53 protein-coding genes (1 of these 53 cut by a window edge) are annotated in these 55,280 nt (G+C 71.4%); 23 read left to right on the top strand and 30 right to left on the bottom strand.

The window, feature by feature from the left end:
• Window positions 1–504: 504 nt before the first annotated feature.
• The 9 genes from QK442_RS27295 to QK442_RS27255 form a co-directional block, all read right to left on the bottom strand.
• Window positions 505–1,239, bottom strand: a complete 735-nt coding sequence (locus QK442_RS27295) for a methyltransferase domain-containing protein (RefSeq protein WP_282696730.1) — start codon at window positions 1,237–1,239, stop codon at window positions 505–507.
• Between the two features lie 36 nt (window positions 1,240–1,275).
• Window positions 1,276–1,959 carry a class I SAM-dependent methyltransferase gene (locus QK442_RS27290; protein WP_282696729.1) on the bottom strand — a complete coding sequence of 228 codons (684 nt, stop codon included), beginning with the start codon at window positions 1,957–1,959 and terminating at the stop codon, window positions 1,276–1,278.
• 70 nt (window positions 1,960–2,029) lie between these two features.
• Complete coding sequence (locus tag QK442_RS27285) at window positions 2,030–3,397, bottom strand: hypothetical protein (protein WP_282696728.1); 1,368 nt, start codon at window positions 3,395–3,397, stop codon at window positions 2,030–2,032.
• Window positions 3,397–4,167: a hypothetical protein gene (locus QK442_RS27280; protein ID WP_282696727.1), complete on the bottom strand. Its 771-nt coding sequence runs from the start codon at window positions 4,165–4,167 to the stop codon at window positions 3,397–3,399. Before QK442_RS27280 ends, QK442_RS27285 begins: the two co-directional genes overlap by 1 nt.
• Before the next feature lie 39 nt (window positions 4,168–4,206).
• The gene (locus QK442_RS27275) at window positions 4,207–4,791 is read right to left on the bottom strand and encodes a CYTH domain-containing protein (RefSeq protein ID WP_282696726.1); all 585 of its coding nucleotides are present in this window, start codon (window positions 4,789–4,791) and stop codon (window positions 4,207–4,209) included.
• 149 nt (window positions 4,792–4,940) lie between these two features.
• Entirely contained in the window at window positions 4,941–5,240 is a 300-nt protein-coding gene (locus tag QK442_RS27270) for a hypothetical protein (protein ID WP_282696725.1), read from the bottom strand.
• Window positions 5,241–5,312: 72 nt separating this feature from the next.
• Window positions 5,313–5,822 (bottom strand): nucleoside-diphosphate kinase, encoded by a 510-nt coding sequence (locus QK442_RS27265; RefSeq protein WP_030205911.1) that lies wholly within the window; start codon window positions 5,820–5,822, stop codon window positions 5,313–5,315.
• Between the two features lie 196 nt (window positions 5,823–6,018).
• A complete protein-coding gene (locus QK442_RS27260) occupies window positions 6,019–6,585 on the bottom strand; it encodes an adenylyl cyclase (RefSeq protein WP_282696724.1) in 567 nt (188 codons plus the stop codon).
• A 144-nt stretch (window positions 6,586–6,729) separates the two neighbouring features.
• Window positions 6,730–7,422: a haloacid dehalogenase-like hydrolase gene (locus QK442_RS27255; RefSeq protein ID WP_282696723.1), complete on the bottom strand. Its 693-nt coding sequence runs from the start codon at window positions 7,420–7,422 to the stop codon at window positions 6,730–6,732.
• A gap of 94 nt (window positions 7,423–7,516) precedes the next feature.
• Between QK442_RS27255 and QK442_RS27250 the strand changes: the two genes are divergently transcribed.
• Together QK442_RS27250 and QK442_RS27245 are read left to right on the top strand one after the other, a co-directional pair.
• On the top strand, window positions 7,517–8,290 hold the full coding sequence (locus QK442_RS27250; RefSeq protein ID WP_282696722.1) for an XRE family transcriptional regulator: 774 nt from the start codon (window positions 7,517–7,519) through the stop codon (window positions 8,288–8,290).
• On the top strand, window positions 8,277–8,744 hold the full coding sequence (locus QK442_RS27245) for an NUDIX domain-containing protein (RefSeq protein WP_033208153.1): 468 nt from the start codon (window positions 8,277–8,279) through the stop codon (window positions 8,742–8,744). Before QK442_RS27250 ends, QK442_RS27245 begins: the two co-directional genes overlap by 14 nt.
• Here the strand turns inward: QK442_RS27245 and QK442_RS27240 are convergent.
• Window positions 8,732–9,295: an HD domain-containing protein gene (locus tag QK442_RS27240; RefSeq protein ID WP_282696721.1), complete on the bottom strand. Its 564-nt coding sequence runs from the start codon at window positions 9,293–9,295 to the stop codon at window positions 8,732–8,734. The genes QK442_RS27245 and QK442_RS27240 overlap by 13 nt on opposite strands.
• 261 nt (window positions 9,296–9,556) lie before the next feature.
• Here QK442_RS27240 and QK442_RS27235 point away from each other — a divergent pair, with 261 nt between their 5' ends.
• Both QK442_RS27235 and QK442_RS27230 read left to right on the top strand, forming a co-directional pair.
• Window positions 9,557–12,259, top strand: coding sequence for a DEAD/DEAH box helicase family protein (locus QK442_RS27235; RefSeq protein ID WP_282696720.1), 2,703 nt, complete (start codon window positions 9,557–9,559; stop codon window positions 12,257–12,259).
• Window positions 12,260–12,275: 16 nt separating this feature from the next.
• The gene (locus QK442_RS27230; protein WP_282696719.1) at window positions 12,276–14,426 is read left to right on the top strand and encodes a DNA methyltransferase; all 2,151 of its coding nucleotides are present in this window, start codon (window positions 12,276–12,278) and stop codon (window positions 14,424–14,426) included.
• 365 nt (window positions 14,427–14,791) lie between these two features.
• Here QK442_RS27230 and QK442_RS27225 read toward each other — a convergent pair whose 3' ends face one another.
• Both QK442_RS27225 and QK442_RS27220 read right to left on the bottom strand, forming a co-directional pair.
• Window positions 14,792–15,028 (bottom strand): hypothetical protein, encoded by a 237-nt coding sequence (locus QK442_RS27225; protein WP_282696718.1) that lies wholly within the window; start codon window positions 15,026–15,028, stop codon window positions 14,792–14,794.
• A 7-nt stretch (window positions 15,029–15,035) separates the two neighbouring features.
• Window positions 15,036–15,392: a hypothetical protein gene (locus QK442_RS27220; protein WP_282696717.1), complete on the bottom strand. Its 357-nt coding sequence runs from the start codon at window positions 15,390–15,392 to the stop codon at window positions 15,036–15,038.
• 384 nt (window positions 15,393–15,776) lie between these two features.
• Here QK442_RS27220 and QK442_RS27215 point away from each other — a divergent pair, with 384 nt between their 5' ends.
• Complete coding sequence (locus tag QK442_RS27215; protein ID WP_282696736.1) at window positions 15,777–16,451, top strand: pyridoxamine 5'-phosphate oxidase family protein; 675 nt, start codon at window positions 15,777–15,779, stop codon at window positions 16,449–16,451.
• A 6-nt stretch (window positions 16,452–16,457) separates the two neighbouring features.
• On the opposite strand, the gene QK442_RS27210 is transcribed toward QK442_RS27215, so the two are convergent.
• Window positions 16,458–17,231 carry an RNA polymerase subunit sigma-70 gene (locus tag QK442_RS27210; protein ID WP_282696716.1) on the bottom strand — a complete coding sequence of 258 codons (774 nt, stop codon included), beginning with the start codon at window positions 17,229–17,231 and terminating at the stop codon, window positions 16,458–16,460.
• A 1-nt stretch (window position 17,232) separates the two neighbouring features.
• Entirely contained in the window at window positions 17,233–17,625 is a 393-nt protein-coding gene (locus tag QK442_RS27205) for a DUF6479 family protein (protein WP_282696715.1), read from the bottom strand.
• 170 nt (window positions 17,626–17,795) lie between these two features.
• On the opposite strand from QK442_RS27205, the gene QK442_RS27200 reads away from it, so the two are divergent.
• A complete protein-coding gene (locus tag QK442_RS27200) occupies window positions 17,796–18,305 on the top strand; it encodes a SigE family RNA polymerase sigma factor (protein WP_282696714.1) in 510 nt (169 codons plus the stop codon).
• A 124-nt stretch (window positions 18,306–18,429) separates the two neighbouring features.
• Window positions 18,430–19,752 carry a hypothetical protein gene (locus QK442_RS27195; protein WP_282696713.1) on the top strand — a complete coding sequence of 441 codons (1,323 nt, stop codon included), beginning with the start codon at window positions 18,430–18,432 and terminating at the stop codon, window positions 19,750–19,752.
• Window positions 19,753–19,771: 19 nt separating this feature from the next.
• On the opposite strand, the gene QK442_RS27190 is transcribed toward QK442_RS27195, so the two are convergent.
• Window positions 19,772–21,469, bottom strand: a complete 1,698-nt coding sequence (locus QK442_RS27190; RefSeq protein WP_282696712.1) for a bifunctional 3'-5' exonuclease/DNA polymerase — start codon at window positions 21,467–21,469, stop codon at window positions 19,772–19,774.
• A gap of 194 nt (window positions 21,470–21,663) precedes the next feature.
• Here QK442_RS27190 and QK442_RS27185 point away from each other — a divergent pair, with 194 nt between their 5' ends.
• The 5 genes from QK442_RS27185 to QK442_RS27165 all read left to right on the top strand — a co-directional run bounded on the left by QK442_RS27185 (window position 21,664) and on the right by QK442_RS27165 (window position 26,792).
• Window positions 21,664–22,593, top strand: a complete 930-nt coding sequence (locus QK442_RS27185; protein WP_282696735.1) for an NADP-dependent oxidoreductase — start codon at window positions 21,664–21,666, stop codon at window positions 22,591–22,593.
• A 214-nt stretch (window positions 22,594–22,807) separates the two neighbouring features.
• A complete protein-coding gene (locus tag QK442_RS27180) occupies window positions 22,808–23,953 on the top strand; it encodes a DUF2786 domain-containing protein (RefSeq protein WP_282696711.1) in 1,146 nt (381 codons plus the stop codon).
• A 102-nt stretch (window positions 23,954–24,055) separates the two neighbouring features.
• Window positions 24,056–25,420, top strand: a complete 1,365-nt coding sequence (locus QK442_RS27175) for a SigE family RNA polymerase sigma factor (RefSeq protein ID WP_282696710.1) — start codon at window positions 24,056–24,058, stop codon at window positions 25,418–25,420.
• Window positions 25,417–26,277: a hypothetical protein gene (locus QK442_RS27170; RefSeq protein WP_282696709.1), complete on the top strand. Its 861-nt coding sequence runs from the start codon at window positions 25,417–25,419 to the stop codon at window positions 26,275–26,277. The genes QK442_RS27175 and QK442_RS27170 overlap by 4 nt, the downstream gene beginning before the upstream one ends.
• 302 nt (window positions 26,278–26,579) lie before the next feature.
• Entirely contained in the window at window positions 26,580–26,792 is a 213-nt protein-coding gene (locus QK442_RS27165) for a DUF397 domain-containing protein (protein WP_030219358.1), read from the top strand.
• 75 nt (window positions 26,793–26,867) lie between these two features.
• Here the strand turns inward: QK442_RS27165 and QK442_RS27160 are convergent, their stop codons facing one another.
• Window positions 26,868–27,368 carry an ATP-binding protein gene (locus tag QK442_RS27160; RefSeq protein ID WP_282696708.1) on the bottom strand — a complete coding sequence of 167 codons (501 nt, stop codon included), beginning with the start codon at window positions 27,366–27,368 and terminating at the stop codon, window positions 26,868–26,870.
• Window positions 27,369–27,738: 370 nt separating this feature from the next.
• Between QK442_RS27160 and QK442_RS27155 the strand changes: the two genes are divergently transcribed.
• The 4 genes from QK442_RS27155 to QK442_RS27140 all read left to right on the top strand — a co-directional run bounded on the left by QK442_RS27155 (window position 27,739) and on the right by QK442_RS27140 (window position 32,103).
• A complete protein-coding gene (locus QK442_RS27155; RefSeq protein WP_282696707.1) occupies window positions 27,739–28,611 on the top strand; it encodes a helix-turn-helix transcriptional regulator in 873 nt (290 codons plus the stop codon).
• Window positions 28,612–28,695: 84 nt separating this feature from the next.
• Entirely contained in the window at window positions 28,696–30,153 is a 1,458-nt protein-coding gene (locus QK442_RS27150; protein WP_282696706.1) for an aldehyde dehydrogenase family protein, read from the top strand.
• 71 nt (window positions 30,154–30,224) lie between these two features.
• Window positions 30,225–30,782, top strand: a complete 558-nt coding sequence (locus QK442_RS27145; protein ID WP_282696705.1) for a DinB family protein — start codon at window positions 30,225–30,227, stop codon at window positions 30,780–30,782.
• A gap of 94 nt (window positions 30,783–30,876) precedes the next feature.
• Window positions 30,877–32,103, top strand: a complete 1,227-nt coding sequence (locus tag QK442_RS27140; RefSeq protein WP_282696704.1) for a sialidase family protein — start codon at window positions 30,877–30,879, stop codon at window positions 32,101–32,103.
• A gap of 7 nt (window positions 32,104–32,110) precedes the next feature.
• Here the strand turns inward: QK442_RS27140 and QK442_RS27135 are convergent, their stop codons facing one another.
• The 6 genes from QK442_RS27135 to QK442_RS27110 all read right to left on the bottom strand — a co-directional run bounded on the left by QK442_RS27135 (window position 32,111) and on the right by QK442_RS27110 (window position 38,783).
• Window positions 32,111–33,532: a glutamate decarboxylase gene (locus QK442_RS27135; RefSeq protein ID WP_282696703.1), complete on the bottom strand. Its 1,422-nt coding sequence runs from the start codon at window positions 33,530–33,532 to the stop codon at window positions 32,111–32,113.
• Window positions 33,533–33,606: 74 nt separating this feature from the next.
• Window positions 33,607–34,884 (bottom strand): ion channel protein, encoded by a 1,278-nt coding sequence (locus tag QK442_RS27130; RefSeq protein WP_282696702.1) that lies wholly within the window; start codon window positions 34,882–34,884, stop codon window positions 33,607–33,609.
• 80 nt (window positions 34,885–34,964) lie between these two features.
• A complete protein-coding gene (locus QK442_RS27125) occupies window positions 34,965–35,333 on the bottom strand; it encodes a YbjQ family protein (protein ID WP_282696701.1) in 369 nt (122 codons plus the stop codon).
• A gap of 112 nt (window positions 35,334–35,445) precedes the next feature.
• Complete coding sequence (locus QK442_RS27120) at window positions 35,446–36,408, bottom strand: DUF368 domain-containing protein (protein ID WP_282696700.1); 963 nt, start codon at window positions 36,406–36,408, stop codon at window positions 35,446–35,448.
• 93 nt (window positions 36,409–36,501) lie between these two features.
• Window positions 36,502–38,157: a threonine/serine exporter family protein gene (locus QK442_RS27115; protein ID WP_282696699.1), complete on the bottom strand. Its 1,656-nt coding sequence runs from the start codon at window positions 38,155–38,157 to the stop codon at window positions 36,502–36,504.
• Between the two features lie 134 nt (window positions 38,158–38,291).
• The gene (locus tag QK442_RS27110; RefSeq protein WP_030495855.1) at window positions 38,292–38,783 is read right to left on the bottom strand and encodes an inorganic diphosphatase; all 492 of its coding nucleotides are present in this window, start codon (window positions 38,781–38,783) and stop codon (window positions 38,292–38,294) included.
• Window positions 38,784–38,885: 102 nt separating this feature from the next.
• On the opposite strand from QK442_RS27110, the gene dacB reads away from it, so the two are divergent.
• The 5 genes from dacB to ftsH all read left to right on the top strand — a co-directional run bounded on the left by dacB (window position 38,886) and on the right by ftsH (window position 45,590).
• On the top strand, window positions 38,886–40,295 hold the full coding sequence (dacB, locus tag QK442_RS27105; protein ID WP_282696698.1) for a D-alanyl-D-alanine carboxypeptidase/D-alanyl-D-alanine-endopeptidase: 1,410 nt from the start codon (window positions 38,886–38,888) through the stop codon (window positions 40,293–40,295).
• A 58-nt stretch (window positions 40,296–40,353) separates the two neighbouring features.
• On the top strand, window positions 40,354–41,493 hold the full coding sequence (locus tag QK442_RS27100; protein ID WP_282696697.1) for a zinc-dependent metalloprotease: 1,140 nt from the start codon (window positions 40,354–40,356) through the stop codon (window positions 41,491–41,493).
• A gap of 234 nt (window positions 41,494–41,727) precedes the next feature.
• Complete coding sequence (gene tilS / locus QK442_RS27095; protein ID WP_282696696.1) at window positions 41,728–42,795, top strand: tRNA lysidine(34) synthetase TilS; 1,068 nt, start codon at window positions 41,728–41,730, stop codon at window positions 42,793–42,795.
• A gap of 41 nt (window positions 42,796–42,836) precedes the next feature.
• Complete coding sequence (gene hpt / locus QK442_RS27090; protein WP_030219931.1) at window positions 42,837–43,376, top strand: hypoxanthine phosphoribosyltransferase; 540 nt, start codon at window positions 42,837–42,839, stop codon at window positions 43,374–43,376.
• 195 nt (window positions 43,377–43,571) lie between these two features.
• Window positions 43,572–45,590 (top strand): ATP-dependent zinc metalloprotease FtsH, encoded by a 2,019-nt coding sequence (ftsH, locus tag QK442_RS27085; RefSeq protein ID WP_282696695.1) that lies wholly within the window; start codon window positions 43,572–43,574, stop codon window positions 45,588–45,590.
• Between the two features lie 63 nt (window positions 45,591–45,653).
• Here ftsH and QK442_RS27080 read toward each other — a convergent pair whose 3' ends face one another.
• Window positions 45,654–47,621: a zinc ribbon domain-containing protein gene (locus QK442_RS27080; RefSeq protein ID WP_282696694.1), complete on the bottom strand. Its 1,968-nt coding sequence runs from the start codon at window positions 47,619–47,621 to the stop codon at window positions 45,654–45,656.
• Between the two features lie 227 nt (window positions 47,622–47,848).
• On the opposite strand from QK442_RS27080, the gene folE reads away from it, so the two are divergent.
• Entirely contained in the window at window positions 47,849–48,454 is a 606-nt protein-coding gene (folE, locus tag QK442_RS27075; RefSeq protein ID WP_282696693.1) for a GTP cyclohydrolase I FolE, read from the top strand.
• 42 nt (window positions 48,455–48,496) lie between these two features.
• On the opposite strand, the gene QK442_RS27070 is transcribed toward folE, so the two are convergent.
• From QK442_RS27070 to QK442_RS27045, 6 genes are all read right to left on the bottom strand, one after another.
• Window positions 48,497–48,976, bottom strand: coding sequence for a DUF3180 domain-containing protein (locus QK442_RS27070; protein WP_282696692.1), 480 nt, complete (start codon window positions 48,974–48,976; stop codon window positions 48,497–48,499).
• A 48-nt stretch (window positions 48,977–49,024) separates the two neighbouring features.
• Window positions 49,025–49,624: a 2-amino-4-hydroxy-6-hydroxymethyldihydropteridine diphosphokinase gene (gene folK / locus QK442_RS27065; RefSeq protein ID WP_282696691.1), complete on the bottom strand. Its 600-nt coding sequence runs from the start codon at window positions 49,622–49,624 to the stop codon at window positions 49,025–49,027.
• Window positions 49,621–49,980, bottom strand: coding sequence for a dihydroneopterin aldolase (folB, locus tag QK442_RS27060; RefSeq protein ID WP_030495863.1), 360 nt, complete (start codon window positions 49,978–49,980; stop codon window positions 49,621–49,623). The genes folK and folB overlap by 4 nt, the downstream gene beginning before the upstream one ends.
• A 111-nt stretch (window positions 49,981–50,091) precedes the next feature.
• Window positions 50,092–50,598, bottom strand: coding sequence for a nuclear transport factor 2 family protein (locus tag QK442_RS27055; RefSeq protein WP_282696690.1), 507 nt, complete (start codon window positions 50,596–50,598; stop codon window positions 50,092–50,094).
• 36 nt (window positions 50,599–50,634) lie between these two features.
• On the bottom strand, window positions 50,635–51,498 hold the full coding sequence (folP, locus tag QK442_RS27050; protein ID WP_282696689.1) for a dihydropteroate synthase: 864 nt from the start codon (window positions 51,496–51,498) through the stop codon (window positions 50,635–50,637).
• A gap of 67 nt (window positions 51,499–51,565) precedes the next feature.
• A complete protein-coding gene (locus QK442_RS27045; RefSeq protein WP_282696688.1) occupies window positions 51,566–53,431 on the bottom strand; it encodes a phosphatidylglycerol lysyltransferase domain-containing protein in 1,866 nt (621 codons plus the stop codon).
• A gap of 161 nt (window positions 53,432–53,592) precedes the next feature.
• Here QK442_RS27045 and QK442_RS27040 point away from each other — a divergent pair, with 161 nt between their 5' ends.
• Window positions 53,593–54,717: an alpha/beta hydrolase-fold protein gene (locus tag QK442_RS27040; RefSeq protein ID WP_282696687.1), complete on the top strand. Its 1,125-nt coding sequence runs from the start codon at window positions 53,593–53,595 to the stop codon at window positions 54,715–54,717.
• Window positions 54,718–54,721: 4 nt separating this feature from the next.
• On the opposite strand, the gene QK442_RS27035 is transcribed toward QK442_RS27040, so the two are convergent.
• Window positions 54,722–55,280: the 3' portion of an ATP-binding cassette domain-containing protein gene (locus QK442_RS27035; protein WP_282696686.1), read on the bottom strand. Its footprint extends 470 nt past the window's final position; only the last 559 of its 1,029 coding nucleotides appear in the window; its start codon lies off the right edge, out of view; it ends in the stop codon at window positions 54,722–54,724.

The raw sequence follows: 55,280 nt of genomic DNA, 5'->3' as shown, positions 1-55,280 counted from the left end.
TTGGATCTGACTTCCGCGCACAAGGGGTACGGGGAGGGACCTTGGCGCGTACTGACCCGCCCCGGACACAGGGCCATTGCCGTGGGGGAGCGGCGTAACTCGTCCGTGTCCGGGGCGGGGGTCTAACGGCGGCGCAGGAGCCAGCCTTGGCCGCGGTGTTTGCCTGTTCGTCGCGGGGTGGGTGGTTCGGCGGCTGGGGGCTCGTCCTGCGACGGGGCGCCAGCCGACGTGTCGCCGAGGAGTAGGGACTCCCAGACCAGCTCGTGGAGCGTGCTGATGCACGGACCGCAGGCGTACATCGGCGCCTGGGCACCGGCGACGGTTGCCGGGCCGATCCAAAGAACGCGCGTCCACCTCCGCCCGCAGTAGAGCCAGCAGAAGCCGTCGACCCACGTGTTGGCATCGTCCGTGGTCGCCGGGGCCGGACGACCGCCGCGGGCGAAGTCGGCGATGCCGGGGATCACCCGATGTCCCAAGGCGAGTTCCGTGAGCACGTCGGGCTGCCTACTTGGTCGCGATGACGTAGACACTCGCCCACTGCCGTTTCGGGTTGGCCATGCTCGGGTCGAAGGTCCAGGGCTCGACGGTGGCGAAGCCGGCCTCGGTGAAAAGCTGGCTGAGCTTCTCGAAGTCGTAGGCCCAGTAGTGGGGGTTGTACGTGGGGTCGTCGTCCTGGTCGCGGAAGACGTAGTTGATCAGGTCGAGGTAGGTGTTGATGTCCTTGCGGCAGTCCCGCTTGGCGTACCAGCGGGCGATCATCTCCTCGGCCTGTTCCGGGCCGGCCGGGTACTGGCTGAGCACGAAGGCCGCGTCCGGGACCCCGGTGATGAGTCGGCCGCCGGGCGTGAGCACGCGGAACGCCTCGCGGGCGTAGGTCTTGGCGGAGCGGGGGTAGTCGATGTGCTCCAGGAAGTGCTCCGAGAAGATCTCCTGGGTGCTCTCGTCGGCGAGCGGCAGGCCCTCGCGGACGTCCCACAGGAGGTCGGCCGGTGGGACGATGTCGATGTTGAAGAAGCCGTCGATGCGGTGACCGCCACCGCCGATCTGCACCTTGGCGGGGCTGGGCTGGAGGACACCGTCGGGCAGGCCGGCGAGGCTGGCTCGGTGGTGGCGGTGCAGCTCGGCCTCCTTGGCGGCCGCCCTGAGCGTGCGGGCGAGGCCGTGCGTGGTCGCCGGGGAGGCGAGGGCGCGGTCGAGCTGGTCGAGGAGGGACGCAATCTGGGCGTCGTGTGTGGCCATCGTGTCTCGCTTCCTGGGTCGCCGTGGGTGGGTGGTTCAGGTGCTTCGGGTGCTGAGCTGCTCGATCCGCCACAGCCCCAGGCCGTTGCCCGGGTGGTGTCGCCCGTTGTCGGTGAAGTCGGTGACGAAGTGCTCGATGGGCGGCGGGAGGTGGAAAGGGGCCGCCTGGAGGTTGAGCGGGCGCCAGTGGCCGTCCGTGGTGTCGCGGTTCTCCGCCAGGTCGGCGTACGTGGTGGCGAGGAGGTAGGCGGAACCGCTGGCGGCGATGCGGGCGAGGAACGCCAGGACCTCGTGGTGGGTGAGGTGGACCATGCAGTCGCGGGTGAGGACGAGATCCGCGGCCGGGATCTCGTCGCGGCTGAGGTCGGCCTGCTGGAAGGACATGCGCTCGCTGCCGTACCGCTTCTGGTTCAGCTCGACGAGGTCAGGGACGACGTCCAGGCCGACGTACGCGTCCAGCCGGTCGAAGCCGTCGACGTGGCGGATCCAGTTGACGTCTCCGCAGCCTGCGTCCGTGATCGTACGGATCGGGTACCGCGCCAGGACGGATGCGAGGGCGCTGCGGACCGCTTCGGTCTGCCGCAGCTCGGATCCGGGCCCGGAGAACGACTCCGGCGATCCCCAGTGGTTGGTGCGGAAGACCTCGGTGAAGATCGTCTCGGCGGTCTGCGCGGGCGCCGGCCAGCTGCGGGTGGGACGTGGGTGCTCGTGGGTCGACATGCCTCTCCACTTCGGCAGGGTGAGGGGGACAGGGGGGGGGCGGGCGATCTGCCGTGCTGGCTGGCCCTGATCAGCGGCTGTTGTTGCGCATGAGCGTGTACTTGATGTCCACCAGGCGCGGGGCGATGGTCAGCGCGAGTTCCTCGGCGGGGTGGAGTCGTCCGTGGTCGTCCCGCTCGGCTCGCCAGACGCGGTAGTCGAGGTCGGGGTACGCGGGGTTGATGCCGATCTCGCCCTTGGGGATCGTGCCGTTGAAGGGCGCGATGATGTCCATGTGGTTCCAGTAGTTCCACGCCTGGAGCGCCTTGTGCTGGTCGTAGTAGAAGTAGAAGTCCGGGTACCGGCCGAAGGTGCGGAGCTCTCGGTGGATGAGGTGGCCGAGGAGTGGTCCGAGCTGAGTGGAGAGGCCGTCGAACTCCCAGCGGGTGCGGTGCCAGGCTTCGGGGATCTGACCGGGGGTGAAGAGGCGGGCCGCGACGAGGTGGCTGATCCGCTCGGTCAGGTAGGCGCGGGCGTGACGCGCGTCGAGGCTCGGGTCGATGCGGGCCAGGAGCGTGGCCAGGCCGGTGGGCGAGGGCCGGAACCGCGCGAGGTCGAACTTGCCGGCCATGTCCGGGAAGGACGCGAACAGCATGTCCTTGTAGAGCCAGTTGTTGAACTCGCCGTGCTCGGCCCGCTCGCGGGTGTCGTCCGTGGTGGAGTGCAGCATCAGGTACTCGGCCAGGGCCTCGAAGTACACGTAGCCGAGGATCGGTAAGCGGGGGATCGTCTCGTCCAGGAGCCGGAGGAAGTTCTCCGGGGAGACCGTGGCGCCCTGGTGGGCGACGGCAGCCGCCAGGGCGAGGAAGGCCGCGGAGTTCTTGATCCGGCTGACGATCGTCTCGCGCAGCTGGTGGCGTTCGGCCTTGGAGAGCAGGTACTCCAGGCGGCTGTAGATCTGCAGGTGGATCGAGCCGAGACGGAGGTAGTCCACGCCGGCCAGGCCCCGGTACGCCTGCGGCGGGAGGGAGACCTCGAAGATCAGCGGGGTCGGCTCCCGCCTCGGCTCCCCGGCCTTCGCCACGAAGGCCGGGGCCTCCTTGGTCAGGATGTACTCGCCGAGGTTGTGCATGCGGAAGCCGCGCTCGGAGGCCGTGAGCGGCGCGCAGTAGACGCTTCCGACCAGGCAGCCCCCGGAGGGGTACAGCGCGCCGTGCTCGCTGATCTGCTCCAAGGCGTGCGTGACGTGGAGCAGGTGGAGCTTGTCGCCCGTCCCCAGGGCCCGGAACATCGCGTTGTCCCGCAGGAGCCGGCCGTTGGGCGTGTCGGCCAGGCGCTTGTCCCAGGCTGCGGTCTGCGCGGCGAGAGGGTCCTGGCCGTCGGCGGGGCTGGGGACGAGGGTGGTGTCGAAGAAGGAGTGGGCGTCGGCCCACTGCTCGTAGGCGTCGAGGAAGTCCATCAGCCGATCAGCTCCATGATCGCCAGGCTGCTGAGAACGGCTTCCGCGCTGTCGGCACCGGCCAGCCACGCGGACTCGGACCGGACGACGAGCTCGAAGGCGGTGGTCCGCAGGACGCTGAACGCCTCGGCCCGGACACGGGCGGGGTCGGGCCACCAGGTGAGCTTGGGCAGGCGGTAGCGGTCCAGGGCGTCGGCGGCCTTGAGGAGGTCGGTGATCGTCCTCGTACGGGCGTGGTCGGCGTGGTCGTCCGGAGAGAAGTGCTCGTACGGCAGGTCGTGGAGCCGGACCGCCGTGCCGACGGCGGTGACACGGCTGGGCGTCGGGGTGAGGCCGAAGCGGTCCCAGACGGCGCCGGCGTTCTCCGTGAGCCAGATGGCGGCGCGGGCGCCGTGGCCGGCGTCGTCCTTGTCGTGGAGCCGACGGCAGTCGTGGACCGCCGCGGCCAGGATGAGTGTGGCGGTGTCGTCCTCGCCGAGGCCGGTGGCCTCGGCGAGGAGGGCGGCCATGGCAGCGGTCCGTACGGCGTGCCGGATGCCGTGGAGCGAGTCGTGGCACCTGGCCTCGGCCAGCCAGTCGGCGGGCAGGGCCGCGCGGGCCACGAGCTGCCGCGAGCTCGGTCGCAGGGTGGGAGGAGGCGGGCCGTCGGGGAGCTCCGGCCGGTTGGCGGCGATCCAGCGGACGGTGGCGGGATCGGTGTACTGGTGGTGCGGGAGCTGCTTGCGCGCGGCCAGCTCGACCAGACTGTCGGCCGGCAGGGTCGTGCTCATCGGGCCCACCCCCTCATGGTGGTCTGCGACAGCGGATGCCTAGCTGGCAGTGGCGGCGGTCGCCGCCTTCTCCTTGCGCTCCTGTTCGGCGGCCTCGAAGGCGGCCGTGAAGTCGGCGAGCTCCTGTTCGGTCATCAGGTGGATGCCGAGCTCGTCGGCGACGGCGCTGATCCGGGCGGTGGCCTCCTCCTGAGCGGTGGCGCCGGCACCCTCGTCGAGGAGGACCTCGAACTCGGCGTGGTGTCCCCACGCCTCGCTCCACTTCACGGCGATCTCGACCCCGCGGAAGCGGAAGTTGTGCCGCTGGTTGAACGCCTGGTGCATGGTGTCCTCGAAGCCGAGGGCGTTGAAGATGCGCACGGCGGCGGGCACGTCGTCCTGGCCGATGGCGATCTCCGTCTCGGGGAAGGCGGCGCCCTGGCCGATCTTGCTGGCCTTGAGCGTGATCTTCGCCGAACCGGCGGCGGTGTTGTCGGTGACCTTCAGCAGCTGGTCGGGCAGCACGTAGAAGTAGATGTTCTTGTCGTCGCGGCCGAGGTCCTCGGCCTCCGCCGCGAGGCGGACGAGGAGCTTCTCGTACGTCTCCTCGTCGAACCGGGCGCGCATCTCGATCTCAATGGCCACAGGGGCTCCCTTCTGGAATCAGGCATGGGGGATCCGCCCGAGCCGCCCCATGTATGGGGGCTGGCTCGGTTGGACGTGATGTGTGGTTGGTCAGCGGTCGGCGGGGTGCGGCCCGTCGCCGGGTGCCGCACCGCCGCCGGGGTCGTGCGTCAGTCGAAGTCGCCGAAGCGGTCGCGCAGGACGCCCTCGTGCAGGTAGTTCGGCAGGAGGACGCCGCCGACGGACATCCTCTTGGTCGCGACGTCACCCTCGGTGTCGCTGGGGAAGCCGGCGAGCAGGGTCAGGCACTGCCTCGCCCACTCGCGGGACTTGTCCCAGTCGCCGGCGTCGCGGCTCTGGATGGCGAGGGCGAAGGCGGTCTCCGCCGCGGCCCAGCGATCGGTGGCCAGCTCCTGCTGGAAGACGCTCTCCAGCTCGGCTGCGGAGGCGACGCGGGTCGGGTTGGTCATGGGTCTTCTCTCCTACGTTGGTGCTGGGTGGTGTTCAACGCGTCGGCTTCCGAGAGGTGACCTCGGTGCGGGTCAGTACGTGAAGATCTCCGCGAGGGTGCGGTAGTCGTGGAGCTCGTCCTTGTCGAACCAGAGCGCCACCTCCTGGTCGGCCTCCTCCTTGTTGCCGGAGGCGTGCACGAGGTTCGCCACGGCCTTCCCGGAGGCGGCGCTGGCGCCACGGCTGTAGTGCGAGAAGTCGCCCCGGATGGTGCCGGCGGGGGCCTCGTTCGGGTACGTGCTGCCGACGATCTTCCGTACGGTCGCGACCGCGTCGAAGCCCTCCAGGACGAGCGCGATGACGGGGCCCTGCTGCATGAAGGTCGCGGTGAGGTTGTAGACCTCCGGGCCGAGCCGCTCCTCCAGGTCGAAGTAGTGGCGCCGGGTGAACTCGGCGTCCATCTGCTTCATCTTCACGCCGACGATCTTCAGCGCGGCGTCCTCGAACCGGCTGATGATCTTCCCGCCGAAACCGCGGACCAGAGCGTCGGGCTTGAGAAGGACGAGCGTGCGCTCCACGGTGTTTTCCAGATCCTGGGCCATCGATTCCCTTTCAGCTTTCAGGCAGGCCAGATGGCGGGCGCTCAGCGCCTCGCCCGCCCGAGGTTACCGGCGGCGTAACCCCTTTCCGCGCAAGGCAGTTGAGCGATTGAAGGCTTATCGGCCAAGTGGCCGAGACCATCGCCCGAAGGGGGTCGGCCGGCCAGTGGTGAGCCCGGCTGTCGCCCCTCGTGCCAGGTCACGTCGCACGGGCATGGGCGGTATCGGCGAAGAGGAGGGTGGGTTCGGCAAGCACGTTGCGCCTGGTCGCGTTCAGGTAGATCTGCTCGACGCTCCCGGCTTGGGCATCGCCGAAGTCGAACCCGATCAAAGCCGCCGCCTGCCGGACGGACGCCTCATCGGGGCCGGCGACCGCGACGAGCACGGGGAGGTCGGGCCACGCCTCGATTGAGAACGCCGCTTCCCCCAGCCGCCACTCCTCGCGGAAGTGCTCCTGATAGCGGGTCTCGCGCAGGCCCAGCTTGCGAAGGATCTCCACCGCGGACGCGCGGTCGGACACCACGGTCTCGACGACCGCGCTGCCCTGGAGCGTCGAGGAGGCACAGGACGAACCCAGCGCGAGGCTGACGCGGGCGCCCTGTCCACAGAGGCGCAGACAGAGACCGGGGTCCAGAACCTCCCCCTCGAAGATCCAGCACGTACGCAGCGCCCAGGGGATCCTCTGGACGGCCCCCACCTGGCTGAGCCTGGTGCGGATGTCGGCGGCGTCGACATCCAGGAACCGGACTTCGTGTTCGCGCTTCATGGCCCCCTTCTCTCATCGTGAGGCGAGCGACCGCCCGTTCGAGCGATCACAGGCTTGCGATCCGTGCTGAGACCGATGATGGGGAAGGAGAAGGGGACACCGTCACCGCGTCTGCGGACGCCAGGCAGGACGTCCTGGGACGTTTCACCGTCGCCCGGCGCGCTCCAGCAAATCCAGCACCCGAGAGGTCTCGGACAGATCCCTCAGGACCACGGAGGCCCCCGCCGCTCGCAGCTCTTCCTCACTGTGGATGCCGGACGCGACCGCGAGGATCTGCGAGCCGGTCGTGAGCGCGGCTTCGACGTCCCGAGGCGTGTCACCGACAAGCACCACCGGAACGTCTTCTCCAACGCCTCGGAGCCGGCGCGCCCGCTCCCGAGCCACTTCCACGAGGTCCGGTCGCAGATCCGCGTCGGCGCCGTACGCGCCCACGGACAGGTCGAGAAGCGTGTCCAGCCCGAAGGCGGAGAGCTTCACGACGGCGTTGGCCGCGATGTTCCCCGTCAGAACAGACGAGATCCAGCCATGCCGGCCAGCCGCTGCGGCGAGTGCCTCACGCACCCCAGGCAGGGCGGTCCCACGACGGCGCAGATCCTCCTCACGCCCTTCCCCGGCCTTGGCGAGAGCCGCTTCCACGGCGGACCAGTCCGGCACGGGGACACCGTGCCGGACAAGCAGCTCCCGCATGATCAGGCGATCTGTACGGCCCTCCGTCCGCGCCGGCCCGTCCGGATCCCGCCCCGCGAGGAGGGAGAACGCGCTCGCGTAGATCTCCTTGCTCACCCCGGCGTTCTCGACGAGCGTGTGGTCGATGTCCCACAGAACAATGAGCTGCATGGCGCCAGCGTAGAGAGACGGCCGAGAGCGGCTCGGTGAAGACGTCCCAATACGTCCTTGCCCTGCCTACCCAGCTCGCGCTTGCATGACCAGCGTGAACGAGCGACTGCATTCCGTACTCGCCCAGCGTGGCGTCTCCATCGCGTCGCTCGCCGAGATCTGCGAAGTGGACCCCAAGACCGTAGGTCGCTGGCTCGGTGGGCGCGTCCCCCACCGGCGCCACCGTTTCGCCGCAGCTCAACACCTGCGCGTCGAGGAGTCCTTCCTCTGGCCCCCGCAGCGGTCCCGCGCGACGCAAGCCGCGCTGGCTTCCGACGGCGAACTCGTCGGCACCTATCTGAACCGAGCGAGTGTGCCCCGGGAGATGTGGATCTCACTGCTTCGAGGAGCACAGAAGGAGATCAGCGTCCTCGTCTTCTCGGGCACCTTCTTCGCCCAGTCCAACCCCGACGTGGCCCGGATGCTCGCCGAGCGCGCGCACGCCGGCGTCCGCGTACGGCTGTGCTTCGGCGACCCCACCGGCGGGGCGGTCGCCGTCCGGGGACGGGAGGAAGGGATCGGCGACACGCTCGCGGCGAAGATCCGCGCCTCGCTGACCTACTACCGCCCTCTCTTGGGCAAGCCGGGGTGCGAGGTACGACTGCACGACACCACCCTGTACACCTCGCTCTTCCTCTACGACGAGAACCTGCTGGTCAACCCGCACGTGTGGGGACGCCCAGCCAGTGCCAACCCGCTGCTCCACCTCAGACAGGGCACCGAAGGCGGCTGGTTCGACAACTACGCTCAGAGCTTCGACGCCGTCTGGGCCGGCGCACGGCCCTGGACACCCGACCAGGAGGGGACCGCCGCACATGGGCAGGACTGAGTACTACAACGACCCGGACGCCCCCAAGGCCAACACCCTCATCCCAGCCAGCAACCTCCTGGTCGTCGACGGCAGCGGCGCCATCCTGCTCCAGCGCCGCCGTGACACCGGTCAGTGGGCACTGCCCGGCGGCGCCCAGGACATCGGCGAGACCGCCGCCGAGTGCGCGGTACGCGAGTGCCTGGAGGAGACGGGGATCGTCGCCGAGATCACCGGCTTCCTCGGCGTCTACACCAACCCGAACCACATCGTGGCGTACACCGACGGCGAGATCCGCCAGCAGTACGAGAACACCTACATCGGCCGCCCCGTCGGCGGCGAGCCCACCATCAACGACGAGGCCGACGGCGTCCGCTTCGTCCAGCCGGCCGACCTCGACCAGTACGACATCCACGCCAGCATGCGCCAGCAGATCGGCGACTACCTCGCCGGCACCTACCCCTACCTCGGCTGAGCCGCCAGCGCCGCCTCCACCCGCCCCACGGCGGCGAAGATCTCCGGCGCCGCCCGGCGGATGAACCGCCCGACCACACTGTCGTCCCCGTAGCGGCCAAGGATCTCCGCGACCCGCTCCTCTGCGGTGGTCCGGCCGCCGTCGGGCGTGGTCGTCATGTCGCAGTACACGAGCGCGTCCACCAGCAGCGGCTCCTCCAGCAACGGAAACTCGCTCGCGAGCTCCTCCCGCAGCCCCCGTTCCTCGGCCTCCAGGAGCGCGAACGAGTGGTTTGCCACCAGGCGCACCAGCCGATTGTCAGCCCCGTGCTCTTCGCGAAGGAACCGGGCCCCGTCCAGCGGATGGAACCCAGTCGTGGCCAGGCGCGGCGCGTACCCGACATCGTGCAGCGTGGCGGCAGCGATGAGGAGGCCAGCGTCTTGGCCGAGGACCTGACTTACTTCGACCGCACGCTGGGCTACACCCTGTGTATGTGCCCACCTCCGGGGAAGCGTGCTGCTGAGCTCGGCCTCCGCGACCTGCGCCGCCCACTCCTCGATCAAATCACCCATGCGAGCTCTTTGCCCCAGGCATGGCTCGCACAAGCCTGACCAGGTCCGTGATTCACCTTGGCTTCGGTCGATGACGGCTATACCCGTGTCACCGCCGCTGACCTGCCCTTCCTGGCCTGCCCCACGAAGCCCCAGCGCTGCTGACCACTGCCGAGCGCGCCCAGGATGAGGCCGGAGCGCTGGCGCGTCATTTCCGCCTCTACCTTGGCGCTAGCCTTGATCTGGTCATGAGAGGACGACGGCGCAGAGGGCGGGACCGGCATGAAGTACGAGCTGTTTGACTACCAAGCCGTGGCGAAGTCTGCCATCACGAACGCTATTTCCAGCCTAGCGCTCTCGCACGGGCAGAACCCGGAACACCGGGGTGCCATCGTTCTCGGCGCACCGACCGGCGCCGGGAAGACTGTGATCGCGACTGCCGTCATTGAGGCGGTGCTAGACGGCGACGAATCGACCCCTCGCCTCGATAGCGCAACCTTTCTCTGGGTCACCGACGATCCGTCACTTAATAACCAGACGCTCCGCAAGATGATGGCGTCGTCTTCCGGTCTGGATCTCAATCGGCTGATCACTATTGAGAACGATTTTGATCAGGAGGTTCTCGATCCAGGTCGGGTCTACTTCCTGAATATTCAGAAGCTAGGCTCAGCAGCCACTCTCTCGAAAGCGGCGGGCGACGGCCGTGTCTACTCCCTCTGGGACACTATCGCTAACACTGCGTCACGGCGTCCGCACGGGTTTGTCGTGGTCGTGGACGAAGCGCACCGTGGCATGAACACTGCCCGGAACACCCGTGACACGATTGTCTCGCGCATCATCGGTGGTAAGTCCGACGGGCGCCCGGAAGTTCCGATCGTTTGGGGGATCTCGGCTGTTCCAAGGCGATTCCGGGAGGAGATGGCGCAGCGCGGTCGCACTGTGATCTCACACGACGTGGCCATCGAAGATGTTCGATCATCCGGACTTCTTAAAGATCAGATCATTCTTGGTCACACGAAAGGAGTGGAGGCGGCCGAGTCCACTCTCCTTAGACATGCCGTGGAGAAAATTCACGAATATGAGCGGCGCTGGGCTTCCTACTGCACCGAGAACAGTGACCCACGGGTCAACCCGATTCTTGTTGTCCAGGTCGGCGATAAGCCGTCGGTGAAAGAACTGGGCGAGATGGTGGCCACCATACTCGAGGAGTGGCCGGGTATCACGGTGGCGAACATCGTGCATACCTTCGCTTCGCATGCACCGGAGCAGGCTGGAAATCATCGGATTGCGTACTGCTCGCCCGAGGATGTGCAAGATCGCGAGGACGTGAGGGTTGTACTGTGTAAGACGGCCATCACGACAGGCTGGGACTGCCCTCGCGCGGAGGTGCTCGTCTCCATGCGTGTGGCTAAGGACGTCGACCTCATCACTCAGATCATGGGACGGATGGTCCGCACGCCGCTGGCCCGCCGTGTCCTGACGGACGAGACGCTGAATACCGTCCACTGCATCCTGCCGAAGTTCGCTGCCGAGGCAGTCGACTTGCTGGCTAAGGAATTTGAGAAGGGGGACGAGGGCAACCTGGCTGGCGGCACGGAGGTCGTGACCGAGCCCATCCACCTGACCCGGAATCCTGTCTTGGCGCCCCGCCAGCAGGAAGTCTCCACCGAGGCCGAGGAAGACATCTCCTGGTTTGGTGGTGCAGACGACGCGGGGGCAGCTGAGCGGACACTGTCGACCGACGGTGCCGGCGATCGCGCGACGCCGGAGCCTCGCCATACGACGGACGTGCCGGATTCGACCACGCCCAGTCTGTTCGATCCGGCGACAGCGGAGCAGAGCATTAGCGTCCACGCCGGTCAGGACGTATTTGCCGTACTGCAGAGTCTGCCGTCGTACACGATCCCTCGGCGCTCCACCCGGTCGGCGGTCACCCGGCTGTCCGCGCTGGCAGCGCTACTCACCGAGAAACATGACGGCCAGGCGATCGAGCCAGGTGCCATTAAGCTGGCCCGTAAGGCGCTGCTCGCTGAGATCGACTTGTTTCGAGAGGAAGTTGACAGTGCCGGCCGCCTGGAAGGCATGATCGAATCCGTGAACAAGACGGCACTCTATGAGCGGGCGGTGACCTACGGTTCTCCCAGTGAGCACGCCGCTGACACACAGACGCTGATCGCCCTCGATGCGCGGGGCATCGGTCTGCTCTGGGATCGGACGAAGCGTCATCTCCCTGAGGGGCTGGCCGCCAGTTACGTCAGCCAACTCGCGGTCAAGGATGACGAGGTGAGGGAGGCGATGGTTGTCACGATCGCATTGGCCCGTGAAGTGGAGCTGCCGACCCGTATCGAGGAACGCGCATCCCACCTGGTCGCGCAGTGGCTGCAGCGGTACAACTCCGCGACCACGCGCCTGAGCGCCGCTGCCCAGGAGAAGTTCGACAGGATCCGTCGGGAGTCGGACCGCCCGCTGCTCACCTCCCTGAGCCTGCCCACGAGTCGTACTGAGGAAGCCGCGGGTGAGGTATGGGACCGCCATGTGCTGTCTGCCCCGGACGGTACCTTCCATGCCACATTCCAGGAGTGGGAGAAGTACGTCCTTACGGAGGAGCTTGGCCATGGCGCGGTGGCTTGGTACCGGAACCCTTCCAGTGGTCGGCATTCGCTGCAGATCCCTTACACGGCGCCGGACGGTATCAGGGGTCTGGCTCCCGACTTCGTGTTCATCCACGATGTCGGGGGAGAGCTACGTGCCTCTCTAATCGACCCGCACGGCACCCACCTGGTCGATGCCGTTCCAAAGTTGAAGGGTATTAGCGCTTACGCGTCTGACCACGCGGAATCATTCCACCGCATTCAGTCCGTCGCTAAGGTCGGCGGAAGGTTCTTGATGCTCAACCACCTGGACCCGAATGTCCGAGAGGCCATCCGGGCCCATGACGGGCCGGAGGCTTCCGACCTCTTCCACACGCACGGCAGCGACTACTGACAGGCGTTTCGATTCCATGGCCCACATCGACAACCTCATCGCATCGGTCCAGGACCCAGCGTTGCGTGCGGCACTCCAGGCGGAATACCGCAAGGTGCTACGGACCCGTCAGTTCGGACTGGTCTTCAACGCCCACAAACCTGAGTCCGTGTTGTTGCCAAAGTTCGCTGTGCGTCGCGGCGACAAGGTCTGCCTGGTACGGGAGGGCTCGAAGGATCGGACGGACGTGGATGAGTCCGGGGTCTGGACCGTGATCAGTCTGTGTGACGGGACGGCAACTATCCAGTCAAGGACCGATCCTGCGCAGGTTCTTCAGGTGTCGCATGAACGGGTCGTGATAATCCGTGAGTTCGGTGATCCGATCTATCCGGGCCTTCGGTCGACTGGCAGGATTGCACGAGCCAGCGACCGGCCGTGGCACGCCGTGATTAACGCGGAAAATTACCATGCACTGGAGGCCCTGCTCTACCCCTACGAGGGTAGAATCGATGCCATCTATATCGACCCGCCGTATAACACGGGGGCGCGCGACTGGAAGTACAACAACGACTTTGTCGACGATCAGGATCCGTACCGCCACTCGAAGTGGCTTTCCTTCATGGAGAAGCGCCTCCAGCTCGCCAAGCGGCTGCTCAATCCGTCCAGCTCGGTGCTGATCGTCACCATCGATGAGAAGGAGGTCCACCGACTCGGATTGCTGCTCGGACAGGTCTTCCCCGGTGCTAAGTGCCAGATGGTCACGTCGGTCATCAACACCAAGGGGGTGGCGCGAGGTCGAGAGTTCTCCCGGGTCGAGGAGTACCTCTTCTTCGTCTACATCGGGCAGGCCGGCCCGGCTCAGACTCCAGACAACATGCTGACCGCCGAAGGTAGTTCCTCGGCGAGTTCCAAGACGATCTGGCTCTCCATGCTGCGCCGGGGTACCGATGCGCGCCGGGTCGACCGGGAGAAGCAGTTCTACCCGATCTTCGTGGACGAGGCAGCCCAGCGAATCGTCTCTGTGGGTGAACCGCTGCTCCCAGTCACGGCAGACAGGTCGACGGTCGTACCTCCGCCCGGGACCGTGGCAGTGTGGCCGCTGCGCACCGACGGCAGTGAAGGGCGTTGGCAGATTGGCAGGGATTCCTTCATCGCCGCCCTGGCCGACGGCACCGCGCGCCTGGGACGCAGGAGCGCGAAGGGGCAGTGGGCAATCAACTACCTCAATGAGGGCGCGAAAAAGCGGATCGAGGCCGGCGAGATAACGGTTTCTGGCAGGGACGAGAACGGCGCTTTGGTGCTGACCCACTCGGAGGATGCGGAGCGGGCGCAGACTGCTCGCACGGTTTGGAACCGCCCGTCGCATGATGCAAGTACCCATGGCTCGACGATGCTTCGATCCTTGATCCCGGGCAGGAAGTTTAACTACCCGAAGTCTCTCTATGCAGTCGAGGATGCGTTGAGGTTTTTCGTCTCGGACAAGCCTGATGCGCTGATCCTTGACTTCTTCGGTGGATCAGGCACCACGGCTCACGCCGTGGCCCGTCTCAACCATCAGGACGGTGGTCGCCGCCGCAGCATCGTGGTCACGAACAACGAGGTCTCCGACGAGGAGGCCGCAGACATGCGGGCGCGAGGTGTCTACCCAGGAGACCCGGAGTGGGAGAGTCTTGGCATCTGCCAGCACATCACCGTTCCGCGCATCAGGGCGGCGTTCACTGGTATCACCGCAGACGGTAGACCCGTGGACGGGGCGTACAAGTTCAACGAGCAACATCCAATGAGTGATGGCTACGAGGAGAACGTCGAGTTTTTCGAGCTCACCTACGAGGATCCTGCCCTTGTATCGCTGGGGCGGAAGTTCAGCGCCATTGCGCCGCTGCTGTGGTTTAAGGCTGGCGCGACAGGCGAGCGTATCGAAGCGGTTGCCGATGAGGGCTGGGTCGTGCCCGAGGAAGCGGTATACGGTGTCCTGTTCGACACTACGGAATGGTCCGACTTCGTCGATGCCGTGAACGCCCGCCATGATGGGGGGCGGCAACTGCGGCATGCATTCATCGTCACGGACTCGACGGCCGAGTACCAGCAGATCGTCGCGAAGCTCGATCCGTCCCTGGCCACAACCCGGCTCTACGAGGACTACCTCCGAACCTTCCAGATCAACACGTCTGGCCATGTCGAGGAGTGAGGAAGTTGCACCAGTCGGTTCACCCCCGCCTCTGCCGCGATGTACGGGTTGGGGCTGGTTCGACCATGCGCCGCGACGGTCAGGCTCGCCAAGTGCGAGCCGCCGGTCGTCGTATGGAGGCTTGCAGCACTGACAGTCTGCGTGAGCGCTGCGTGAGCGGACGGGGTGGGACAGAGTGGATTGGGCGGCACGCGGGTCGAGAGCTGTAGGTACCTGACCAGGGGAAACGGGATTCGGCAGCACTAGCCAACACCAGCCGGGATGATCTTGCGGGCCCTCGTAATGCGTAGGTCTCGGGTTCGAATCCCGAAGGCGGCTCACTGGAAACCCCAGGTCAGATCTTCTCTGACCTGGGGTTTCGTGGTTCAGGGCCCTCGGCGGCCGGTGTGCCTCTTCGTGAGCCGGGCTCGCCACGCCCAGCGGGTGAGCCCTCCGACGGCGAGGGCGGCGAGGACGGCGCCCCCGTCGATGACGTGCGGAAGCCCTGGGAAGAAGGCGAAGAAGACGAGGGTCGTGGCCGCGCCGACGAGGAAGGCGATGATGCCGGCGCGGCGGAGCTCGGCTTCCCGGTCGGGGTCTTCGGCCGTGGGCTGGGGGCTCATGTGTGGCTCACTTCGTGATGTGGTGGCACTGGGAGACCCGGCGGACACCGTTGATGTTCAGGTGGGCGCACGCCTTGCCGTAGTGGGGGAGTGTCTGGGGCGCGTTGTTCCGCATCGGGTCGATCTTGCACTCGCTGTGGGTCCTGCCCCGGGAGGTGCGGTACGTCTTGTTCCCGGTGTCCGCGTAGGTGAAGTCGATCCGCCAGTTGCAGAAGCCCGCGTTGAGCGCTCCGACGAATCCGCAGTCGACGCCTGCGTTCTGGTAGGTGATGTTCTTGCCCTCGCCTCGGATGATGTGGGTGAACATACAGCCGGTGGGGACCTTCATCGTGACGCCTCCGACCTGGTAGTCGAAGCTGGCCACGGGTGTGGAACCGATGGCCGTGGCATGCGCCTGTGCTGGGATTAAGAGCGCCAGGGCAGTTGCAGCGGCGACGGCTGTGGTGATTCGGGACGTGAGGTGGGCGAGCATGCTTCGTGTTCCTTGGGTCGAGGGTCTCTGCGGAGGGAAAACGCCCCCTGGCCGACTCTCGGTTCGTTTCAGCGTCACAGTCCACTACGAAGAGTGATCAACTGGCAGGCGCGCTGACCCTGCGCCGGAGTGGAGAACCCGGGTTCGGCGCGCGTGGCCGGACGGGGGATGTGGGTAGGTTGGGCGGTGCGCAGGGTGTTAGGTGCGGGTGTCTGAGCTGGGGGAACGGGCTCGGGCTGGTTTCGGGAGTGAGGGGGAGCCGTGGGTGGGAGCGAGTTGGTGGTGACCGGGCGGACTCGGTTGCGGCGGGCGCGGGAGAAGGGGTCTCATCGGCGGGAGGATCTGGACGCGGTCCTTGGTGCCGGGTTCCTGTGTCATCTCGGGGTGGTCGTGGACGGGGCGCCGATGGTGGTGCCGACCGTGTACGGGGTCGAGGGGGACCGGCTGTACGTGCACGGGTCGGTGGCCAGTCGGAGTCTGGTGCGGGCGCCGGAGGGCACGGTGTGCGTGACGGTGACGCATGTGGACGGGCTGGTGCTCGCGCGGTCGGTGTTCGAGCACGGGGTGAACTACCGGTGCGCCATGATCTACGGCGTTCCCGAGGTGGTGACAGAGCCGGAGGAGAAGCTGCGGGGGCTGCGGGCGCTGACCGAGCAGAGCAGTCCGGGACAGTGGGAGTACGTGCGCCGGCCCAGCCGGAAGGAGCTGGCGGCCACCGCGCTGCTCGCGCTCGACCTCGGCGAGGCGTCGGTGAAGACGCGCGTCGGGCCGCCGGACGACGGGGACTCCGAGGACGCGGAGCTCGGGCTGTGGGCGGGGGTGCTTCCGGTGGTGACCACCTTCGGTACGCCCGTGCCCGATCCCGCGCTGCCGCCGGAGCTCGCCGCCGCCGTGCCCGGGCACATCGCGGGGCGGGCCGGGGCGCGGGCCGATGGCGGGGCGGTCGGGTAGGGGAGTCTAGGGCGTTGCTATCGCCAGGCGGGCGAGGTGGGGCGGGTCGGCCAGGACGTCGACCGAGGTGATGGGGCCGGACGGGGCCGTGAAGACGTAGACCGCGTCCGGGGCGCCGATCAGGGCCGGGGCGCCGTCCACCAGGACGGGGCGGGCCACCGCCGCCCGCGCGGCGAGGATCCGGGCGACCGCCGGGGCGCCGTGGGCGGGCCGGACTCCGCCGCGTACGGCCCCGGCGTCGGCCCGCAGGACCGCGTCCGGGTCGAGCAGGGCGCGCAGTGCCGCCGTGTCGCCCTCCTGGGCGGCGGCGAGGACCGCGTCCACCGCCGCCCGGAGCCGTACCGGATCGGGTTCGGGCATCTCCTCGGCGCCCTTGGCCCGGGCCCGCGCGCGGGCGCCGATCTGGCGGACCGCCGCCGGGCCGCGTTCCAGGGCGGGGGCGAGGTCCTCGTACGGGACGCCGAAGCGGTCGTGGAGGACGAGGACGAGCCGTTCCGCCGGGGTCAGGGCGGGCGTGTTCGGCTTGTCCGACCAGGGATCCCACGGGTCCGTGCGGCGGGCCTCGCGGGCCCGGAGCCTGCCGAGGCAGACGCGCGCCAGGACCGACTCCGGGGACGGCCCGGGATCGGGGACGGGGCCCGGGCCCCGGCGGGCGCCGGGGCGGGGGCCGTACGAGGCGAGGAGGCGTTCGGCGGTCCGTACCGCCCGGTCCGCCGCGGGGGCGGAGCCGAGCAGGCCGCGGGCCATCGCCCGCAGCCGGGTGCGCGTGGCGGCGTCCACGTCAGTCGCCGTGTCCGGTGCCCCCGCTGCCGAAGCCGCCGCTGGAGATGCCTCCCCACTTGCGCTTCTCCTCGCTGGGCGGGTCGGGCGAGGTCTCCGTTCCGGCCGTGCCGCCGTCCTTGAGCTGGTACGGCATGAGCCGGTGCTCGCCGTCGGTCTGCGGCATCTCGGCCGGGCGGCGGTACTCCGTCATCTCGCCGGGGAGCGCGTCGGTGTCCGGTCGGTGTGGTTGTTCCTCGGGCTGCGGTGGACGGGGCTCGCGGGTGCGGACCCGGTAGCCGAACCAGAAGGCCGTGATCAGGACGGCGACGAGGATCAGGCCGCCGAGCACTTGTGCCAGGCCTGACTGCCAAACTCCAGCAGCCAGGACCTCTGCTGCGCCGAGAGTGTTCATATCAATAGGATTACCCGATTCCGCTTTTTTGGATGCGTGGGCGGTCGAGTTCGCTGAAACATTTCCCCGGGCCCACCGCGTCGAAGGGGTGTACGGCACGACAAGCCAACACGGCGGTCGCACAGGGCGATCGCCCGTGACCACGCGCGACCGCCAGGGAGGGGAGAGGCATGAGAACGTCCCGCGTGGACGGGTTCCTGGAGTTCGCCTCCGCCCGCACCGGCCAGCTGTTCCGCTCGGCCTGCCTGCTGACCAGCGGCGACGTCCACCTCGCGGAGGACCTCACCCAGGAGACGCTGGGCAAGATGTACGCCCTCTGGGGGCGGGCGTCCCGGATCGGCAACCCCGCCGAGTACGCGCAGACCGTCCTCGTCCGCACGTTCCTCAGCCATCAGCGGCGGCGCTCCGCGACCGAACGCCCGCTGGGCGAACTGCCCGATCACACTCCGGCCGACGGCAGCGACCCGCTGCTGCGGATCGCCCTCCTCGACGCGCTCGCCGCACTGCCCCCGAAGGACCGGGCCGTGGTGGTGCTGCGCTACTGGGAGGACCGCAGCGTCGAGGAGACCGCCGACGCGCTGCACACCAGCTCCGCGGCCGTCCGCACCCGCTGCACGCGGGCGCTCGGCAAGCTGCGGCAGCGGCTCGGCGGCAGCATCTCGGAATTCGCCGTCCGCTGAGTCTCCGCTGAGCCTCCACCGAGCCTCCGCTGAGCCGCGGGCTGGACCTTCGGCCCCTTCCGGGGCCCGACACCTGTTCTTCACGGTACTTCTGAACTCCCGAAGCAGAGACGGTGATCTCGCCATGTCCCAGAACGAAAAGCACGACCCCGACGCCGGGTTCGCCGACGAACTCGGCTCCGCCCTGCGCAGCACCGGCGAGAGCTTCGCCCTCGACGGCCGGCCCGAGCTGGTCTCCGGCGGTCTCGCCCGCGGCCGGCGCCGGCTGCTGCGCCGCCGGCTCGCCGTCACCGGCGGAACCCTCGCGCTCGCCGCCATCGGCGTCGGCGGCGTGTACGCCGGCTCCCTGGTCACCCCCGCCGGACCGGCGGACAAGGCGTCCGTGGCGGGGGCCCCCGAGGGCGGCGGCAAGAGCGAGGGCGGTGGCACGAGCGAGACCGTGGCGGCGACCGAGGCGCCCGAGAAGCCTGGCACGGCGAAGATTCCCGTCTCCGACATCGCGGACATCGTCAAGGCCAACACTCCTGCGGGGCAGTGGCGGTTCGACAATCTGGACGGCGAGGGACAGGGCGTCGGCGGGTACTACGACGACGGCCACGGCGAGGCCGCCGTCGGCGTCTTCCTCAGCCACGCCGGCCACGCCCCCGACGCGGGCGTCGACATGGTGACCTGCCCCGCGAAGGCGTACGTCCCCTACGACGCCTGTGAGGAAGGGCGGCTCGCCGACGGCTCCCGGTGGATGGTCTTCCAGGGGTACGAGTACCCCGACAAGCGCGAGGAGACCAAGAACTGGCGGGCGGTCCTGCTCACCGAGGACGGCTTCCTGATCGACGCGAGCGAGTACAACGCGCTCGCCGAGAAGGGCGCCGCGATCAGCCGGGAGAACCCGCCCTTCACCGCCGCCCAGATGAAGGCGCTCGTCACCGCCGAGGCGTGGCGGCCGCTGCTGCGGCAGATCCCGCAGCTGCCCACCGCGCCCACCGAGCCGGGGGAGGTGCGCCAGGCCCCGCCGGAGATCGTCGGCGACGGCGTCTCCGCCACCCTGCGCGCCCTGCTGCCGAAGGGGCTCCGGGTCGTCGACAAGGGCGGCGAGGGCGAGTTCGCCTTCCTGGTCGTCGACGACGGCAAGGGCAAGAGCCTCGTCCAGGTCAACGTCCAGCACGGCATGGGCGACGTCGCGGGCGACCTCTTCGGCTCCGGCGACGTCACCACCCTGCCCGACGGGCGCAAGGTGAAGCTCACCCAGCAGCCCGGCGAGAAGGGCGGCGCGGGTGTGGTCTGGTGGACCGCCGACACCATCACGAAGGACGGCTTCCGGGTCGTCGTCTCCGCCTTCAACACCGGCGCCCAGCACGAGGCGGCCACCCGGCCGGAGCCCGCGCTCACGATGGAGCAGCTGAAGACGATCGCCCTCGACCCGAAGTGGGCGAAGCTGCCCACCAAGTAGGGGGACCGGTACGCGGGCGCTACTTGGCGTCCGCGTACCGCTCCACCGTCGCCGTCGTGAACGGGAAGCGGACCGGCGTCGGGCCGAAGGCGATCCTGCCCGCCTCGTCCCCGGCCGCCCGGATCGCCTCCGTCACCGCCCCGGCCTCCTCCGCCGGGCAGTGCACGATCACCTCGTCGTGCTGGAAGAAGACCAGCTCGGCCCGCATCCCGGCGGCGGAGAGGGTACGGCGCAGGGCCGCCAGCATCAGGAGGGCCCAGTCGGCGGCGCTGCCCTGTACCACGAAGTTACGGGTGAAGCGGCCCCGCGCCCGTGCGTTCCCGGAGGCGTACCCCGGGGTGAACCCGGCTTCCGGCACGGGCTGTTCGGGGCCCTCCTGGGGGAGTCCCGCCTCGTCGTCGTCCCCGGCGCCGACCGCCCTCGGGCTGGTCCGGCCCAGCCAGGTGCGGACCAGGCGGCCCTCCTCGCCGGCCTTCGCGGCCTCGTCGACGTAGGCGACCGCGCGGGGGAAGCGGCGGCGCAGCGCCGCCAGGTTCTTCAGGCCGTCGCCGCTGGTCTGGCCGTAGACCGCGCCGAGCAGGGCCAGCTTGGCGTGCTCCCGGTCGCCGGAGAACGCCCGGTCGGACAGGCGGGTGTACAGGTCGTCGGAGTGCCCGGCGACCTCCATCAGGCCGGGGTCGCGGGAGATCGCGGCAAGCACCCGCGGCTCCATCTGGTCGGCGTCCGCGACCACCAGCCGCCACCCCTCGTCGGCGACGACCGCGCGCCGGATCACCTTGGGGATCTGGAGCGCCCCGCCGCCGTTGGTCGTCCAGCGGCCGCTGACCGTGCCGCCCGGCAGGTACTCCGGCCGGAACCGGCCGTCGCGCACCCAGTCCGCCAGCCAGGACCAGCCGTGCGCCGTCCAGATCCGGTACAGCTTCTTGTACGCGATCAGCGGAGCCACCGCCGGATGGCCGAGCTCCTCCAGCTCCCAGCGGCGGGTGGACCGCAGCCGGATCCCGGCCCCCGCGAAGGCCCGTATCACGTCGGCGGGCAGGTCCGGCCGGACCCGGCGGCCGAAGGCGGCCGACACCTCGTCCGCGAGCTCCGCGAGGCGGCGCGGCTCGCCCCCGCCCGCGTACCGCTCCCCGAGCAGCTCGAGCAGCAGCTCCCGGTGCACGTCGGCCCGCCAGGGCAGCCCGGCCCGGTGCATCTCGGCCGCCACCAGCATCCCGGCCGACTCGGCGGCGGTGAGCAGCCGCATCCTGCCGGGGTGCTCGGCCCGGTCGTGGCGGCGCTGCTGCTCCGCGTAGACCGCGAGCAGGCCCTCGAAGGGGACGGAGGCGGCGGGCGCCGGCTCGAAGAGGGAGTCCTGCGCGCCGGGCCCGGCCGCGCGCTGCGGCGGGTCGGGCGGCACCGGCGCGTTCCGCAGCCGGGCCCAGGCCGCGGCGGCCGAGCGGGGCTCGCCGAGCCGGCCCTCGTGCCCGAGGAGCAGCTGCTCCGCGTCCTCGACGTCGTAGCACCGCTCGACGCGGACCCCGGCGGCGAGCAGCCGCGGGTACACCTCGGCCGTCGACCGCCACACCCAGCGCGCCACGCCGGGCCGCTCCCGGACGGCCGCGACCAGGTCCGGCTCGCGGCGCACCTCCCCGGCGGGCGCACCGTCCGGCCCGAGGGGGACGAGCAACACGCCCTCCCCCTCCGGCTCCGGCGCCAGCGCCCACCTCTCGCTCATGGGTGCGAGTCTGGCACCCGCCACTGACAGGGCGGACGGGGACAGGCCGGGGAGAGTCGGAGGAAGGCCGGGGCGGGAACAAAGTCGCCCGGCGCGCTCTTGATCACGTCGAGAAGGCCGAGAAGCCGGTACGCGGTCGTCGCCGTGAGGGAATCCGGGGCGAACGCGCTGACGCAGGGGGAGACATGGCGACGATGGAAGCGATCGTGTTCGAGGAGTTCGGCGGCCCCGAGGTGCTGCGGCACGAGACCGGCGCCGAGGTGCCGCGGCCGGGGCCCGGCGAGGTGCGGCTGCGGGTGGCGGCGATCGGCGTCAACCCCATGGACTGGAAGGTCCGTCGGGGCCTGCTTGAGGAGTTCTTCCCGACGACGTTCCCCGCCGTGCCGGGAATCGAGGTGGCGGGCACGGTCGACGCGGTCGGCGAGGGCGTCACCGGACTCGCCGTCGGCGACGAGGTGTTCGGCTGGTCGAAGACCGGCGCCTACGCCCAGTACGTCCTCGCCGGCAACGTCCTGCCGAAGCCGGACGGCCTGTCCTGGGAGGCCGCGGTGGGCCTCCCGGTCGCGGGCGAGACCGCGGCCCGTGTCCTCGAACAGCTCGGCGTACGGGCGGGCGAGACGCTGTTCCTGCACGGGGCGGCCGGGATCGTCGGCACCATCGCGGTGCAGCTCGCGGTCGCCGCCGGCGTCACCGTCGTCGGCTCCGCCTCCCCGTCCAACCACGCCTATCTGCGCGAGCTCGGCGCGGTCCCCGTCGCCTACGGGGACGGCCTCGCCGACCAGGTGCGGGCCGCCGCTCCGCAGGGCGTCGACGCCGTCTTCGACGCCGCCGGGCACGGGGTGCTGCCGGTCGCGATCGCACTGCTCGGCGGCGAGGGCACCGCCCCCAAGGAGCGGATCGCGACGATCGCCGCCACGGACGCGGCCGAGCACGGCATCGCCTACAGCGTCCCCGAGCGGGACTTCGACCGGGTGCGCGCCTGGCTGGCCGCCCAGGCGTCGGCCGTCCTCGCGGGCACCCTGCGGCTGCGGCACGCCGAGACCCTGCCGCTCAAGGAGGCCGCCCGCGCGCAGGAGCTGAGCGAGACCGGGCACGTGCGGGGGAAGATCGTCCTCGTCCCGTAGCGCCGCAGTCCCGTACGTACGCGGGCGGGGGCGGTGGCCCGGCTCCGACCCCGGCCACCGCCCCCGTCCCACCATCGCCGCTCGGCGGCCGGGTCGCCACGCGGGGAGGGCCGACGCGGCGACGGCGACCGGCGCGCGCCCGCCCGCCGCCGCCCTGAGACCATCGGAGGGAGCCGTACGGGGAAGGCACCGGGGCCAGGGAGAGGGCAGGGTCATGCAGGAGGAGGAGCGGGGGTCGACCGTCGAGCGGGCGCTGCGGGAGGCGCTGCACACGCGGGACGACCGTTCCCTCGACACGGCGGCCTCCCTGCTCGCCGCCGATCCGGCCGCCGACGCCGGTCTCGCCCGGCGCGGCGAGGAGTTCGTACGGACGCTGTGGGAGCGCGGCTGGCAGCCGGCCGACCTCGCGCGCACGGTCCGCCGCGACCTGGCGGAGGAGCACCTGCGGCTGCTCGGCGGCCTGGTGCGGGCGGAGACGGCCCGGTACGCGACGCTGCCCCGGCGCTGGCGGGAGCAGGTCGACGCGCTGGAGGCCGGGGGCGGGAGCGCCGACCGGTTCTCGTACGCGACGACCGTCCTGGAGCTGTACCGGCTGCTGGTCCGGCTGCCCCGGCTCGACGCGGTGGGGCCCGTACCGGGCGAGGCGCTGCCGCCCGCGGCGGCCGGGGAACCGCGGATGCTCACCCGGATCCGGGCGCTGCTCGCCAAGGCCGAGGCCACCGGCTACCCGGAGGAGGCGGAGGCGCTGACCGCGAAGGCGCAGGAGCTGATGGCCCGGCACAGCCTCGACGAGGCGGGGCTCGCGGCCGGTGCGCCGTCGCCGCGGACGCCGGGGGCGATCCGGATCGGGGTCGAGCCGCCGTACGAGCAGGCGAAGGCGATCCTGCTCGACGCGGTGGCGACGGCCAACCACTGCCGGGCGGTGTGGAACGAGACGTACGGCTTCTCGACCGTCGTCGGCTTCGAGGCGGACCTCGACCCGGTCGAGCTGCTGTACACCTCGCTCCTCGTGCAGGGGACGGCCGCGATGACCCGGGCGGAGGCGGAGCAGCGCAAGGGCGGCCGCAAGCGCACCAAGTCCTTCCGGCAGTCCTTCCTCCTCGCGTACGCGAACCGGCTCGGCGCCCGCCTGGAGGCGACCTCCCGCCGGGTGGCCGCCGAGGCCCCGACCCTCCTCCCGGTCCTCGCCTCCCGCGAGGTCGCGGTGACGGCCCGCACGGACGAGCTCTTCCCCCGGACGCGGACGACCCGCGTCCGCGCGATGTGGGACGAGGCCGGCTGGACCCACGGCTCCACCGCCGCGGAGAGCGCCGCCCTCACCCCGGAACGGGAGCGGCTCGACCGGGGGGCGGGCGGGTAGCACCTCCCGGCCCCGCCGGACCCCGGGCCTTCGCCGTGCCCCAGCCCCTCGCAGGCTGGGCGAAATGCCGGTTTCCGGCGTGATCGTCGCTACGCTCGGGGAATGAGCTGGCTCCGGGCGCTGAGGGAGACCGCGCGCTCGGGCCTCGCCGTCGAGCGGCGGCGGCTGAGTCCCCTCGCCGCCGCCCGGGGGGCCCTCGGGCTCGCTCTGGTCATCGGGTTCTCGCTGGCAGTCTTCGGGCCGGTCGTCGCCGCGTCGTCCGCCTTCGGCGCCTTCCAGGCGGCCATCGCGACCTTCCAGCGTTCCTGGCGGCCCCGGCCGACCCTCGCGCTCGCCTCCGGGGGCAGCCTCGCCGTCTCCACCTTCCTGGGGTACCTGGTCGGCTCGCGGACGGCCCTCTTCCTCGCCCTGCTGCTCCTGTGGACCTTCCTCTCCGGCCTCGCCTGGGCGGCCGGGCCCACGGCCGGTCTCATCGCCTCCTCCAACGTGGCGATCATGCTGGTCACGGTCACCCTGCCCACCTCCGTCGCGACCGCCGCCGGCCACGCCGCCATGATCTTCGCGGGCGGGGCCGTCCAGGCCGCCCTGGTCGTACTGCTGCCGGTCCGGCCCTGGGGCGCCCAGCGGGACGCCCTGGCCGACGCGCTCGCGGCGGAGGCGGACTACGCCCGCCGGCTGCGCCACGACCCGGTCGCGCCCTTCGACCCGGTGCCGCTCATGACCGCCCGCAGCGCCGCCGCCGTCACACCCCGCCAGGCCCGCCGCCGCCCCGCCGAACTCCACGGGCCCCGGCGGCTCGCCGAGCGGATCCGGCCCGTGCTCGCCTCGCTCGCCGACCCGGCCGTCGGCGCCCCGGCCGAGGGGCCGCAGCGGGACCGGGTCCGCGAGCTGCTGGCCGCGGCGGCGGAGGTCCACGACACCGGCGACGACGCCGACTTCGCCGCGTTCGCCTCCGCCGCCTGGCCCCGGCTCGTCCGTACGGCCCAGCTGCTCACCGGCGACTTCCACGAGGCCGAGGACCTGGTGCAGACGACCCTCGCGAAGGTGTACGCCCGCTGGCGCAAGGTGCCACGCGCCGAGATCGACCTCTATGTGCGCCGCGCCCCCGTCAACAACAACAACCTCAGCCGCCTCCGCCGCCGCCGGGTCGCCCACCTGCTCGTCCCGGTGCTGCCGGAGACCGCCCGGCACCGGGACGCGGGCCACGCCGAGGGCGTGGAGGAACGGGCCGTGCTCTTCGAGGCGTTAGCGGACCTGAGCATCCGTCAGCGGACCGTGATGGTCCTGCGGTACTGGGACGATCTGACCGAGCAGGAGATCGCGGACGTCCTCCAGTGCTCGCTCGGCACGGTCAAGACCCACGCCAGACGCGGCCTCGCCGCGCTGCGGGCCCACCCCCGGCTCGCCTCCGGCCCTCCGCCGCTGTCCGGCCCGCCCCTCCGCACCCCCTACGGAGCCCGCCCATGACCCCCGCACCCGACGCCGAGCCCGGCGCGGAGCCCCCCACCGGGCCCTTCGCCGGATCCCTCGCCGAACCCACCGGGCCCTTCGCCGGATCCCTCGCCGAACCCGCCGGCGAAGGCGCGTCCTCCGCCGCCGACGCGTGGGACGAGCTGATCCGCGCCGAGTTCGCCCGCGCCGCCCATGACGTGACGCCGGGGCCCGCGCCCGTGGCGGCGGTGCTCCGGGCGGGCCGCGCGCGCCGCCGGCGCCGTACGGTCGCCCTCTCCGTCCTCGCCGTCCTCGGCGTCTCGGCGGCCGTCGCGGCCGGTACGGCCCTGGTCCGCGCCCCGCACCCGGCCGCCGGGCTCGCCGCTCCGCCGGTCCCCGCCGTCACCCGCACCCCGACCGTTCCGCCCGCTCCCGCCGCCCCTTCCGCTCCCTCCCAGGTCTCCGTCCCCAGGGCCTCGGCGTCCGAGCCGCGGTCCCTCTTCCCCGTGCGGACCGTCGCGGCGGGGGAGCGGGTGGAGGCCGCGCCGGGCTGGACGGTGTGGCTCACGGAGCAAGGCAAGCACTGGAAGGGCGGTGCGGACGGGATCGAGGAGTTCCGCAGCGTCACCGACGGCAACATCGACCTGCGCCGCCCCGACCTCAGCCACCAGAGCGAGGGCACCTTCCACTCCGGCCTGTACTACGGGACGAAGGACGCGGGCCGGGTCGAGCTCGTGGGCGCCGGGGGCCGGGCCACCCCCGCGACCCTCCTCGAACTGCCGGGGAGGCCTGGCTGGGGCGTCTGGTACGCGGTCTCGCCCGACGCGAACCCCGTGGCCGCCCGCCTGTACGACCGCGCGGGCCGCCTCCTGGCCGAGCTTCCGGCCGTCTGACCCGCCCCCGTGTGTCCCCCGTCCGACCCGCCCCGTCCGGCACGTCCCACCCCGCCGCCGACCCGTGCCGGGAACCATCCTCCCCGCCCCTCCGTCCACCCGGGTGGGGAGATCGCGGGGCGTCTCCGTGCGCCATGACATCGTTCGCACGCTGTGTGGCGTAGTGGCTACGCCACGCGCCGTGCACGTGCATCTGCTCATGCATCGGCATATGAACGCAGCTATGATCCGGGGAAGTTGACACCTGTACCAAGCAACTCGGGGAGCTTCCAGTGCATCAGGCGCATCACGCGTACAACGGCATGGCGGCCACGGAGCTGCGGGGCGTCGTCTGGCAGAAGAGCAGGCACAGCAACTCCCAGGGTTCGTGCGTCGAATTCGCCAAGCTGCCGGGGGGGAACGTTGCCGTGCGCAACTCCCGCCACCCGGACGGTCCGGCGCTCGTCTACACGCCGGCCGAGATAGAGGCGCTCCTGCTGGGTGTCAAGGACGGGGAGTTCGACCACCTCGTATGAGGGCCGCGCGCGCAAGCACGGGGAGGGGCCCCGGCGGTCACCGCCGGGGCCCCTCCCCGTGCTCTTGCGGAAGCCCTACTCCTCCGGGCCGACCCGGAAGAGCGCCCACACCACCTTGCCCTGAAGGGTCCCGGCGAGCGGGTGCCAGCCCCAGCTGTCGCTGAACGACTCCACCAGGAACAGGCCGCGCCCCGACTCGGCGGAGAAGTCCTCCTCGCCGCCGCGCGCCTCCGGGCTCTCCCGGCTGGGGTCGCGCACCGCGCACACCAGGCGGGAGGCCCAGCGCATCAGGTGCAGCCGCACCGGCGGGCCCTGCGGCTCGTCAGGACCGCCGCCGTCCGGGACGGCGTGCCGCAGCGCGTTGGTGACGAGCTCGGAGACCACGAGGGCCACGTCGTCGAACCGGTCGGCCAGGTCCCAGCGGTCGAGCGTCGCACTGGTGAACTTCCGTGCCCCGCGCACGGCTTCGTACCGGGCGGGCAGGGCGCAGGAGGCGGAGGTGGAGACGGCACCGGGGTCGATCGGCGGGAGACCCTGCCGTAAAGGCTCGAGCACGGTCGATCCATTCGTCCCCATGCGAGGCACTCCCGGGAATCGCGGTGGTGGTGCGACAACGGTGTGACAGCGGTGCAACAGCGGTGCGACAACGGTGCGAAGCGACGCGACGACACGACAGCACGAGTGCGCGGCTGCGCGGGGTCCATGGTTCCGAATGCGCCCACGGGATGCAAGGGCAGATGCACGTGCACGCGGTGAGAGGGTGCCGGACCTGTCCGATCCTGTGGCGAATCTGTGGAAATCTTCTTGACGGAGGCGTGTCCGGTTCTCGTCCGGCGCGAGTCCCACGAGTCCCCTTCCGTCACCAGATGTGTACGGGCGGAAGCGTTTGGTGGCAGAATCCGGGGCTCGACGGGGGCTCGTCACCGTGAAGGGGAGGCTGGGAGCCGTGACCGCAGGCGAAATGAACGGAGCGGGCGGGAGCGTCGTCCGGCGCATTCTGCTGGGCTCCCAGCTGAGGCGCCTGCGCGAGTCCAGGGGCATCACCCGTGAGGCGGCCGGCTACTCGATCCGCGCCTCCGAATCCAAGATCAGCCGCATGGAGTTGGGAAGGGTGAGCTTCAAGGCCAGGGACATAGAGGATCTGCTCACTCTCTACGGCGTCACCGAGGAGAACGAGCGCGGCGCCCTCCTCGGGCTCGCCCGCGAGGCCAACCTCGCCGGCTGGTGGCACAGCTTCGGCGACGTCCTGCCGGGCTGGTTCCAGACGTACATCGGCCTTGAGGCCGCCGCCTCCCTCATCCGCGTCTACGAAGTGCAGTTCGTGCACGGCCTGTTGCAGACGGAGGAGTACGCCCACGCGGTCGTCGCGCGAGGCATGCCCGGCGCCTCGAACGCCGAGATCGACCGCCGTGTCGCCCTCCGCCTCGAACGCCAGAAGGTCCTCGTCTCCGAGCGCGCCCCGCACTTCCACGTCGTCCTCGACGAGGCCGCCCTCCGCCGCCCGTACGGCGACCGGGCCGTCATGCGCGGCCAGTTGAAGCACCTCATCGAGGTCTCCGAGCACCCCGGCGTCACCCTCCAGGTGATGCCCTTCAGCTTCGGCGGGCACGCGGGCGAGAGCGGCGCCTTCACCATGCTCGGCTTCCCCGAGTCCGACCTCTCCGGCATCGTCTACCTGGAGCAGCTCACCGGCGCCCTCTACCTCGACAAGCGGGAGGAGGTCGCCCAGTACGCCGGGGTGATGGAGAAGCTGGCGAAGGACAGTCCGGATCCGGCCGAAAGCCGCGATCTTCTCCGCGGCCTCCTTCAACTCTCCTGATACATCAGTACGATGACGCCACATCAGTAGCGCGCCGGTCACGAGCCGTCGTGCTCACAGGCAGCGGGTAGAGGGGTCCCCACCATGTCGCACTTCACCGACCTGGCCCACCAGTACATCGACGGCGAGTGGAAGCCCGGCAGCGGTTCGTGGGACATCATCGACTTCAACCCGTACACCGGGGAGAAGCTCGCCTCGATCACGGTGGCCACCGCGGAGGAGGTCGACCGCGCCTACCGCGCCGCCGAGCGCGCGCAGGAGGCGTGGGCGGAGACCAACCCGTACACCCGCCGGCTGGTCTTCGAGCGCGCCCTGCGGATCATCGAGGACCGCGAGGAGGAGCTCGCCGCGACGATCATCGCCGAGCTGGGCGGCACCCGCCTCAAGGCCGCCTTCGAGCTGCACCTCGCCAAGGAGTTCCTGCGCGAGGCGATCCAGCTGGCGCTGCGCCCCGAGGGCCGCATCCTGCCCTCCCCGGTCGACGGCAAGGAGAACCGCGTCTACCGCCTGCCGGTCGGTGTCGTCGGCGTCATCTCCCCCTTCAACTTCCCCTTCCTCCTCTCCCTCAAGTCGGTCGCCCCCGCCCTCGCGCTCGGCAACGCGGTCGTCCTCAAGCCGCACCAGAACACGCCGATCTGCGGCGGCACCCTGGTCGCGAAGATCCTGGAGGAGGCGGGCCTCCCCGCCGGTCTGCTCAACGTCGTCGTCACCGACATCGCCGAGATCGGCGACGCGCTGCTGACCCACCCGGTCCCGAAGGTCATCTCCTTCACCGGCTCCGACAAGATCGGCCGCCACGTCGCCACCGTCTGCGCCCAGAACTTCAAGCACGCCGTCCTCGAACTCGGCGGCAACAGCGCCCTGATCGTCCTGGACGACGCCGACCTCGACTACGCGGTCGACGCCGCCGTCTTCAGCCGCTTCGTCCACCAGGGCCAGGTCTGCATGGCCGCCAACCGCATCCTGGTCGACCGCCGCCTGGAGGCGGAGTTCACCGAGAAGTTCGTGACCAAGGTGAAGACCCTCCGCGTCGGCGACCCGGCCGACCCCGCCACCCACATCGGCCCGCTCATCAACTCGCAGCAGGCCGAGTCGGTCTCGGCGGCCGTCGAGCAGGCCGTGGCGGCCGGCGCGACCGCGCTGCTGCACGGCACGGCCGAGGGCAACCTCGTCTCCCCGTCCGTACTGGCCGACGTCCCCGCCGACGCCCCCGTCCTCGGCCAGGAGATCTTCGGCCCGGTGGCCCTGATCATCCCCTTCGACGGCGAGGACGAGGCCGTACGCATCGCCAACGACACGCCGTACGGGCTCAGCGGCGCCGTCCACACCGCCGACGTCGAGCGAGGCGTACGGGTCGCCCGGCGGATCCACACCGGCATGATCCACATCAACGACGGCACCGTGCACGACGAGCCGATCGTCCCCTTCGGCGGCGAGAAGCACTCGGGCATCGGGCGGCTCAACGGCGACGCGATGGTGGAGGCCTTCACCACCCAGAAGTGGATCTCGATCCAGCACGGGCGCAGCCGCTTCCCCTTCTAGGACGAGAACTGTCCTCTTTCGTTCATAGGGTGGGCCTCGCCCGAGAAACGCACGGACGGAAGGCGGACATCATGGTGGCTCTTGTTCCCGCGGAGGCCCCCGGCGACGAGCGCGGCGCGTTCCTCAACTTCGTGGAGGCACAGCGCGCCGCGCTCCGGCGCGCCCTGAACGGTCTCACCGAGGAGCAGGCGGCGAGCCGGCCCAGCGTCAGTGAGCTGAGCCTCTCCGGCCTGGTCAAGCACGTGGCCGAGGTCGAGCTGAACTGGCTGAGGCTCGCGCAGGAGAGGGAGAACGAGCGGCAGCGGACCGAGGAGACCTGGGGCGAGGCGTTCCGTCTGGTCGACGGCGAGACGATCCCCGACATCCTGTCCTTCTGGGACGGGGTGGCGAAGGAGACCGAGGAGTTCGTCCGTACGGTGCCGAGCCTGGACGACACCTTCCCGCTGCCGCCCGCGCCCTGGTTCCCCGAGGACGGGCGGGTGTCGATCAGGTGGATGCTGCTGCACCTGGTGCAGGAGATGGGCCGGCACGCCGGGCACGCGGACGTGATCCGCGAGTCCCTGGACGGCAAGGTCTCCTTCGCGCTGATCGCCGAGGAGCGCGCCCGGGAGGAGCAGCAGACCGACTGAGCGGACCGGCGGGCGGGGAGCACGAGGGCGGTGAACGGGGTATCACCAGCAGGTGGTTCACCGTGAACCGCCCAAGGGACAGGGGGGAAGTCCGATGCGCGTTCCCGTTTCCCGGGCGCCGGCCCCGCTCCGCGCACTCGTGGCCCTGCTGCTGCCCTGGCTGCTGGCCGCGTGCACACAAGGGGCCGAGCCGACCGGCGAGCGTCACCCGCCCGGCAGTGACGGGAAGTTCGGTGCGCCGCCGCGGATCGCGGACGGGTCGGAGCTGCCCGGCCGGGTGTCGGGCGTGGACTTCGCCGCGGACGGCAGCGGCTTCGCGCTGCTCGCGGAGTGCGTGAGCGACCCCGCCACACCGGAGAACGGCTTCTGCCGGCAGTGGATCGCGGTGCTCGACCCGGGCGCGGAGCGATGGGAGACGCGGAGCTCGCCGCTGCCCGAAGTGCGCGGTACGGACGGGGTGTCGGCGGAGCTGAGGGTGCTGGGCCCGGGGCGGGCGCTCGTCGAGGACGGCGGCGGGGAGCGGCAGCGGCGGGGCTGGTTCACCGGCGACGGCGGCCGGAGCTGGCGGGCCGTCGACCCGCGCACGGACGGCCGGACCCCGGACGTACCGGCGGGCGGCGTGCTCACCACCGAGTGCGCCACGGAGCCGGAGGCCGTACCGGAACAGTGCGCCCGGGAGCGACTGGTGGCGATCTCGCCGGTGGACGGCCGGCGGCGGACGCTGGTGCGGCAGCCGCCGCTGGGACCGCATCCGCGGCCCGGGGAGACGGCGGAGCCGGACGGGTCCTGGTGGGTGTCGGGGACGGAGCCGTCGACCGGGCGGCCGGCGGTCGCGGTCTCCCGGGACGCGGGCCGGAGCTGGACGGTGAGCCGGCTGCCGAGCCCGGCGGACACACCCGGCCGGTACGTACGGGTCGTGGTGGGGCCGGACGCGGTGTACGCGGCGGAGATGGGCGAACCGCCGGGCGGTGAACCGGTGCTCAACGGGCTGCGGGCGCTCCACCGCTCCCAGGACGGCGGCCGGACCTGGCGGCGGACGTGGACCACGGGCTCGGTGGACGAGCCGCGCTCGCTGCACGGGCTGCCGGTGCCGGGCCCCGGCGGCCGGCTGGAGATCGCCGCCCAGTCGTCCGGCCACCGCAGCCTCGACGGCGGCCGGACCTTCCGGAAGATCCCCGACGGCACCGGCTACGTCCGCCGGACCGCGGCCGGCCTCCTGCGGGAGGACACCCGGTGCCGGTACGGGCTGACGCGCGACGGGGTCCGCTGGACGGAGTTCCGGCTGGCCTGCGGGGACGACCCCTCCCTGGACGGGCCCTAGCGGTGCCCTAGTGGTGGAAGGCGGTCGCTGCGGCCTTGTCGTGGGTGAACGGGTGGGGCTGGCGGCGGAGTTCGGGCAGCAGCCGGTCCAGGTCCTCGACGAAGAGGCTCGCGAGGTCGGCGGAGAAGCCGTTGCGGCAGACGACCCGCAGGACGGACAGGTCCTCGCGGTGGGCGGGGAAGGTGTAGGCGGGGACGAGCCAGCCCTGCTCGCGGAGCCGCCGGGACACGTCGAAGACGTCGTAGGAGGTCACCTCGGGGGCGGTGGTGAAGGCGAAGACGGGCAGCTGGTCGCCGCGGGTGAGGAGACGGAAGTCGCCCATGGCGTCGATGCGTTCGGCGAGACCCCGGGCGACGTCCCGGCTGGTCTGCTGGACGGCCCGGTAGCCCTCCCGGCCGAGCCGGAGGAAGGTGTAGTACTGGGCGACGACCTGGGCACCGGGGCGGGAGAAGTTGAGGGCGAAGGTGGGCATGTCGCCGCCGAGGTAGTTGACCCGGAAGACCAGCTCCTCGGGGAGCTCCTCGGCGCCCCGCCACAGGGCCCAGCCGACGCCGGGGTAGACGAGTCCGTACTTGTGTCCTGAGGTGTTGATCGAGGAGACGCGGGGGAGCTGGAAGTCCCAGACCAGGTCCTCGTCGAGGAAGGGCGCGACCATGCCGCCGGAGGCGCCGTCGACGTGGACGGGGATGTCGAGGCCGGTGCGGGCCTGGAGGTCGTCGAGGGCGGCGCAGATCTCGGCGACGGGCTCGTAGGAGCCGTCGAAGGTGGAGCCGAGGACGGCGACGACGCCGATGGTGTTCTCGTCGCACAGCTCGGCGGCGGAGGCCGCGTCGAGGTGGTAGCGGTCGCCCTCCATGGGGACGAGACGGGGCTCGACCTCCCAGAAGGTGCAGAACTTCTCCCAGCAGACCTGCACGTTGATGCCCATGACCAGGTTGGGCCGCGCGGTGGACGGGTAGCGGTCGGCGTTCTTCATGGCCCAGCGGCGCTTGAGGGCCATGCCGGCGAGCATGCAGGCCTCGCTGGAACCGGTGGTGGAGCAGCCGACGGCGGCGTTCGGGTCGGGGGCGTGCCAGAGGTCGGCGAGCATGGCGACGCAACGGCGTTCGAGCTCGGCGGTGCGCGGGTACTCGTCCTTGTCGATCATGTTCTTGTCACGGCACTCGCTCATCAGGACACCGGCCTGGGGCTCCATCCAGGTGGTGACGAAGGTGGCGAGGTTGAGCCGGGAGTTCCCGTCCAGCATCAGCTCGTCGTGGACCAGCTGATAGGCGCTGGACGGCGGCAGCGGCCCGTCGGGCATCCGGTGGCGGGGCGGCGCCTGGGTCATCCCGCCGACCGGATCGGCCTGGCCGAAGAAGGGGTTGAGGGCGAGCCGGCGGAAGGGAGCGGACTCGGTGTCTTCGGTTCCCTTGTGGAGGGGGGCCATGGGGGACTCCTTCTTCTGGGGGACTTCTGGGGGGCTTCTGCGGGGCTTCTGGGGGTGGGGTGGCGGTCGGAGGGTCAGCGGAGGGGTCGGCCCCGGTGGTCGAGCTGGAGCTGCGGGCGGCCGGTGACGACCAGCCAGGCGGGCAGGGTGGCCAGGCAGAGCAGCGAGAGCATGGCGGGGGAGGAGGCCAGGACGGCGGCGACGAAGAGGCTCACCCACCCCTGCCGGGTGGTCGCGAGGAGGACGCCGAGGACCGCGGAGGAGACGGCGACCGCCGGGTGGATCTCCGGGACGAGGGCCTGGGCGGCCAGACCGAAGGCGGCACCGACGAAGACCGCCGGGAAGACCCGCCCGCCGCGGAAGCCGCAGGCCGCCGCCACCAGCAGGGCGGCGAGCTTCACGACGGCGAGCCTCGCCAGCTCGCCGGAGGAGTACACCCCGACGGATCCGGCCAGCTCCCTGGTCTCCTGGAGCCCCTTGAAGAGGGTCAGCGGGCCGCCGAGCGCGCCCAGCAGCCCCAGGACCAGGCCGCCGGCGGGCAGCATCAGCAGGGGGTGCCGCAACCGCCCGAAGAGCCGGTGGAGAAAGGGGAGGGCCGAGCAGGAGAGGAGCCCGAAGAGGGCGCCGAGGGTGGCCACGGCGAGGGCGGCGAGAAGGTCCCCCCAGCCGGGGTCGGTCAGCGGGGGAAGGCCGATCGCGAAGCTGGGGTCCGCGAGGAGCTGGGTGGTCGTCGCCCCGGCCCCGGCGGCGACCAGCGGGGCGAAGAGCCGGTCCCACAGCGCGCCGCCTCCGGGCCGTCCGGCGAGCGCCTCGGAGAGGACGAGGGCGGCGGCGACGGGCGTGCCGAAGAGGGCGCCGAAGGTGCCCGCCACGGCGAGGGAGGCCCAGAAGGCGCCCGGCACCTCCGGCAGGGCCCGCAGCCCCAGCCAGACGGCGAGCGCGACCGCGGAGGCGATCGTCGGCTGCTCGGGACCGAGCGAGACACCGCCCGCGAGGGCGAGGGTCCCGGCGAGGAGCAGGCCCGGCACCACACCGGGCGGCAGCGGCGGCCCGCCGAGCCCCTCGGAGGCCGGGTCGGGGCCGGCGTGCCCGGGGACCTTCCAGACCACGAGCCCGACCGCGACCCCGGTCGCCGTCAGGACGCCGATCACCCACGGCGAGGAGTACCGCCCGATGCCCAGGGCGTCGGGCAGGGTCTCCCAGAGCACTGCCTGGAGCTCCTCGGCGACCGCGCTGACCCCGAGGAAGAGGAGGGCCGATCCGACGCCCACGCCGAGAGCGGGCAGGACCTGCGGGAGCAGGAGCCGTACCGGTGCTTCGGCGGGGGCGGTCGTGTCACGATCGGTGGCCACCGCCCCACCATAAGTGAGTAAAAGCCGCGCAACACCTCAAAAGGGACGGGTGTGGGGGCCTGCGCTTCACGCGCCGGGGCTCAGGTGCGCGGCGCGATGACTACGGCTGTGCCGTACGCACAAACCTCCGTGCCGACATCCGCGGCCTCCGTCACGTCGAAGCGGAACATCAGCACGGCGTTCGCGCCGCGCGCCCTGGCCTGCTCCACCAGGCGGTCCATCGCCTGGTTCCGGGTCTGCACCAGGGTCTTCGTCAGCCCCTTCAGCTCGCCGCCGATCATCGACTTCAGACCGGCGCCGATCTGGCTGCCCAGGTGCCGGGACCGGACCGTCAGGCCGAAGACCTCGCCGATCACCTGCCGCACCTCGTAGCCGGGGACGTCGTTCGTCGTCACCACCAGCACATCGGGATGCGGCCCCTGGCCGCCTCCGTACTCCTCGATGCCCATCCGCGCACGCCTTCCTCTCGCACCTGCGGAGACCGGGCGATCCCCGCCAGCAGCTTCGCGCGGCGGGGACGGGACCGCACCCCGAACCGGTACGGAGGTGCCGGCGGGTACGTCAGTCGTTCGCGCCGACCGACGCGGAGGGGACCCGGGCGTGCCGTCCCCGCGCGGGGCTCACGCTCTCCCGCCTGGCCCGGGCCCGGTGCTCGACCACCAGGACCGCCACGACCACGACCACGCCCAGCGCCATGAGGGCGAACGTCAGGCCGACCGACCCGGCCGGGGCCAGCAGGTTCCGGTCGTCGTCCTGCCAGGGCCACAGGGCGCGCAGCGAGCCCGCCATCAGGCCCGTCATCACCACGATGGTCATGTGGTGGTAGTGCTCGAGCAGCCACTTGAGCAGCTTCACGAAGAGCGCGAGACCGGTGAGGCAGCCCGCGCCGAAGGCGGCCAGGTAGCCGAAGTCCCGCTCGTTGACCGCGGTCATGGTCGGCTCGTACAGACCGAAGGTCAGCAGCAGGAAGGAGCCCGAGACACCGGGCAGCACCAGCGCGCAGATGGCGATCGCGCCCGCCAGGAAGACGATCACCGGGTGGGTCGGCATGTTGCCGGGCGGAAGCCCCGTCAGGACGAAGGCCCCGGCCGCGACGACCAGACCGAGCAGGTAGTTCCCCGCCGTCCACCGCTTCCCGGAGCTGGAGTACGGCACCCACAGCGAGGCCAGCACCAGACCGAAGAAGATCGCGTAGGCGAACTGCGGGTTGTCCTTCACCACCGGGGCGAGGAGCTTGGCGCCGAGCACCAGCGCGGCGGCCATGCCGACGAGCAGCGGCAGCACGACCCCCCAGTCCACCCGCCGGACCTCCTCCATGGCACGGCCGCCGCCCCGCCCCCGGGGCACGTCGGCCACGGCCTTGCGCACGGCGCTGGTCAGGAACCCCGCCCCGCCGATGAGCTTCTCGTAGACGCCCGTGATGAGCGCGACGGTGCCGCCGCTGATGCCGGGGACGACCTCGGCCGCGCCGATGAGGACGCCGCGGAAGGCGTTGAACAACTGGGGTCCTACCGGCTTTGCCATGGTCTCCTGCTTTGTCGGGCCTCCGAGGGGCTCCATCCTAGAAGGCCCGGGAAAACGCCCGCCGCGACCACCCCGCTCCCGTCGGCCGGGCCCTCAGAAGCCCCTGGTCCGCTTCGCCGCGCTGCGCGCCGAGACCGCGCCCGGGGCCCGCATGAAGAGACGGGCCAGCTCGCTCCCCAGGTTCACCCCGATCGCGATCGCCAGGGCCAGGGCCGCCGCCTTCGCCAGGTAGCCGAAACCCTGGTCCAGGTTGTTCTGGGCGATCGAGAGCACCCCGAAGTACGTCGCCGAACCGGGCAGCAGCGGCCCGATCGCCGCCGTCACGTACGGCAGCGAGGACGTGTGGTGGTAGCGGGCCATCAGCTGCCCGAAGAGGCCCACCAGACCGGCCGCCACCGCCGTCGCCATCACCGCCGAGCCCTCCCCGGTGATCGCGATCGCCGCGAAGACCACCCACGCCACCCCGCCGTTCAGCATCGCGAAGAGCACCGTCGCCCGCGACTGCTGGAGCAGGATCGCGAAGGTCGCGCACAGCACCACCGCCGACGCGATCTGCGTCACCGGCCGCTCCACCGGGCTCAGCGCCCCCTCCGGGTTCAACTGGGCGCCGAACTGCACCGCCACGTACAGCACCGAGAGGACGCCCACCACGATCGCCACGAAGAAGTACGCGACCTCCAGGAGCCGCGCCGAGGCCGTGATGTAGAAACCGGTCAGACCGTCCTGCACCGCCGCCACCAGGGCCCGCCCCGGGATCAGCGCGAATAGGCCGCCCGTGATCACCGCCGACGGCCGCAGACCCGCGTGGAGCAGTGTGAGCAGCACCCCCATCGCCGCCGGAGGCATCGCCGCCACCAGGAACTGGTAGAACTCCGGCAGCCCGCGCCCCGCGCACAGCCACGCCAGCCGGTCGCCGAGCACCGCGCCCAGCGCCGCCACGAAGAAGACCCACACCCCGCCGCCGAGCAGCGTCGAGGCCGAGCCCGCGAGCACGCCCGCCGCCGCCGTCAGCACCCACCCCGGGTACGGGTGCCGGTTGCGCCGGATCTCCGCGAGCCGCCGGTACGCCTCCTCCGTCGACACCTCGTGCGCGGGGGCGTCGATGTCCGCGAGCAGCTGGTAGACGGCCGCGAGCCGGGTGTAGTCGGTGCCCCGGCGGCGTACCGTCCGGTTCGCCGTCACCGGGTCGTCCACCAGCGACGGCTGGTACGTGATCGACAGCAGCGTGAAGGTCACCGTCGGCTCGCAGCGGTCGAGGCCGTACGAGCGGCAGATCGCGAACATCGCCGCCTCGACGTCCTCCGCGCCCTCCCCGCCCGCGAGCAGCAGCTCGCCGATGCGCAGGGTCAGGTCGAGCACGCGCGGCACCGAAGGCCCCGTCTCGCCCTTCTCCGCGGCCGTCTCCGCCACCACCGGCCGGTCGCCCACCGGCAGCCGCAGCATCGTCCGCATCCGGTCCTGCCACGGCGCGTTGTGCGGCAGCCGCGCCAGCGGCACCCCGTAGGCGGGGGTGAAGGCGGGCGGGGAGTCCTTCACGGAGTAGGTCGAGGGCGGCGCGAACGCGGAGCCCTCGGGCTCCTGCGGCGGCTCGGGCACCAGCCCCTCCGGCAGCGCGAACGCCGAGCCCTCCGGCTCCGACGGCGGCTCCGGCACCACCCCCTCCGGGAGGGCGAACTCCGAGGTCGCCTCGTCCGACAGCGGCTTCCGGTCCTCCGGAGCCTCCTCGGGGCCCTCCGGCTCCGCCACCACTCTCTCTCCGTCTCCGTCTCACACCCAGGGAATCAGGGAATCGCGGATTCCAGTATGGGCATCCGACGGATGTGCGAAAGGCGGTGCACCCCGAAAGGTGCACCGCCTTCACGCGACGATCGGACGATCAAGCGTCAGTGAGCGCCCTGCTCCTTGGCGCGCGCGATCGACTTCTCGATCTCGGCCTCGGCCTCGGCACGGCCCACCCAGTCCGCGCCCTCGACCGACTTGCCCGGCTCCAGGTCCTTGTAGACCTCGAAGAAGTGCTGGATCTCCAGGCGGTCGAACTCCGGCACGTGGTGGATGTCGCGCAGGTGCTCCATGCGCGGGTCCGTCGCCGGCACGCACAGCAGCTTGTCGTCGCCGCCGGCCTCGTCCGTCATGCGGAACATGCCGATGGCACGGCACTTGATCAGGCAGCCCGGGAAGGTCGGCTCGTCGAGGATGACCAGCGCGTCCAGCGGGTCACCGTCCTCGCCGAGGGTGTTCTCCACGTAGCCGTAGTCGGTCGGGTAGGCCGTCGACGTGAAGAGGCGACGGTCCAGGCGGATGCGACCGGTCTCGTGGTCGACCTCGTACTTGTTCCGCGACCCCTTCGGGATCTCGATGAGAACGTCGAACTCCACGGGTGGCTCCTCCTGAATCAACACAAGTGAATGCTCGCGACGACGCGCGGTGATTAAGTGTCCCTCACGCACGTACGTGATCGCGAAAGGGGCTGGTCAGCAATGCCCGAACCGAGGGTGTGGCGGCTCACGGCGGGCTCCGCCGTGCTCGGTCTGGCCATCGCCGCCGCGGCGGCGACCGCGGCAGGACCCTGGGACGGAGGCCAGCGTACGGCCGAGCGGGCCCGCGCCGCCGCCCCCGCGACGGGTGGCGAGCGTCACCCCGCCCCGGCCGCCGCCCCCGCCGCCCCGGAACCCGCCGGGCCCGCCCCCGCCCCCAGCGCCCCCGGGGTCCTCGCCGCCCTCGCGCTCCCCGCCGCCCCCGGCACCCGCCCCGCCGACCTCGCCCCCACCCTCGTCCCCCTCCTGGCCGACCCCGGCCTCGGCACCTCGCGCACCGCCTCCGTCGTCGACACCGCCACCGGGAAGCAGCTCTACGGGGAGGGCGCCGCCACCCCCATGACCCCGGCCTCCACCATCAAGATCGCCACCACCGTCGCGGCCCTCTCCGCCCTCGGCCCCGACCACCGCATCGCCACCACCGTCACCGCCGCCCCCGACGGCACCGCGGTCACCCTCACCGGCGGCGGCGACCCCACCCTCGACCCCGCCCGCCTCAAGGCCCTCGCCGCCGACACCGCCCGCGCCCTGAAGGAACGCGGCCACACCTCCGTACGCCTCGCCTACGACACGAGCCTCTACAAGGGCCCCGCCCTCCACCCCATCGGCCCCAACGAGAACCTCGCCCCCGTCACCGCCCTCATGACCCGCGAGGGACGCCTCGACGACAGCGACAGCGGACCCGCCCCCCGCTCCGCCGACCCCGCCCGCGACACCGCCACCGCCTTCGCCGGCCACCTCTCCGCCGCCGGAGTGAAGGTCACCGGCGCCCCCGCGCCCGGCCGCACCCCGAAGGGCGCCCCCCTCGCCCGTACCGTCTCCGCCCCCCTCGCCGACCTCGTCGAGCGCACCCTCACCCACAGCGACAACGACCTCGCCGAAGCCCTCGCCCGGCAGACCGCCCTCGCCCACCGGCAGCCCGCCTCCTTCCGCGGCGCCGAGCAGGCCGTCCGCGACGAACTCGGCCGCCTCGGCCTCCCCCTCACCGGCGCCCGCTTCGCCGACGGCAGCGGACTCGACCGCCGCGACCGCGTCTCCGCCGCCCTCCTCACCGGCCTCCTCACCCGCGCGGCCGACCCCGCCCGCCCCGCCCTCAGGCCCGTCCTCACCGGCCTCCCCGTCGGCGGCTTCACCGGCACCCTCGCCGGCCGCTACGGCCAGGCCCCCGCCGGCGCCGGACTCGTCCGCGCCAAGACCGGCACCCTCACCGGCGTCAACACCCTCGCCGGCACCGTCGTCACCCCCGACGGGCGCCTCCTCGCCTTCGCCTTCCTCGCGGGCCGCACCCCCTCCCCGTACCGGGCCCAGCCCGCCCTCGACCGCCTCTCCGCCGCCCTCACCGGCCAGAAGTGACCCCCACGCCACCCGCAGGAGAGGGCCCGGAAGGGCCCCGAACCCGTACGGTTGACGCATGACGAGCATCGGTGGTGCAGGCACGTCCGGAATGGTCGACTGGAACCTCGCGGTCGCGACCGCGACCAGGCTGGTCCGCCCCGGCCCCGACGTCGGCCGCGACGAGGCCCGCGCCGTCGTCGCCGAGCTCCGCCGCCACGCCAAGGCCGCCGAGGAACACGTCCGCGCCTACACCCGGATGCTCCCCGAGGCCACCGCCCCGCACGACACCCCCGTCCTCGTCGTCGACCGCACCGGCTGGATCAAGGCCAACGTCGCCGGCTTCCGCGAGCTCCTCACCCCGCTCCTCGCCAAGATGCAGGAACGCCGCGCCGCCACCCCCGGAGGAGCCGTCCTCGGCGCCGTCGGCGGCAAGGTCACCGGCGTCGAGCTCGGCATGCTGCTCTCCTTCCTCGCCTCCCGCATCCTCGGCCAGTACGAGACCTTCGCCCCCGCCACCCGCGACCTCCCCGGCTCCCCCGAAGGCGGCGGCCGGCTCCTCCTCGTCGCCCCCAACATCGTCCACGTCGAACGCGAACTGGCCGTCGCCCCCCACGACTTCCGCCTCTGGGTCTGCCTCCACGAGGAGACCCACCGCACCCAGTTCACCGCCGTCCCCTGGCTCCGCGACCACCTCCAGGGCGAGATCCAGACATTCCTCGCCGCCACCGACGTCGACCCCGGCACCTTCCTCGAACGCCTCCGCGAAGCCGCCCAGACCCTCGCCGGCGGCCGCCCCGAGGCCGAGGAGGGCGACCCCGCCCCCTCCCTCGTCGAACTCGTCCAGACCCCCGAGCAGCGCGAGATCCTCGGCCGCCTCACCGCCGTCATGTCCCTCCTCGAAGGCCACGCCGACTACGTCATGGACGGCGTCGGCCCCCAGGTCGTCCCCTCCGTCGCCGAGATCCGCGAGAAGTTCAAGGAGCGCCGCGCCCGCGGCGCCTCCCGCCTCGACCTCGCCCTGCGCAAGCTCCTCGGCCTCGACGCCAAGCTCCGCCAGTACCGCGACGGCGAACGCTTCGTCCGCGCCGTCGTCGACGAGGTCGGCATGGACGGCTTCAACCGCGTCTGGACCTCCCCCAACACCCTCCCCACCAAGAGCGAGATCGCCGCCCCCGCCGACTGGATCGCCCGCGTCCACCGCAGGGCGGACTCCTGACCCAGGAGCAGTACGGGGGGCATCAGGGCGGGCCGGAACACGCCGGAGCGCACCACCAATCACCCATCCGAGGGACCCTGGCCGTGGGGTGAGGCGTGCAATGCTCGGGTAAGGGCGACGTTTCTGTCACCATCGACGCACTCTGAGTGACCGAACACCCCATTCCGATCGTCCGTCCCGATCGTTAAGACTCCGACCGAGGCACCCCACCCCATTCACGAAGGGCACCGAACCATGGGTCCCCATCCTGCGGTCGCGGCGATACGCCTGGCGGTCCGCCGCGTACTCCACGACGTCCTCACCGAGCACCCCACCGGCCCCTCCGCCCCCCGCGACACACACCCCCTCGTGCTCGTCGCCTGCTCCGGCGGAGCCGACTCCATGGCGCTCGCCTCCGCCCTCGCCTTCGAGGCCCGCAAACTTCCCGTCCGGGCCGGCGGCGTCACCGTCGACCACGGCCTCCAGGACGGCTCCGCCGACCGCGCCGCCGAGGTCGCCGACCGCATGACCGCCCTCGGCCTCGCCCCCGTCGAGGCCGTCACGGTCACCGTCGGCCGCGAATCCAGGGCAGCGGCGCACGGCGCCTCCTACACGGGCGGTGGTGGGCGGCGGGTCGGGCCCGAGGCCGCCGCCCGCGACGCCCGGTACGCCGCCCTCGACGCCGCCGCCGAACGCCACGGCGCTGCCGCGGTCCTCCTCGGCCACACCCGCGACGACCAGGCCGAGACCGTCCTCCTCGGCCTCGCCCGGGGCTCCGGCATCCGCTCCCTCTCCGGCATGGCCGCCGTCTCCGGCGCCCGCGGCCGCTACCGCCGCCCCTTCCTGCAGCTCGACCGGCAGACCGTCCGCAAGGCCTGCATCGCCCAGGAACTCGCCGTCTGGGACGACCCGCACAACAGCGACCCCGCCTACACCCGCTCCCGCCTCCGCCACGAGGGCCTCCCCGCCCTGGAGAAGGCGCTCGGCAAAGGCGTCGTCGAAGCCCTCGCCCGGACGGCCCAGCTCTCCCGCGACGACGCCGACGCCCTCGACACCTGGGCCGCCGACGCCGAGACCGCCGTACGCGACGAGACCGGCACCCTCGCCTGCGACAAGCTCTCCGGCCTGCCCCCCGCCGTACGCCGCCGCGTCCTGCGCCGCGCCGTGATCGCCGAGGGCGCCCCCGCCGGCTCCCTCTTCGCCCGCCACATCGAAGAACTCGACCGGCTCATCACCGGCTGGCGCGGCCAGGGCGCCATCAACCTGCCCGGCCGGGTCGAAGCCCGCCGCCAGGGTGGCAGACTGGTCATCCGGCAAGGCTGACGCACGCTGCAACGAAAGTGACCCGGGTGAACGAGAAGGACATGGGCACCGACCTCCAGTCGGTGCTCATCACCAAGGAAGAGATCGACGCCAAGCTGGCCGAGCTGGCCGCGAAGATCGACGCGGAATACGCGGGCAAGGACCTGCTCATCGTCGGAGTCCTCAAGGGCGCCGTGATGGTGATGGCGGACCTGGCACGCGCCCTGTCCACCCCCGTCACCATGGACTGGATGGCCGTCTCCTCCTACGGCGCCGGCACCCAGTCCTCGGGCGTCGTCCGCATCCTCAAGGACCTCGACACCGACATCAAGGGCAAGCACGTCCTGATCGTCGAGGACATCATCGACTCCGGCCTGACCCTGTCCTGGCTCCTGTCGAACCTCGGCTCGCGCGAGCCGGCCTCCCTGGAGGTCTGCACCCTGCTGCGCAAGCCCGAGGCCGCCAAGGTCGCCATCGACGTCAAGTGGATCGGTTTCGACATCCCCAACGAGTTCGTCGTCGGCTACGGCCTCGACTACGCCGAGAAGTACCGGAACCTCCCCTTCGTCGGCACGCTCGCCCCCCACGTCTACGGCGGCTGAACGACCGCCCCCGTACGTTCCCCGCACGGAGGACGTACGGGGAACCCGCGCCGCCTTCCCTCCGTTGAACCACGGGAAGGCGGTCGCGGGCGACGAGGCTGAGGTACCTTCCGAAGAACAGCTTTTTCATACTGCGGCTCTCACAGCAGCATTTACCTACGGGCAGGAGGGACGGGGCGTTCTCGCTCCGTATGGATGGACGTGAAGCGATACTTCCGTGGGCCGGTCATGTGGATCGTGCTGGCCGTCCTCGCCGTGGTCGTGCTGATGCAGGTCGTCGGCTCGTCCGAGGGCTACAAGACGGTGGACACCGGCAAGGTCGTCCAGGCGATCGACAAGAACCAGGTCAAGCAGGCAAAGATCACCACCGGTGACGAGCAGACGATCAAGATCGAGCTCGTCGACGGCCAGAAGATCGACAACAGCGGCAAGGTCCAGGCCAGCTACATCGGCAGCCAGGGCGTTGACATCGCCGACAAGCTCCAGGAGAAGTTCGAGGCCGGACAGATCGAGGGGGGCTACACCGTCTCCCCGACGAAGCAGTCGCCCTTCGTCTCGATCCTGCTCTCGCTCCTCCCCTTCGTCCTCATCGTGGTCGTCTTCCTCTTCCTGATGAACCAGATGCAGGGCGGCGGCAGCCGGGTCATGCAGTTCGGCAAGTCCAAGGCGAAGCTCATCACCAAGGACACGCCCAAGACCACCTTCGCCGACGTCGCCGGCTCCGACGAGGCCGTCGAGGAACTCCACGAGATCAAGGAGTTCCTCCAGGAGCCCGCCAAGTTCCAGGCCGTCGGCGCCAAGATCCCCAAGGGCGTCCTGCTCTACGGCCCGCCCGGCACCGGCAAGACGCTCCTCGCGCGCGCCGTCGCCGGCGAGGCCGGCGTGCCCTTCTACTCGATCTCCGGCTCCGACTTCGTCGAGATGTTCGTCGGCGTCGGCGCCAGCCGCGTCCGCGACCTCTTCGAGCAGGCCAAGGCCAACGCCCCGGCCATCGTCTTCGTCGACGAGATCGACGCGGTCGGCCGCCACCGCGGCGCCGGCCTCGGCGGCGGACACGACGAGCGCGAGCAGACCCTCAACCAGCTCCTCGTCGAGATGGACGGCTTCGACGTCAAGGGCGGCGTCATCCTGATCGCCGCCACCAACCGCCCCGACATCCTCGACCCCGCCCTCCTGCGCCCGGGCCGCTTCGACCGCCAGATCGCCGTCGACCGTCCCGACATGCAGGGCCGCCTGGAGATCCTCAAGGTCCACCAGAAGGGCAAGCCGGTCGCGCCGGACGTCGACCTCGGCGCCGTCGCCCGCCGCACCCCCGGCTTCACCGGCGCCGATCTCTCCAACGTCCTCAACGAGGCGGCGCTGCTCACCGCCCGCTCGGACAAGAAGCTGATCGACAACCAGATGCTGGACGAGGCGATCGACCGCGTGGTCGCGGGCCCGCAGAAGCGGACCCGGATCATGTCGGACAAGGAGAAGAAGATCACCGCGTACCACGAGGGCGGCCACGCCCTGGTCGCGGCGGCCTCCCCGAACGCCGACCCCGTCCACAAGATCACCATCCTGTCCCGCGGCCGCGCCCTGGGCTACACGATGGTCCTACCGGACGAGGACAAGTACTCCACCACCCGCAACGAGATGCTCGACCAGCTCGCCTACATGCTGGGCGGCCGCGCGGCGGAGGAGCTCGTCTTCCACGACCCGACGACCGGCGCCGCGAACGACATCGAGAAGGCGACGGCCACCGCCCGCGCGATGGTCACCCAGTACGGCATGACCGAGCGGCTCGGCGCCATCAAGTTCGGCGGCGACAACACCGAGCCCTTCCTCGGCCGCGAGATGTCGCACCAGCGCGACTACTCGGAAGAGGTCGCCGCGCTCGTCGACGAAGAGGTCAAGAAGCTCATCGAGACCGCGCACAACGAGGCGTGGGAGATCCTGGTCGAGAACCGCGACGTCCTCGACAACCTGGTCCTGGCGCTCCTGGAGAAGGAGACCCTGGGCAAGGAGGAGATCGCCGAGATCTTCGCCCCCATCGTCAAGCGCCCGGCCCGCCCCGCCTGGACCGGCTCCGCCCGCCGCACCCCGTCCACGCGCCCGCCGGTCCTCTCCCCCAAGGAGCTGGCCCTGACGAACAGCGCCAACGGCACGGCGACCCCGGTCGTCGACACCACCAAGGGCCTCGACATCTCCCCCGAGGAGACCCCGGAGCCCTGACCCCGGAGCCCCGGCCCCGGCCCCGGAATGGAAGCCGCGCCCCGCAGGTTTTAGCGTCTCTGATCAGTTGAGCGAACCCGAGCAGACCGTAGAGTTTGGCTCGGGTTCGGTCCACCTGGGTGGGGAGGCGTGGGCGTGGAGGTGGAATCCGGCGCCCCGTGCTGCTCCTCGTGGCCGGTGTCGGCCGGTGGTGGGTGTGCTGATCGTGGCCACGTCCTGGTGCCGGTGGGCCGCGCGGGGCAGCCGGGGCCGGTCCGTTGGTGCGTGTCCCTCCGGACGCCGGCCGGCGGGGCCGCATGAGGGGCCCGCCGGGGAGGGAACCCCGCGTCGCCTGGGCGCGGGGCGGTTGGTACGCGGCCAGGTCGGGCCGGTCTTGGACCGGTCAGCCCGGCTGGTCCTCGGGGCGGTCGTGATGACCGCTGCGGTTTCGAGCTTGTCCACCACCGTGCGGATGACCGTCTGCCCGCTGGTGCGGTCGGTGACGGTCCGGGCCTGGTGGGTCAGGCCACGTGCGGCGATCCGCCGCCAGGCGCCCTGGTCCCGGTCGCCCTGCCAACGGCATGCGGGGTTGGGGCAGATGGCCCATTTCCAGCCCGCCGTGGTGGGCCGGTCGGGGGCCTTGCGGTGCCGCAAGGGCGTGAGGCAGTGCGGGCAGTGTTTGGAGGTGTTGCGGGGCGGGACGGTGACCACGGCGATGCCCGCTTCGGCGGCCAGGTGCCGCATCCGGTCGGCGATCTTCCCGCGCACCGTCTGGGACAGGCGGGTGTTGTGGGTGCGGCCCATCCCTTTGGCTTCCAAAGAGCGCAGGTCTTCCAGGTAGATGACCGTGGCCCCGGCCGCGACGGCCTGGTCCACGGCCCACCGGGCGGCGGACCAGGCCAAGGCGTCGTTGAGATGGGAGCGGCGCTGCGAGACACGCCGGGTCTCCTCGGCCAGTTGTTCCGCCTTGGTGTTCAGGGCGGGGTCGGCAAGCCGGGTGTAGTGGCCGGTCTTGGCGTGCAGGTGCTCGGAGATGCGGCGCAGCCGGTGCTGTTTGGCCAGCACCCCGGCGGCCCGGAACTGCGCCCCGGCACCGAGGGCGGTGATCCGTCCGTCGCCGTGCAGCCGGGCCGCACCTGCGGACAGCAGGGTGTTCAGGCCCCAGTCCACGCCGAGGGCCACGGTGTGGCCGGTGCGCTTCGTCCTCGGTACGGGGTGGGTGAAGGCGAGGTCGGCGCGGACTCTTCCGCCGGTGGGGCGCAGGGTGGGCAGGTGGAGGAGCGCGTCCGCGGGGACCGTGGACGGCAGCTGGACCGGGCAGGCGACCCACGTCCAGTCGCGGTACGAAGCGGGGTCGGGCCGGAGGGGGAGCTGGAGGCGCAGTAGCGCCCGGTGCCTGTCGTCGGAGCGTTCGAGGGTGGCCTGCTGGCCGTCGCACGCGGCGAGCAGCAGCATCCGCGCCGCACCCGGCGAGGGTTCCAGCTCGAACACACCGGCCGGAAGGTGCCCGTGCCTGCACACGAAGGAGACGATCTGGCGGGTGCGGGAACGGATCACACTGGAGGGCAGGTGCTCCCCGCCCGGGACCGCGGCCCGTACCTGGTCCCACTCCTGCGGGATGCGTTTGTCCGGGTCGGCGGGCCAGGCCGCCAGCACACCGGCCACGACATCGGCGCGCCATTTCACCGACCGCAGCACGCGTCCGGCCTGCTCCTGGGCCATCCGCACGATCCGGTCGTTGACCCGTACCCCGTCCGGCGGGGCGACACTCCAGCCCAGGCGCCGCAGCGCCATCCACGCCTGCGACGGCAGGCTGCGTCCGCCACCGTCCACGCCGGAGGCCAGCGCATCGACGTCGGCGGCGTTCCAGTGCCCGGACAGCAGCGCACCGGTCATCCCGGCCACCAGATCGGCGCACCAGCCCACGCGTTCGGCCAGAACGGCCGCGGTGAGGACCTCCCCGGTCTTCTCGTCCACACCCGCCCGGAGCAGGACGGGCGCGCAGGCGGTACGAGCCGCCTCCCCCTCGCCCAGCGGCAGCCTCCGGCCCACCGGCACCCCTCCCCTCACTCCTGGTGCTGTCATCCGATCAACGACACCACCACGGAAGGGTCACGCATTCGGCCCACGAACTCCCGAACGACACCAGTACGCCCTCCGTGGGTGCGTGGCATCAGGCCGGCGAGCAGCACATCACAGCGGACCTCGAAGAAAACCGGCTAGCCTCGATGGGGGTGCGGGCTTTCCGCGCCAAGCTAGACAGACGGAACGAGGCACAGATGACCGACCCGGTGACGCTGGACGGCGAAGGCACGATCGGCGAGTTCGATGAGAAGCGCGCCGAGAACGCCGTACGAGAGCTCCTTATCGCGGTCGGCGAAGACCCGGACCGTGAGGGCCTCCGTGAGACGCCGGCGCGCGTGGCGCGGGCGTACAAGGAGCTTTTCGCGGGTCTGTGGCAGAAGCCCGAGGATGTCCTGACGACGACGTTCGACCTGGGGCACGACGAGATGGTCCTGGTGAAGGACATCGAACTGACGTCCCAGTGTGAACATCATCTCCTCCCATTTCATGGCGTAGCCCACATTGGTTACATTCCTGCTGAAACGGGCAAAATTACCGGCCTGTCGAAGCTGGCCCGTCTGGTGGACGTCTATGCTCGGCGTCCGCAGGTGCAGGAGCGTCTGACGACACAGATCGCCGATTCGCTGATGCGGATCCTTGAGGCGCGCGGCGCGATCGTCGTCATCGAGGCCGAGCACATGTGCATGGCGCTGCGGGGAGTCCGCAAGCCGGGCGCGAAGACGACGACCTCGGCGGTACGTGGCCAACTTCGTGATGCCACCACGCGTGCCGAGGCCATGTCTCTGATACTCGCCCGCTAAGAGCGCACCGTCCCCGCCGGACCGCCTGGGGGGGCCGTCGGGTCAGGCCCGGGCGCCGCCCGGGCCGTCGTCGTCTTCGGGGAGCTTGCAGACGCGCTCCAGGAAGAGGGCGGCGGCGATGACGCCGAAGGCTGCCAGCACCGCGGCGGCGGCGTAGAGGGCCTGGTCGCGGCGGGCGGGGATGTCGAGGGAGCCCAGGAGGAAGACGCCCACGCCGCCGTAGAGGCCGGCGACGAGGGCGGCTACCAGGGCGCTGGCCTGGCCGAAGACGACCGCGCGGGCGGCCATCAGGGGTTCGACGCCCTTGGCGCCGGGGCGGCGCTCGCGCTGGGCCCTGAGGCGGGCGCGGAGCGAGAGGGCGGTGGCCGTGAGCACCACCGCGATCACGGCGAGGACGATGGGCGCGGCGAGCGGCACGCTGGGGAGGGTGCCGACGGAGTCCCAGAGGCGGGCGCCGCCCCAGGAGAGGATGCCGGCGACCAGGAAGAGTCCGGCGAGCACCTTGAGCCGCAGTTGTTTCACCGGGTGTCCTTCACGTGGTCGCGGGCGGTCTGCCACGTAGCGTAACGATTACTCGGGGAGGCGGAGTTCCAGGTCGGGCCTGGGCGTGACGCCGGCGCGGTCGACGGCGGCCAGGAGGTCGGCCACGGCGCCGTGGCCGGGGAGCTGGGCCTCGGGGTCCATGTCGTGCCAGGGGGCGAGGACGAAGGCGCGCTGGTGGGCGCGGGGGTGCGGGAGGGTGAGGACGGGGTCGTCGGAGACCACGTCCGCGTACGTGATGATGTCGACGTCGAGGGTGCGGGCGCCCCAGCGTTCGTCCCGGACGCGCAGGAAGGCCTCCTCGACGGCCTGGGCGCGCTCCAGGAGGGAGGAGGGCGGGAGGGTCGTCTTCAGGAGGGCGACGGCGTTGAGGTACGAGGGCTGGGTGCCGGGCTCGACACCCCAGGGCTCGGTCTCGTACACGGGGGAGACGGCCTTGACGCGGAGGCCGGGGGTGTCGGCGAGGGCGTCGACGGCTCCCTGGAGGTTCTCCAGGCGGTTGCCGAGGTTGGCGCCGAGGGCGACGACGGCCCAGCGGGGGTTGGAGAGGGTGGTGTCGGCGGCGTCGACGGTGGCGACGACGGAGGCCGGTACGGGCTGGACGGTGGGGTCGCTGTGGGTCGGCTTCATCGTCGGCTCCGGGTGATCGTGACGGTGACGTCGTCGAAGGGGACGGTGATGGGGGCGTCGGGCTTGTGCACGACCACCTCCACCTCCTGGACGCCGGCGTGGCTGAGGCACTGCTGGGCGATGCGCTCGGCGAGGGTCTCGATCAGGTCGACGGGCTCGCCCTGGACGACGTCGACGACCTCCTCGGCGACGACGCCGTAGTGAACGGTCTTGGTGAGGTCGTCGTCGGCGGCCGCCGGGCGGGTGTCGAGGCCGAGGACCAGGTCCACGATGAAGGTCTGCCCCTCCTCGCGCTCCTTGGGGAAGACACCGTGGTGGCCTCGGGCCTTGAGGCCGCGCAGCGCGACACGATCCACGCGAATCACTCCTGCTGTCGTAGTTTCGGGGGCACGCAGCCGGGTGCGGACGGCCGGGTGTCCTTCATCGAATCTACCCGCGGGCACCGACAGCGCTTGCTGTCGGGTCCGTCAGGCGGAGGGGCCGGGGTCGTCGTCGGGGGCCGCGGGGGGCGTGTCGTCGTCGGGGTCGGCGATGACGGGGGAGGCGTGGTGGGACCAGATCCGCCAGCCCTCGGGGGTCCGGCGGAAGGTGTTGGTGGCGACGACGAGCTGGCCGACGAGGGGGCCGAGCTCGGCGCCGTCCTCGGCTGGGCCGCCGCTGAGGATGTTCTCGGTGCAGGTGACGAGGGCGGTGTCGCCGGTGAGGGAGACCCGTACGTCGGTGAGGAAGAACTGGATGTAGTCGGTGTGCGCCATGATCAGCGCGTACGAGCGGAGCACCTCGGCGCGGCCGGTGAGGACGGGCCAGCCGGGGTGGACGCAGGAGATCTCGGTGGCGTCGTCGAGCCAGAGGTCTTCGAGGCGGTCGAAGTCGCCTTCCTCCAGCGCCGTGTAGAAGGCGGTGTTGGCGGCTTCGACGGCTGCCTGGTCGGCCTCGCGGGCGGCCCCGCCGCCGGCTCCGCGTCCGTGGGTCATCGGGCTCCTTCGTCGGTCATCGGGCTCCTCGGGAGGTCATCGGGCTCCTTCGACGGCGCGGGCGACGCGGACGGCGTCGGCGGTGGCGCGGACCTCGTGGACGCGGACGGCCCAGGCGCCCTCGTGGGCGGCGAGGGCGGAGACGGCGGCGGTGGCGGCGTCGCGTTCGCGGGCGGGCGGCGGGGCGGCGCCGGGCTCGCGGGTGAGGACGTGGCCGAGGAAGCGTTTGCGGGAGGCGGCGACGAGGAGGGGGCGGCCGAGGGCGCGCAGCTCGGGGAGGTGGGCGACGAGGGCGAGGTCGTGGGGGGCGAGCTTGGCGAAGCCGAGGCCGGGGTCGATGACGATCCGCTCGGGGGCGATGCCGCCGTCGACGACGGCCTCCATCCGGGTGCGGAGCTCGGTGACGACCTCGGTGACGACGTCGTCGTAGACGGCGAGGCTGTTCATGGACTCGCTGAAGCCGCGCCAGTGCATGACGACGAAGGGGACCTCGGCGGCGGCGACGGCGGGGACCATGCCGGGGTCGGCGAGGCCGCCGCTGACGTCGTTGACGAGTGCGGCGCCCGCCGTGACCGCTGCGGCGGCGACGGAGGCGCGCATGGTGTCGACGGAGACGGTGACGCCTTCGGCGGCGAGGCCGCGGACGACGGGGACGACCCGGCGGAGCTCTTCCTCCTCGTCGACGCGGGTGGCGCCGGGGCGGGTGGACTCGCCGCCGACGTCGACGAGGTCGGCGCCCTGGGCGACGAGGTCGAGGCCGTGCTTGACGGCGGCCGTCGTGTCGAACCAGCGGCCGCCGTCGGAGAAGGAGTCCGGGGTCACGTTGACCACGCCCATGACCGCGCAGCGGTCCCACTCGGGAAGGCCGAGGGGAGCGCCCCGGTCGATCGTCGTACTCATACGACCAGCGTAGGGCCCGCCGGGGCCGGGGGCGGTTTCAGGCCGCTCCCGGCTGCTCTCGGCCGGTTCACGCCGCTTCGGCCGTACGGATCTCGTGCTCCCGGCCGGTGCGCTGGGGGATGACGTGGGCGCAGGGGCGGGGTGTGCGGGCGGGGCGGCGGGCGAAGGGGCGGGGCAGGGAGAGGGTGAGGAAGCCTTCGGCCTGCATGGCGGCGAGGCCGATGCGGGGCAGGTCGCGGCCGGCGCGGTAGACGACGAAGCGGGGTTCCCAGCGTGGCTGGAACTTGGCGTTGAACTTGTAGAGGGACTCGATCTGGAACCAGCGGGAGAGGAAGAGGAGGAGTCCGCGCCAGAGGCGGAGGACGGGGCCCGCGCCGATGCGTTCGCCGCGGGCGAGGGTGGAGCGGAACATGGCGAAGTTGAGGGAGACGCGGCGGATGCCGAGGGTGGGGGAGGCCTGGAGGGCGGCGACGATGAGGAGTTCGTTCATGCCGGGGTCGGCGGTGCGGTCGCGGCGCATGAGTTCCAGGGACATGCCGTCGGTGCCCCAGGGCACGAAGTGGATCATGGCTTTGAGGTCGCCGTAGGGGCTGTCCTCCGTGCTGGTGCCGTTTTCGGGGTCGGCGAGGTGGGCGGTCGCTATGACGGCGTCGCCGTCGCCGGGGGCGCCGATGCGGCCGAGGGCCATGGAGAAGCCGCGCTCGGTGTCGGTGCCGCGCCAGTCGGCGGCGGCCCTGCGGACGAGGTCGAGTTCGGCGGGGTCGAGGTCGCGGACCCGGCGCACGCGCGTGGTGTAGCCGTTGCGCTCGATCCGCTTGACCATCTGGCGGACGTTGCGCATGGCGCGGCCGGAGAGGGAGAAGGCGTCGACGTCGATGACGGCCTCGTCGCCGAGTTCGAGGGCGTCGAGTCCGGTCTCGCGGGTCCAGACCTGGCCGCCGGTCTCGGAGCAGCCCATGACGGCGGGGGTCCAGGAGTGGGCGCGGGCCTCGTCCATGAAGCGTTCGATGGCGCCGGGCCAGGCCTCGACGTCGCCGATGGGGTCGCCGCTGGCGAGCATGACGCCGGAGACGACGCGGTAGCAGACGGCGGCCTTGCCGCTGGGGGAGAAGACGACGCCCTTGTCGTGGCGGAGCGCGAAGTGGCCGAGGGAGTCGCGGCTGCCGTGCCGGTCGAGGAGGGCGCGGAGCCGGGTCTCGTCCTCGTCGGTGAGGCGGGCGGCGGGGTGTTCGGGGCGGAGGGCGAGGTAGAGGGTGGTGAGGGCGGTGAGCATGCCGAGGGCGCCGAGGGAGTAGCCGACGGTCCAGTCGACGCCGTGGGTGTAGGCGACGGGGCCTTCGACGCCGAAGAGTCCGAGGAGGACGTGTTCGAGGCGGTCGGTGAGGCTGGGGTCGCCGACGACGCGGCGGGGGTGGGCGCTGACGACGACGAGGCCGAGGGCGAGGGAGCCGGCGCCCATGACGACGAAGTTGGCGAGGGCGCGCCAGCGGCTGCGGGGGTCGGGGAGGGCGGCGAACTGGTCGCGGTGGCGCAGCAGCAGGGCGAGCAGGCCGAGCGAGAGCAGGGAGCCGAGGATCGAGTGGCGCCAGACGAACTGGGCGACGGCGCCGAGCGGGAGGAGGAGGACGACGGCCCGCCAGGCGCGGCGCTTGTGGCGCTTGAGGCCGTGGGCGAGGAGGAGCAGGAGGACGCCCGCGCTGAGCGAGACGGCGGCGGAGAGGGGGCCGAGGGTGCCGGGGAGGACTTCGGCGAGGGCGTGGATGCGGCTGGTGCGGAACCGGGGGAAGACCCCGGCGGCGATGTCGACGAGTCCGATGAGGGTGCAGGCCGTACCGATGAGGGAGGGGACCTTCTCGGGCGGGGGGCCGCTCAGAATTCGTCGGACCCGACCCGGAACCGATGATGTTTTGTCCCCATCTACCGTGACAGACATCGCTTCCCGCGCTTCCCGTGCTTCCGTGGTCTTTTTCGGCCCTGTTCGGGGCGTTCCTTAGGACGTGGCTGCGCGGGGGCGGGTTCATTCAGGCACAGGAAATTCTCAGGAAGTCGTCGGGGCGTCCGGGGATGTCCCAGGAAGGAAGGTTCGGCCGTCTCATGGGTCTCACCAGTAGAACGGTCCTCGTCACGGCGGTGGCGGTGGCCGTCGTGCTGTTCTCGGTCACGGTGCTGCTGTGGCCCCGGCTGGCCCGGCGGGGCTGGCGGGCGGTGCTCGGCAGGGTCGGGCTGCTGTTCGCGACGCAGCTGGCGCTGTTCGCGGCGGTGGGGCTCGCGGCGAACCGTTCCTTCCTCTTCTACGGTTCGTGGGCGGACCTGTTCGGCCAGGAGCAGGAGATGGGCGTGGTCGTCGACCATCCCGCCGCGGCGGGCGGGCGCCCGAAGGACGTACGGGTGGTGGGGACGCGCACCCTGGACGTGCCGGGCGGGGGGCGGCCGTCGGTGGGCGGGCAGATCCAGGAGGTGGTGATCCGCGGCGAGCGGTCGGGGATCACCTCGCCGGCCTTCGTCTACCTGCCGCCGGAGTACTTCCAGGAGCGGTACGCGGAGCGGTCGTTCCCGGCGTCGGTGGTGCTGACGGGGTACCCGGGCACCGCGGAGAACCTGATCAAGGGGCTGAAGTACCCGAGGACGGCGTACCTCCAGGCGAAGGAGGGGCGGATGCAGCCGATGGTCCTGGTGATGCTGCGGCCGACGGTGGCGCCGCCGCGGGACACCGAGTGCGTGGACGTGCCGGGCGGTCCGCAGACGGAGACCTTCTTCGCCGAGGACCTGCCGCGGGCGGTCTCGGAGACGTACCGGGTGGGGACGAAGCCCCGGAACTGGGGGTTCATGGGGAACTCGACGGGCGGGTACTGCGCGCTGAAGATCGCGCTGCACCACCCGGACCGGTTCGTGGCGGGGGCGGGTCTCTCCGCGTACTACAAGGCGGCTGAGGACGTGACGACGGGCGACCTCTTCCACGGCGACCAGGGGCTTCGGCAGCGGGCGAACCTGTTGTGGAGCCTGGACCACCGGCCGCAGCCGGCGTCCTCGTTCCTGGTGACGACGTCGAAGACGGGCGAGGGGAACCTGAAGGCGACGCGGGAGTTCATCGGCAAGGTGAAGAGTCCGGCCCGGGTCTCCTCGATCACGCTGGAGAGCGGCGGGCACAACTTCACCACCTGGAAGCGGGAGATCCCGCCCGGCCTGGTGTGGATGAGCGGGAAGCTCCGGGCGGACTGATCCTTCAGGGGGTCCGGGAGGCGCGGCGCAGGGCCCGGTGGACGCCGGCGGGGGTGAGGACGCCGGCCGGGCGTCCGTCCGCGCCGGTGACGGTGAGCCGGCCGGAGTCGTCCTGGAGGAGCAGCGCGAGCGCGTCCTTGAGGGTGCCTCCGAGGGGTACGGAGGGGGGTACGGGGACGGGGGCGCCGTCCGTGCGGGGGGCGGGGGCGGCGTCGGTACGCGCGCGCGTGGCGGGGGTTCCGGCGTGGTCGTCCGGCAGGGGGTCCAGGTCCTCGGCGGTGACGGGGGTGACGGCGAGCCGGGTGAGGGCGCGGTCGCCGCCGACGAAGTCGGCGACGTACGGGGTGGCGGGGGAGGCGAGGACGGTGGCCGGGGTGTCGAACTGCTCGATGCGGCCCTGTCCGTAGACGGCCATGCGGTCGCCGAGGCGGACGGCCTCCCCGATGTCGTGGGTGACGAGGAGGACGGTCTTGCGGACGGTGGCCTGGAGGGCGAGGAACTCGTTCTGGAGCCGTTCGCGGACGACCGGGTCGACGGCGCCGAAGGGCTCGTCCATGAGGAGG

This window comes from Streptomyces sp. CC208A (assembly GCF_030010625.1).
Classification (GTDB): domain Bacteria; phylum Actinomycetota; class Actinomycetes; order Streptomycetales; family Streptomycetaceae; genus Streptomyces.
This window is presented reverse-complemented; position numbering and strand designations above follow the sequence as displayed.

Bases quoted from the DNA above. Each gene is read 5' to 3' on its own strand.
- QK442_RS27295 (WP_282696730.1), bottom strand. From the start codon at position 1,239: ATGGCCACACACGACGCCCAGATTGCGTCCCTCCTCGACCAGCTCGAC.
- QK442_RS27290 (WP_282696729.1), bottom strand. From the start codon at position 1,959: ATGTCGACCCACGAGCACCCACGTCCCACCCGCAGCTGGCCGGCGCCC.
- QK442_RS27285 (WP_282696728.1), bottom strand. From the start codon at position 3,397: ATGGACTTCCTCGACGCCTACGAGCAGTGGGCCGACGCCCACTCCTTC.
- QK442_RS27280 (WP_282696727.1), bottom strand. From the start codon at position 4,167: ATGAGCACGACCCTGCCGGCCGACAGTCTGGTCGAGCTGGCCGCGCGC.
- QK442_RS27270 (WP_282696725.1), bottom strand. From the start codon at position 5,240: ATGACCAACCCGACCCGCGTCGCCTCCGCAGCCGAGCTGGAGAGCGTC.
- QK442_RS27265 (WP_030205911.1), bottom strand. From the start codon at position 5,822: ATGGCCCAGGATCTGGAAAACACCGTGGAGCGCACGCTCGTCCTTCTC.
- QK442_RS27260 (WP_282696724.1), bottom strand. From the start codon at position 6,585: ATGAAGCGCGAACACGAAGTCCGGTTCCTGGATGTCGACGCCGCCGAC.
- QK442_RS27255 (WP_282696723.1), bottom strand. From the start codon at position 7,422: ATGCAGCTCATTGTTCTGTGGGACATCGACCACACGCTCGTCGAGAAC.
- QK442_RS27245 (WP_033208153.1), top strand. From the start codon at position 8,277: ATGGGCAGGACTGAGTACTACAACGACCCGGACGCCCCCAAGGCCAAC.
- QK442_RS27240 (WP_282696721.1), bottom strand. From the start codon at position 9,295: ATGGGTGATTTGATCGAGGAGTGGGCGGCGCAGGTCGCGGAGGCCGAG.
- QK442_RS27235 (WP_282696720.1), top strand. From the start codon at position 9,557: ATGAAGTACGAGCTGTTTGACTACCAAGCCGTGGCGAAGTCTGCCATC.
- QK442_RS27230 (WP_282696719.1), top strand. From the start codon at position 12,276: ATGGCCCACATCGACAACCTCATCGCATCGGTCCAGGACCCAGCGTTG.
- QK442_RS27225 (WP_282696718.1), bottom strand. From the start codon at position 15,028: ATGAGCCCCCAGCCCACGGCCGAAGACCCCGACCGGGAAGCCGAGCTC.
- QK442_RS27205 (WP_282696715.1), bottom strand. From the start codon at position 17,625: ATGAACACTCTCGGCGCAGCAGAGGTCCTGGCTGCTGGAGTTTGGCAG.
- QK442_RS27200 (WP_282696714.1), top strand. From the start codon at position 17,796: ATGAGAACGTCCCGCGTGGACGGGTTCCTGGAGTTCGCCTCCGCCCGC.
- QK442_RS27195 (WP_282696713.1), top strand. From the start codon at position 18,430: ATGTCCCAGAACGAAAAGCACGACCCCGACGCCGGGTTCGCCGACGAA.
- QK442_RS27190 (WP_282696712.1), bottom strand. From the start codon at position 21,469: ATGAGCGAGAGGTGGGCGCTGGCGCCGGAGCCGGAGGGGGAGGGCGTG.
- QK442_RS27185 (WP_282696735.1), top strand. From the start codon at position 21,664: ATGGAAGCGATCGTGTTCGAGGAGTTCGGCGGCCCCGAGGTGCTGCGG.
- QK442_RS27180 (WP_282696711.1), top strand. From the start codon at position 22,808: ATGCAGGAGGAGGAGCGGGGGTCGACCGTCGAGCGGGCGCTGCGGGAG.
- QK442_RS27175 (WP_282696710.1), top strand. From the start codon at position 24,056: ATGAGCTGGCTCCGGGCGCTGAGGGAGACCGCGCGCTCGGGCCTCGCC.
- QK442_RS27170 (WP_282696709.1), top strand. From the start codon at position 25,417: ATGACCCCCGCACCCGACGCCGAGCCCGGCGCGGAGCCCCCCACCGGG.
- QK442_RS27165 (WP_030219358.1), top strand. From the start codon at position 26,580: ATGGCGGCCACGGAGCTGCGGGGCGTCGTCTGGCAGAAGAGCAGGCAC.
- QK442_RS27160 (WP_282696708.1), bottom strand. From the start codon at position 27,368: ATGGGGACGAATGGATCGACCGTGCTCGAGCCTTTACGGCAGGGTCTC.
- QK442_RS27150 (WP_282696706.1), top strand. From the start codon at position 28,696: ATGTCGCACTTCACCGACCTGGCCCACCAGTACATCGACGGCGAGTGG.
- QK442_RS27145 (WP_282696705.1), top strand. From the start codon at position 30,225: ATGGTGGCTCTTGTTCCCGCGGAGGCCCCCGGCGACGAGCGCGGCGCG.
- QK442_RS27140 (WP_282696704.1), top strand. From the start codon at position 30,877: ATGCGCGTTCCCGTTTCCCGGGCGCCGGCCCCGCTCCGCGCACTCGTG.
- QK442_RS27135 (WP_282696703.1), bottom strand. From the start codon at position 33,532: ATGGCCCCCCTCCACAAGGGAACCGAAGACACCGAGTCCGCTCCCTTC.
- QK442_RS27125 (WP_282696701.1), bottom strand. From the start codon at position 35,333: ATGGGCATCGAGGAGTACGGAGGCGGCCAGGGGCCGCATCCCGATGTG.
- QK442_RS27120 (WP_282696700.1), bottom strand. From the start codon at position 36,408: ATGGCAAAGCCGGTAGGACCCCAGTTGTTCAACGCCTTCCGCGGCGTC.
- dacB (WP_282696698.1), top strand. From the start codon at position 38,886: ATGCCCGAACCGAGGGTGTGGCGGCTCACGGCGGGCTCCGCCGTGCTC.
- QK442_RS27100 (WP_282696697.1), top strand. From the start codon at position 40,354: ATGACGAGCATCGGTGGTGCAGGCACGTCCGGAATGGTCGACTGGAAC.
- tilS (WP_282696696.1), top strand. From the start codon at position 41,728: ATGGGTCCCCATCCTGCGGTCGCGGCGATACGCCTGGCGGTCCGCCGC.
- hpt (WP_030219931.1), top strand. From the start codon at position 42,837: ATGGGCACCGACCTCCAGTCGGTGCTCATCACCAAGGAAGAGATCGAC.
- ftsH (WP_282696695.1), top strand. From the start codon at position 43,572: ATGGACGTGAAGCGATACTTCCGTGGGCCGGTCATGTGGATCGTGCTG.
- folE (WP_282696693.1), top strand. From the start codon at position 47,849: ATGACCGACCCGGTGACGCTGGACGGCGAAGGCACGATCGGCGAGTTC.
- folK (WP_282696691.1), bottom strand. From the start codon at position 49,624: ATGAAGCCGACCCACAGCGACCCCACCGTCCAGCCCGTACCGGCCTCC.
- QK442_RS27055 (WP_282696690.1), bottom strand. From the start codon at position 50,598: ATGACCCACGGACGCGGAGCCGGCGGCGGGGCCGCCCGCGAGGCCGAC.
- folP (WP_282696689.1), bottom strand. From the start codon at position 51,498: ATGAGTACGACGATCGACCGGGGCGCTCCCCTCGGCCTTCCCGAGTGG.
- QK442_RS27045 (WP_282696688.1), bottom strand. From the start codon at position 53,431: ATGTCTGTCACGGTAGATGGGGACAAAACATCATCGGTTCCGGGTCGG.
- QK442_RS27040 (WP_282696687.1), top strand. From the start codon at position 53,593: ATGGGTCTCACCAGTAGAACGGTCCTCGTCACGGCGGTGGCGGTGGCC.